The sequence below is a fragment of the Pseudomonas sp. MYb118 genome, assembly GCF_040947875.1.
GTDB lineage: Bacteria > Pseudomonadota > Gammaproteobacteria > Pseudomonadales > Pseudomonadaceae > Aquipseudomonas.
The window spans coordinates 1,137,755-1,194,614 of sequence record NZ_JBFRXN010000002.1 but is presented as its reverse complement, the minus strand read 5'-3'; the positions used below and the strand labels follow the sequence as shown (position 1 = coordinate 1,194,614).

At 60.5% G+C, this 56,860-nt stretch carries 49 protein-coding genes and 1 tRNA gene (2 of these 50 cut by a window edge); 20 read left to right on the top strand and 30 right to left on the bottom strand.

What is annotated here, in order from left to right; all coding sequences use genetic code 11:
• Together ABVN20_RS11355 and ABVN20_RS11350 are read left to right on the top strand one after the other, a co-directional pair.
• On the top strand, positions 1-602 hold the 3' end of the coding sequence (locus tag ABVN20_RS11355) for an acyl-CoA dehydrogenase C-terminal domain-containing protein (RefSeq protein ID WP_368555693.1). 1,195 nt of this gene lie to the left of the window's left edge; only the last 602 of its 1,797 coding nucleotides appear in the window; its start codon lies off the left edge, out of view; its stop codon occupies positions 600-602.
• A 205-nt stretch (positions 603-807) separates the two neighbouring features.
• Positions 808-2,586: an acyl-CoA dehydrogenase C-terminal domain-containing protein gene (locus ABVN20_RS11350; RefSeq protein ID WP_368555692.1), complete on the top strand. Its 1,779-nt coding sequence runs from the start codon at positions 808-810 to the stop codon at positions 2,584-2,586.
• Between the two features lie 228 nt (positions 2,587-2,814).
• On the opposite strand, the gene ABVN20_RS11345 is transcribed toward ABVN20_RS11350, so the two are convergent.
• A complete protein-coding gene (locus ABVN20_RS11345) occupies positions 2,815-3,735 on the bottom strand; it encodes a LysR family transcriptional regulator (protein ID WP_368555691.1) in 921 nt (306 codons plus the stop codon).
• Positions 3,736-3,904: 169 nt separating this feature from the next.
• Between ABVN20_RS11345 and ABVN20_RS11340 the strand changes: the two genes are divergently transcribed.
• The 4 genes from ABVN20_RS11340 to ABVN20_RS11325 all read left to right on the top strand — a co-directional run bounded on the left by ABVN20_RS11340 (position 3,905) and on the right by ABVN20_RS11325 (position 6,352).
• On the top strand, positions 3,905-5,188 hold the full coding sequence (locus ABVN20_RS11340; protein WP_368555690.1) for an aspartate aminotransferase family protein: 1,284 nt from the start codon (positions 3,905-3,907) through the stop codon (positions 5,186-5,188).
• 253 nt (positions 5,189-5,441) lie between these two features.
• Positions 5,442-5,813 (top strand): type II toxin-antitoxin system RelE/ParE family toxin, encoded by a 372-nt coding sequence (locus tag ABVN20_RS11335; RefSeq protein WP_368555689.1) that lies wholly within the window; start codon positions 5,442-5,444, stop codon positions 5,811-5,813.
• Positions 5,791-6,111: a helix-turn-helix domain-containing protein gene (locus tag ABVN20_RS11330; protein ID WP_368555687.1), complete on the top strand. Its 321-nt coding sequence runs from the start codon at positions 5,791-5,793 to the stop codon at positions 6,109-6,111. The genes ABVN20_RS11335 and ABVN20_RS11330 overlap by 23 nt, the downstream gene beginning before the upstream one ends.
• Before the next feature lie 82 nt (positions 6,112-6,193).
• Complete coding sequence (locus ABVN20_RS11325; protein WP_065259115.1) at positions 6,194-6,352, top strand: YqaE/Pmp3 family membrane protein; 159 nt, start codon at positions 6,194-6,196, stop codon at positions 6,350-6,352.
• A 103-nt stretch (positions 6,353-6,455) separates the two neighbouring features.
• Here the strand turns inward: ABVN20_RS11325 and ABVN20_RS11320 are convergent, their stop codons facing one another.
• From ABVN20_RS11320 to ABVN20_RS11275, 10 genes are all read right to left on the bottom strand, one after another.
• On the bottom strand, positions 6,456-8,282 hold the full coding sequence (locus ABVN20_RS11320; protein WP_368555686.1) for a prolyl oligopeptidase family serine peptidase: 1,827 nt from the start codon (positions 8,280-8,282) through the stop codon (positions 6,456-6,458).
• On the bottom strand, positions 8,248-9,402 hold the full coding sequence (pqqE, locus tag ABVN20_RS11315) for a pyrroloquinoline quinone biosynthesis protein PqqE (RefSeq protein WP_368557695.1): 1,155 nt from the start codon (positions 9,400-9,402) through the stop codon (positions 8,248-8,250). Before pqqE ends, ABVN20_RS11320 begins: the two co-directional genes overlap by 35 nt.
• On the bottom strand, positions 9,395-9,670 hold the full coding sequence (gene pqqD / locus ABVN20_RS11310; protein WP_368555684.1) for a pyrroloquinoline quinone biosynthesis peptide chaperone PqqD: 276 nt from the start codon (positions 9,668-9,670) through the stop codon (positions 9,395-9,397). The genes pqqE and pqqD overlap by 8 nt, the downstream gene beginning before the upstream one ends.
• Positions 9,667-10,419, bottom strand: coding sequence for a pyrroloquinoline-quinone synthase PqqC (gene pqqC / locus ABVN20_RS11305; RefSeq protein WP_368555682.1), 753 nt, complete (start codon positions 10,417-10,419; stop codon positions 9,667-9,669). The genes pqqD and pqqC overlap by 4 nt, the downstream gene beginning before the upstream one ends.
• Before the next feature lie 126 nt (positions 10,420-10,545).
• A complete protein-coding gene (gene pqqB, locus ABVN20_RS11300; protein ID WP_368555681.1) occupies positions 10,546-11,457 on the bottom strand; it encodes a pyrroloquinoline quinone biosynthesis protein PqqB in 912 nt (303 codons plus the stop codon).
• Positions 11,458-11,544: 87 nt separating this feature from the next.
• Entirely contained in the window at positions 11,545-11,619 is a 75-nt protein-coding gene (gene pqqA, locus ABVN20_RS11295) for a pyrroloquinoline quinone precursor peptide PqqA (protein WP_009045898.1), read from the bottom strand.
• 154 nt (positions 11,620-11,773) lie between these two features.
• Positions 11,774-14,200, bottom strand: a complete 2,427-nt coding sequence (gene pqqF / locus ABVN20_RS11290) for a pyrroloquinoline quinone biosynthesis protein PqqF (protein WP_368555680.1) — start codon at positions 14,198-14,200, stop codon at positions 11,774-11,776.
• 48 nt (positions 14,201-14,248) lie between these two features.
• Complete coding sequence (locus ABVN20_RS11285) at positions 14,249-15,043, bottom strand: carbon-nitrogen hydrolase family protein (protein WP_368555679.1); 795 nt, start codon at positions 15,041-15,043, stop codon at positions 14,249-14,251.
• 12 nt (positions 15,044-15,055) lie between these two features.
• Positions 15,056-16,738 (bottom strand): flavin monoamine oxidase family protein, encoded by a 1,683-nt coding sequence (locus tag ABVN20_RS11280; RefSeq protein WP_368555677.1) that lies wholly within the window; start codon positions 16,736-16,738, stop codon positions 15,056-15,058.
• A gap of 216 nt (positions 16,739-16,954) precedes the next feature.
• The gene (locus ABVN20_RS11275) at positions 16,955-17,416 is read right to left on the bottom strand and encodes an Lrp/AsnC family transcriptional regulator (protein ID WP_368555676.1); all 462 of its coding nucleotides are present in this window, start codon (positions 17,414-17,416) and stop codon (positions 16,955-16,957) included.
• A gap of 147 nt (positions 17,417-17,563) precedes the next feature.
• Here ABVN20_RS11275 and ABVN20_RS11270 point away from each other — a divergent pair, with 147 nt between their 5' ends.
• On the top strand, positions 17,564-18,190 hold the full coding sequence (locus ABVN20_RS11270; protein WP_368555675.1) for a peptidase M41: 627 nt from the start codon (positions 17,564-17,566) through the stop codon (positions 18,188-18,190).
• A 9-nt stretch (positions 18,191-18,199) separates the two neighbouring features.
• Here ABVN20_RS11270 and ABVN20_RS11265 read toward each other — a convergent pair whose 3' ends face one another.
• Complete coding sequence (locus ABVN20_RS11265; protein ID WP_368555673.1) at positions 18,200-19,306, bottom strand: glycosyltransferase family 4 protein; 1,107 nt, start codon at positions 19,304-19,306, stop codon at positions 18,200-18,202.
• 473 nt (positions 19,307-19,779) lie between these two features.
• Between ABVN20_RS11265 and ABVN20_RS11260 the strand changes: the two genes are divergently transcribed.
• Both ABVN20_RS11260 and ABVN20_RS11255 read left to right on the top strand, forming a co-directional pair.
• Positions 19,780-20,031 (top strand): helix-turn-helix transcriptional regulator, encoded by a 252-nt coding sequence (locus ABVN20_RS11260; RefSeq protein WP_368555672.1) that lies wholly within the window; start codon positions 19,780-19,782, stop codon positions 20,029-20,031.
• Entirely contained in the window at positions 20,031-21,227 is a 1,197-nt protein-coding gene (locus ABVN20_RS11255) for a type II toxin-antitoxin system HipA family toxin (RefSeq protein WP_368555670.1), read from the top strand. The genes ABVN20_RS11260 and ABVN20_RS11255 overlap by 1 nt, the downstream gene beginning before the upstream one ends.
• A 68-nt stretch (positions 21,228-21,295) precedes the next feature.
• On the opposite strand, the gene ABVN20_RS11250 is transcribed toward ABVN20_RS11255, so the two are convergent.
• The 5 genes from ABVN20_RS11250 to rpsU all read right to left on the bottom strand — a co-directional run bounded on the left by ABVN20_RS11250 (position 21,296) and on the right by rpsU (position 29,839).
• A tRNA-Ile gene (locus ABVN20_RS11250) sits at positions 21,296-21,372 on the bottom strand.
• A 15-nt stretch (positions 21,373-21,387) separates the two neighbouring features.
• The gene (locus tag ABVN20_RS11245) at positions 21,388-25,134 is read right to left on the bottom strand and encodes an EAL domain-containing protein (RefSeq protein WP_368555669.1); all 3,747 of its coding nucleotides are present in this window, start codon (positions 25,132-25,134) and stop codon (positions 21,388-21,390) included.
• A 123-nt stretch (positions 25,135-25,257) separates the two neighbouring features.
• Entirely contained in the window at positions 25,258-27,105 is a 1,848-nt protein-coding gene (rpoD, locus tag ABVN20_RS11240; RefSeq protein WP_368555668.1) for an RNA polymerase sigma factor RpoD, read from the bottom strand.
• Positions 27,106-27,172: 67 nt separating this feature from the next.
• Positions 27,173-29,143 carry a DNA primase gene (dnaG, locus tag ABVN20_RS11235; protein ID WP_368555666.1) on the bottom strand — a complete coding sequence of 657 codons (1,971 nt, stop codon included), beginning with the start codon at positions 29,141-29,143 and terminating at the stop codon, positions 27,173-27,175.
• Between the two features lie 480 nt (positions 29,144-29,623).
• A complete protein-coding gene (gene rpsU / locus ABVN20_RS11230) occupies positions 29,624-29,839 on the bottom strand; it encodes a 30S ribosomal protein S21 (RefSeq protein WP_002551877.1) in 216 nt (71 codons plus the stop codon).
• A 199-nt stretch (positions 29,840-30,038) separates the two neighbouring features.
• Here rpsU and tsaD point away from each other — a divergent pair, with 199 nt between their 5' ends.
• A complete protein-coding gene (gene tsaD / locus ABVN20_RS11225; RefSeq protein ID WP_368555665.1) occupies positions 30,039-31,064 on the top strand; it encodes a tRNA (adenosine(37)-N6)-threonylcarbamoyltransferase complex transferase subunit TsaD in 1,026 nt (341 codons plus the stop codon).
• A 23-nt stretch (positions 31,065-31,087) separates the two neighbouring features.
• Here tsaD and plsY read toward each other — a convergent pair whose 3' ends face one another.
• Entirely contained in the window at positions 31,088-31,657 is a 570-nt protein-coding gene (gene plsY, locus ABVN20_RS11220) for a glycerol-3-phosphate 1-O-acyltransferase PlsY (protein WP_368555663.1), read from the bottom strand.
• Between the two features lie 75 nt (positions 31,658-31,732).
• Here plsY and folB point away from each other — a divergent pair, with 75 nt between their 5' ends.
• Entirely contained in the window at positions 31,733-32,089 is a 357-nt protein-coding gene (gene folB / locus ABVN20_RS11215; RefSeq protein ID WP_368555662.1) for a dihydroneopterin aldolase, read from the top strand.
• The gene (gene folK, locus ABVN20_RS11210) at positions 32,080-32,604 is read left to right on the top strand and encodes a 2-amino-4-hydroxy-6-hydroxymethyldihydropteridine diphosphokinase (protein ID WP_368555661.1); all 525 of its coding nucleotides are present in this window, start codon (positions 32,080-32,082) and stop codon (positions 32,602-32,604) included. The genes folB and folK overlap by 10 nt, the downstream gene beginning before the upstream one ends.
• A gap of 75 nt (positions 32,605-32,679) precedes the next feature.
• On the opposite strand, the gene ABVN20_RS11205 is transcribed toward folK, so the two are convergent.
• From ABVN20_RS11205 to ABVN20_RS11155, 11 genes are all read right to left on the bottom strand, one after another.
• Positions 32,680-33,906: a multifunctional CCA addition/repair protein gene (locus ABVN20_RS11205; RefSeq protein ID WP_368555660.1), complete on the bottom strand. Its 1,227-nt coding sequence runs from the start codon at positions 33,904-33,906 to the stop codon at positions 32,680-32,682.
• A gap of 62 nt (positions 33,907-33,968) precedes the next feature.
• Positions 33,969-35,531: a SpoVR family protein gene (locus tag ABVN20_RS11200; RefSeq protein ID WP_368555659.1), complete on the bottom strand. Its 1,563-nt coding sequence runs from the start codon at positions 35,529-35,531 to the stop codon at positions 33,969-33,971.
• Positions 35,528-36,799, bottom strand: coding sequence for a YeaH/YhbH family protein (locus ABVN20_RS11195; protein ID WP_368555658.1), 1,272 nt, complete (start codon positions 36,797-36,799; stop codon positions 35,528-35,530). Before ABVN20_RS11195 ends, ABVN20_RS11200 begins: the two co-directional genes overlap by 4 nt.
• Positions 36,800-36,999: 200 nt before the next feature.
• Positions 37,000-38,922 carry a PrkA family serine protein kinase gene (locus tag ABVN20_RS11190; RefSeq protein WP_368555657.1) on the bottom strand — a complete coding sequence of 641 codons (1,923 nt, stop codon included), beginning with the start codon at positions 38,920-38,922 and terminating at the stop codon, positions 37,000-37,002.
• 297 nt (positions 38,923-39,219) lie between these two features.
• Positions 39,220-39,549 (bottom strand): thiosulfate sulfurtransferase GlpE, encoded by a 330-nt coding sequence (glpE, locus tag ABVN20_RS11185; protein WP_368555656.1) that lies wholly within the window; start codon positions 39,547-39,549, stop codon positions 39,220-39,222.
• 33 nt (positions 39,550-39,582) lie between these two features.
• The gene (locus ABVN20_RS11180) at positions 39,583-40,461 is read right to left on the bottom strand and encodes a symmetrical bis(5'-nucleosyl)-tetraphosphatase (protein ID WP_368555655.1); all 879 of its coding nucleotides are present in this window, start codon (positions 40,459-40,461) and stop codon (positions 39,583-39,585) included.
• Entirely contained in the window at positions 40,461-40,841 is a 381-nt protein-coding gene (apaG, locus tag ABVN20_RS11175; RefSeq protein ID WP_368555654.1) for a Co2+/Mg2+ efflux protein ApaG, read from the bottom strand. Before apaG ends, ABVN20_RS11180 begins: the two co-directional genes overlap by 1 nt.
• 124 nt (positions 40,842-40,965) lie before the next feature.
• Positions 40,966-41,784, bottom strand: coding sequence for a 16S rRNA (adenine(1518)-N(6)/adenine(1519)-N(6))-dimethyltransferase RsmA (rsmA, locus tag ABVN20_RS11170; protein ID WP_368555653.1), 819 nt, complete (start codon positions 41,782-41,784; stop codon positions 40,966-40,968).
• Positions 41,781-42,770: a 4-hydroxythreonine-4-phosphate dehydrogenase PdxA gene (gene pdxA, locus ABVN20_RS11165; RefSeq protein WP_368555652.1), complete on the bottom strand. Its 990-nt coding sequence runs from the start codon at positions 42,768-42,770 to the stop codon at positions 41,781-41,783. The genes rsmA and pdxA overlap by 4 nt, the downstream gene beginning before the upstream one ends.
• Positions 42,767-44,083: a peptidylprolyl isomerase SurA gene (gene surA, locus ABVN20_RS11160; protein WP_368555651.1), complete on the bottom strand. Its 1,317-nt coding sequence runs from the start codon at positions 44,081-44,083 to the stop codon at positions 42,767-42,769. Before surA ends, pdxA begins: the two co-directional genes overlap by 4 nt.
• Complete coding sequence (locus ABVN20_RS11155) at positions 44,064-46,862, bottom strand: LPS-assembly protein LptD (protein ID WP_368555649.1); 2,799 nt, start codon at positions 46,860-46,862, stop codon at positions 44,064-44,066. Before ABVN20_RS11155 ends, surA begins: the two co-directional genes overlap by 20 nt.
• Positions 46,863-46,992: 130 nt before the next feature.
• On the opposite strand from ABVN20_RS11155, the gene ABVN20_RS11150 reads away from it, so the two are divergent.
• The 3 genes from ABVN20_RS11150 to ABVN20_RS11140 are packed head-to-tail and all read left to right on the top strand — an operon-like array spanning position 46,993 to position 49,446.
• Positions 46,993-48,012, top strand: coding sequence for an aminoglycoside phosphotransferase family protein (locus ABVN20_RS11150; RefSeq protein ID WP_368555647.1), 1,020 nt, complete (start codon positions 46,993-46,995; stop codon positions 48,010-48,012).
• Entirely contained in the window at positions 48,009-48,680 is a 672-nt protein-coding gene (gene murU, locus ABVN20_RS11145; protein ID WP_368555646.1) for an N-acetylmuramate alpha-1-phosphate uridylyltransferase MurU, read from the top strand. Before ABVN20_RS11150 ends, murU begins: the two co-directional genes overlap by 4 nt.
• Before the next feature lies 1 nt (position 48,681).
• Positions 48,682-49,446, top strand: a complete 765-nt coding sequence (locus tag ABVN20_RS11140) for a DnaJ domain-containing protein (RefSeq protein ID WP_368555644.1) — start codon at positions 48,682-48,684, stop codon at positions 49,444-49,446.
• Positions 49,447-49,564: 118 nt separating this feature from the next.
• Here the strand turns inward: ABVN20_RS11140 and ABVN20_RS11135 are convergent, their stop codons facing one another.
• Complete coding sequence (locus tag ABVN20_RS11135; protein WP_368555642.1) at positions 49,565-50,554, bottom strand: alpha/beta hydrolase family protein; 990 nt, start codon at positions 50,552-50,554, stop codon at positions 49,565-49,567.
• A gap of 73 nt (positions 50,555-50,627) precedes the next feature.
• Here ABVN20_RS11135 and ABVN20_RS11130 point away from each other — a divergent pair, with 73 nt between their 5' ends.
• The 5 genes from ABVN20_RS11130 to ABVN20_RS11110 form a co-directional block, all read left to right on the top strand.
• Positions 50,628-53,024, top strand: coding sequence for a transporter substrate-binding domain-containing protein (locus ABVN20_RS11130; RefSeq protein ID WP_368555641.1), 2,397 nt, complete (start codon positions 50,628-50,630; stop codon positions 53,022-53,024).
• Positions 53,025-53,107: 83 nt separating this feature from the next.
• A complete protein-coding gene (locus ABVN20_RS11125) occupies positions 53,108-53,737 on the top strand; it encodes a response regulator (protein ID WP_368555640.1) in 630 nt (209 codons plus the stop codon).
• Positions 53,738-54,092: 355 nt separating this feature from the next.
• Complete coding sequence (locus ABVN20_RS11120; protein ID WP_368555639.1) at positions 54,093-55,217, top strand: ABC transporter ATP-binding protein; 1,125 nt, start codon at positions 54,093-54,095, stop codon at positions 55,215-55,217.
• Positions 55,218-55,259: 42 nt separating this feature from the next.
• Complete coding sequence (locus tag ABVN20_RS11115; RefSeq protein ID WP_368555638.1) at positions 55,260-56,303, top strand: ABC transporter substrate-binding protein; 1,044 nt, start codon at positions 55,260-55,262, stop codon at positions 56,301-56,303.
• Between the two features lie 181 nt (positions 56,304-56,484).
• On the top strand, positions 56,485-56,860 hold the 5' portion of the coding sequence (locus ABVN20_RS11110) for an ABC transporter permease (RefSeq protein ID WP_368555637.1). It continues 872 nt past the right edge of the window; the window shows 376 of its 1,248 coding nt (coding positions 1-376); its start codon is at positions 56,485-56,487; its stop codon lies off the right edge, out of view.

Below are 56,860 nucleotides of genomic sequence, written 5' to 3'. Positions count from 1 at the left end.
TCATGACCGACACCGGGCTGGAAGTGACCAACCATGGCATGCAGGTGTTTGGCGGTCACGGGTTCATCCGTGAGTGGGGCATGGAGCAGTTGGTGCGTGACTGCCGGATCGCGCCGATCTACGAGGGCACCAACGGCATCCAGGCGCTGGACCTGCTGGGGCGCAAAGTGCTCGGCAGCCAGGGCAAGCTGTTGCGTGGCTTCACCAAAATCGTCCACAAGTTCTGCGCGGCGAACGCCGGGCATGCGCAGCTGGGCAGCTACGTGACGCAACTCAACGAGCTGAACCAGCAGTGGGGCGAAGTGACCACGCGGATCGGCATGGCGGCGATGAAGAACCCGGATGAAGTCGGTGCCGCCTCCGTGGACTACCTGATGTACAGCGGTTACATCGTCCTGGCCTATCTGTGGTTGCGCATGGCGCTGGTGGCGCAAGCCCGACTGGAGTCGGGCGAGGCCGATGCCGAGTTCTGTCGCAGCAAGCTGGCCACCTGCGAGTTCTACTTCAAGCGCTTGCTGCCGCGCACGGCCGCTCATCGCGCCGCTATCGAAGCGGGCAGCGATTGCCTGATGTCGCTGTCGGCGGAGTCATTCGCACTCTGATCTTCAGGTCTTGAATGCGTCGCGAGCCAGCCGCTGATCCGGCTGGTTCGCGAGCGCGTTTTACCGGTCATGAAAATGCAATGACTAAAAATTACAAAAGGGTCACGAGTTGACCCTATGTGTCGCAAAAGTTGTTGGGTTACACTCGGGCCCAACGAGACACACTTCCTACGAATTACCTGTAAAAGATCTTGCGAGGTTTGCCATGGCTGACTACAAAGCGCCCCTGCGCGATATGCGCTTCGTCCTCAATGAAGTTTTCGAGGTCGCCAAACTCTGGGCCGAACTGCCTGCACTGGCTGACAGCGTCGATGCAGAAACCGTTGAAGCCATTCTTGAAGAAGCCGGCAAGGTCACCAGCAAAAGCATCGCGCCTCTGAGCCGTGCAGGGGACGAAGAAGGTTGTCATTGGGCGGAAGGTGCCGTCACCACGCCGGCAGGTTTCCCACAGGCTTACCAGACGTATGCCGAAGGCGGTTGGGTCGGTGTCGGCGGTGATCCGGCCTACGGCGGCATGGGTATGCCCAAGGCCGTTTCGGCGCAGGTCGAGGAAATGGTCAACTCGGCGAGCCTGGCATTCGGCCTGTACCCGATGCTGACGGCCGGCGCCTGCCTGTCGATCAACGCCCACGCCAGCGAAGAGCTGAAGGCCGCCTACCTGCCGAACATGTACGCCGGCATCTGGGCCGGTTCCATGTGCCTGACCGAGCCGCACGCCGGCACGGACCTGGGGATTATCCGCACCAAGGCCGAGCCACAGGCGGACGGTTCCTACAAAGTCAGCGGCACCAAGATCTTCATCACCGGCGGCGAACACGACCTGACCGAGAACATCATCCACCTGGTGCTGGCGAAACTGCCGGACGCACCGGCCGGGCCGAAAGGCATCTCGCTGTTCCTGGTGCCGAAGGTCCTGGTCAATGCCGATGGCAGCCTGGGCGCGCGCAACCCGGCGAACTGCGGTTCGATCGAACACAAGATGGGCATCCAGGCGTCCGCCACCTGCGTGATGAACTTCGACGAAGCGGTGGGTTACCTGGTCGGCGAGCCGAACAAGGGCCTGGCGGCAATGTTCACCATGATGAACTACGAGCGTCTGGGCGTAGGTATCCAGGGTCTGGCAACGGGTGAACGTTCCTACCAGAACGCCGTTGAGTACGCCCGCGACCGCCTGCAAAGCCGTTCGCCGACCGGTGCACAGAACAAGGACAAAGTGGCTGACCCGATCATCGTCCACCCGGATGTACGTCGCATGCTGCTGACCATGAAGGCTGCGAACGAGGGCGGTCGGGCGTTTTCCACCTACGTCGCCATGCAGCTCGATACCGCCAAGTTCAGCGAAGACGCCGCCACCCGCAAGCGTGCGGAAGATTTGGTGGCATTGTTGACCCCGGTCGCCAAGGCCTTCCTCACCGACCTGGGCCTGGAAACCACCGTCCACGGCCAGCAGGTGTTCGGCGGCCACGGTTACATCCGTGAATGGGGCCAGGAGCAACTGGTGCGCGATGTGCGAATCACCCAGATCTACGAAGGCACCAACGGTATCCAGGCGCTGGACCTGGTCGGGCGCAAGGTCGTGGGCAGTGGCGGCGTGTTCTACAAGCTGTTCGCCGACGAGATTCGTCATTTCACCGCGACGGCCAGCGCCGACCTGGGCGAGTTCACCAAGCCATTGAATGACGCGCTGACCACACTCGATGAATTGACTGCGTGGCTGCTGGATCGCGCGAAGAACAACCCGAACGAAATCGGCGCAGCTTCGGTCGAGTACCTGCAAGCCTTCGGTTATGTGGCCTACGCTTACATGTGGGCATTGATGGCCAAGGCGGCGTTGGGCAAGGAGGCGCAGGACGACTTCTACGCCAGCAAAGTGGGCACGGCGCGATTCTATTTCGCGCGCCTGCTGCCGCGGATTCATTCGCTCAGCGCGTCGGTGAAGGCGGGTAGCGAGTCGCTGTTCCTGCTGGACGCCGCACAGTTCTGACCCCAAGGCGTCGTGTAAGCATTCTCTTACACGACGTGCTGCACTTCTCCCATAGATGCCGATTGGATCCACGGCTAATCTACTTCACATGGACGTCGCGCAGGAAAGCGCAAAGTAACAACACGGACACGTAGGATTCTGCCAGGACGGCGGAGTGAAATGGATGTCAGGGAAACAGTCTGCAAAGCCCCGCTTCGGCGGGGTTTTCTTATTCCCGCAGAAAAATACTCAGCTCAGCCCGTCCAGGGTGCTCGAACGTTCATCGGTACTGCTCATCACTTCTTCCAGCAAGGTTCGCAGCAGCGTCATCGACGCCTGTTGACGTTGCACGTCACGACACACCAAACCTACCTTCAACGGTACTCGCGGCTCGGTCAGCGGTTTCCACAGCAGCTCATGGCTGCCCAGCGCTTTTTGCGAGCGGCCCGGAAGCACGGTGGCCAATCGGGTATGGGGCAGGCTGTCGAGGATCCCCGCCATGTTATTCAGCTCCGCCTGGACTTGCGGACGTCGGCCGAGGCTGGCCAGTTGCGTCTGCCAGATCTGCCGCACCTGAAACTCCTCGCCCAGCAGCAACATCGGCAACTCGGCGGCCTGGCCCATGGAAACCTTCTTGAATTCGCGCAACGGATGATCCGCCGGGATGACGAGGGTCAGCTCATCTTCGTACAGCATCACGCCATGCAATCCCGGTTGGCGCGGTGGCAGGTAGCTGATGCCAATGTCCAGCGAGCCGTTGAGCAGCCTTCGCTCGATCTCCAGCCCTGACAGCTCATAGATCTGCACCACCAGATGGGGCTGCGCCTTGCGTACCCGTTCGAGCATCTGCGGTACCAGGCTGGTGTGCACCGTTTGCAACACGCCGATGGCCAGGGTTCGCAGCGCCTGGCCCTTGAAGTTGCCCAGTGCTTCCCGGGCTCGCTGCAAGCCGTCGAGCAGCGGCAGGGCATGGTTGTACAGCGTGTGCGCAGCCAGGGTGGGCAGCAGGCGCTTGCTGCTGCGTTCGAACAGGCTGACATCGAGGTTTTGTTCAAGCTGGCGGATCTGCTGCGACAGGGCCGGCTGGGAGATCGACAGGCGTTCGGCCGCCCGCCCGACATGCCCCTCTTCGTAGACCGCGACGAAATAACGCAGTTGCTTGAAATCCATAAGTTCTGCTTATCGAAAATACTGGGAAATCGAAATGGCCCACGGCCCTTCATCAGCCTAGTCTAACCGCATTCACTAGGCTTACAGGGCCAGAAAGCGCGATGAGTACCATTCACCGAAAGGGTGTTTGCATAGGCAAGACAAAAAACCTCAAACGAGGTTTTTTCGCATGAATCTGTTCAGCCTACGGCGCAGCACGCCCAGCCTCGACGACCTGCACGCGCAGGACTTCATGTCGGCCCCGGGTGACGCTTCGTCCAGTGAATGCCTGATGCCCAGCGTCGAGCGGCCCCGGCAGATCTTCGTGCGTGGCCAGGGCTCCTGGCTATGGGATAGCGAGGACCGCGCCTACCTGGACTTTTCCCAGGGCGGCGGCGCCAACAGCCTCGGGCACAGCCCTACGGCGCTGGTCAACGCCATCACCGCCCAGGCGCAATCGCTGATCAATCCAGGGTTCGGCCTGCATAACCGCGGCATGCTCAACCTCGCCGAACGCCTGTGCACCAGCACCGGCAGCGACCAGGCGTACCTGCTCAACACCGGCAGCGAGGCCTGTGAAGCGGCGATCAAACTGGCGCGCAAGTGGGGCCAGCTGCATCGCGGTGGCGCTTCGCGGATCATCGTGGCCAACAACGGCTGCCATGGTCGTAGCCTGGGGACGATTCCGGCGTCGGACAGTTCCAATCTGGCCAACCGCTTCGAACCGCAACTGCCGGGCTTCAGTCACGTACCGTTCAATGACCTGGCGGCGCTGCATGCCGCCGTCGATGCCCGGACCGTGGCGATCATGCTCGAACCGATCCAGAACGAAGCCGGGGTGATTGCGGCCACCGAGCACTACCTCAAGGGCGTCGAGCGCCTGTGCCGTGAACTGGGCATCCTGTTGATCCTGGACGAAGTGCAAACCGGTGTGGGCCGCCTCGGTACCTTGCTCGCCGAACAAACCTATGGGGTGCGGGCAGACATCGTCGTGCTCGGCAAAGGGCTGGGCGGCGGCGTGCCATTGGCGGCATTGCTGGCACGGGGCAAGGCCTGCTGTTTTGACGTGGGTGAACTGACCGGCACCCATCATGGCAACGCGCTGATGACAGCGGCCGGCCTGACTGTGCTGAGCAGCGTGCAGGAACGGGGGTTTCTCAAGCATGTGGAGCAAACCGGCCAGCACCTGCGTGAGGGGCTGATGCGCCTGGCCCATCGTTACGGTCATGGCGAACTGCGCGGCCAAGGCCTGCTGTGGGGCCTGAGCCTGTCCGACGACTCGGCAGGCGCCGTGGTCAAGGCAGCCCTCTCCGAAGGCCTGCTGCTCGACGCCCCGCAACCCGACTGCCTGCGCTTCACCCCGGCGCTGACCGTGAGCAACGCCAACATCGACGAAATGCTCCTGCGCCTGGCCCGCGCCTTTTCCCGCGTGCGCACGGCACAACTGCAATGCCGCAATGGAATTGCCGTCTGACAGCAACGTCCTGCACGAATTACCGAACCGTCTCGCGGTATAACGCGTCGCCCCACGTTTGATTCTTTTGGCGTGGGGCGTTTTTTTGTCTCGATGTTTTTCCAGACACCGATCAGCGCTTGAGCGATAGCGTGATCGGTGGTTTTTTAGTGCGCGTCGGCAAGGAGTGCCGATGCCCGCGCAGCGACAGTGTCGTTGAGCAGGTTTTGATTTCCATACCACTGGGTGGTATGTTTTTCAGGAAGGGATGCCGATGAGACCCAGGTTGTTCAAGACCAAGCGTTTTGCCGTTCAAGCCGGCAAGGCATGGATTGGTGATGACGAGCTTCGTGATGCTTTTGCCGAAATGCTCAAGGGCCAGGCTGAAAGCCTCGGCGGCGGAGTCTGGAAGAAGCGCCTGAATGCCAATCGGCATCGCTCGATCGTTGTGGCCAAAGGTGGGAGTTACTGGATCTATCAAGTGCTGTTTGCCAAGAAGGATCGGAGCAACATCAGCGCTGAAGAGTTAAGTGATTTGCGTGTCCTGGCCAAGGCTTACAGCGCAATGACCGAGAATGATGTCCAGCATTTACTGGATGCAAAGGAGTTTGTGGAGATAGCCCATGAGCAAAAAATTCAAAAGTGAAGTATTTGAGTCAATACACGAATCCGCCAGCGCCCTGTACGCCATCGGCGCAATCAGCAAGGCGACCATGCGCGGGTTCGATGAGTCCTGCCTTGCTACCGTTCCAGACGCGATCCCCGCGGAGCAGATCAAGGCGCTGCGCGAGCGCAACAATGTCAGCCAACCGGTGTTCGCACGTTACCTGAACACCAGTGCATCGACCGTGAAGCAATGGGAAGCCGGCGCCAAACACCCCAGCGGCATGGCGCTCAAATTGCTGAGCATCGTGCAGAAGCACGGGCTGGAAATACTGGCCTGAAGGCGCGAAGTGAACCCTGACGAACGGCACAGGTCGATTAGCTGTAGGGCTTTTGAGCCCCCTTCAAATCAGGAGCTGCCCCATGGATTTCATTCGTATCATCATCGCGATCATTCTGCCGCCCCTGGGTGTGTTTCTGCAGGTCGGCTTTGGCGGGGCGTTCTGGTTGAATATTCTGCTGACGCTGTGCGGTTACATCCCGGGGATCGTGCATGCGGTGTACATCATCGCCAAGCGCTGAGATTTGCGGCGACCGATAGGCCGTTATCGCTGGCAAGCCAGCTCCTACAGGGGATTGCGTAGCCTGTAGGAGCTGGCTTGCCAGCGATGGGAACGACGCTATCTCAAGTGGATGATTTCATCACCCGCCTGTAAAACAACCACTCCTGCTCCAACGCATGCGCCTGGTTTCCGGCCTTGCGAAAACCATGGCGTTCATCGGCATAGTAATGCGCCTCCACCAGAATGCCGTTGGCCTGCAGTGCCTCGACCATGTCGCGGGTCTGTTGCGGCACCACAACGGCGTCGAGTTCACCCTGGAAGAAGATCATCGGCACGCGGATGTTGCCGGCGTGCAGCAGGGGCGTGCGGGCGGCGTAGCGCTCGGCGTCGTTCACGGGATCGCCGATCAGCCAGTCCAGATAATCGCCCTCGAACTTGTGGGTCACCCGGCCCAGGGCAATCGGATCGCTGACGCCATAGAGGCTGGCGCCAGCGCGGAATACCTTGTGGAACGCCAGCGCGCACAACGTGGTGTAGCCACCGGCGCTGCCGCCGCGGATGAACGCCTTGTCGCCATCTATCAGGTCACGTTCGGCCAGATGAGTGACCACCGCGCAGGCATCTTCCACATCCACTTCACCCCAACTCAGATTCAACGCCTGGCGATAAGCCCGGCCGTAGCCGCTGCTGCCACGGTAGTTGAGGTCGGCCACGGCGAAGCCGCGTTGAGTCCAGTACTGGATGCGCGGGTCGAGCATCGGGTAGCACGCCGATGTCGGGCCGCCGTGGATGAACACCACCAAGGGCGGTTTTGCTTCGCCGGACATCGAAGGATAAAAGAACCCATGAGCCTCGCCTGAACCGCTGGGGTAACGCAGGGTTTGCGGCAGGCTGATCCGTTCGGCGGGCAGCGGCGCCACACCGCCGGCCAGCACGCGGGTGTGCCCGGTGCTGCGCTCGATGGCGATGACGGCGGATGGATTGACGGGAGAGGCTGCAATGCAGTAGATGAATCGCTCATCCATGGCCAGATGGCGGAAACGGCTGTAGTGGCTGGCGAGCGCTTCAACGGTCCTCGCACAAAGGGCCAAGTGGCCAAAACCGTCTTCGGTCCAACTGGCCAGGTAGCTGTCTTCTTCGACCGGCAGCCAAGTGCAGCCGCCCAGTTGCCAGGGGGCAGGGCCGTGGTCCGCGGCCGCGCTGGGCAATGGGCTCAAACCTTCGGCAGATTCGACCCAGGGCTGCCAGTAGCCCGCGCGATCCGTCAGGCAGCACAGCCGGCCGTGCGCATCGAATCGTGGTTGTTGCAGCGACTCCTCAATGTCATCGCCAGCCACACAGCGCACCTTCCCGAAACGGCCATCCGCGGCCCGCTCGGCCACCATCAGGCGCGTGGCGGTCCAGGGCTGGTCCGGGCGGCTCCATTCGATCCAGGCCAACCTTTGCGAGTCTGGACTTGGCGTCGGCGCCGCATAGAAGTCGGCACCTTCGACCAACAGCTGACGTGTGCCGTCGGCCACGTCGATGGCCACCAGGCGATGACGATCACGCTGCTCCTCCACCGCCAGCACCCGGCCATCGGCAAACTTCAAATCGCCATAGCGGCATTCGCCGGACGTCAGCACCACCGGCGTTTCGCCCTTGAGCGATTGGCGATACAACTGCTGGTCCGCTTCATTGACGAAAACGACTCCGTCGTCCGTCAGACAAAACGCTCCGCCGCCATATTCGTACACTCGACTACGTACGCTGAAACCGGCAGGCGTCAGGCAATGGGCCTGGCCGTCACGCCAATGCCAAAGGCGGCAGGCGGCGTCCTGGGGGCGGTATTCGTTCCAGAACAAGCCATGCTCGCCGACCTGCAGCTCGGCGAAGTCGACCCCGGCCGCCACCGCGTTGGCGGCGCTCAGGGGTTCAGCTTTTGGCGATGAGTCGTGAGTTTCGTTCATTGCGAAAGGCCAGTTGTTCGATGGTCTGGGTGGCGTGCTCGGCTTCTTCGCGGGCCTCGAGGATCATGCCGTGATGGTGCGACTTGCTGCACACCGGGTCGGCGTTGCTGGCGTCACCGGTGAGCATGAACGCCTGGCAGCGGCAGCCGCCGAAGTCCTTCTCTTTTTCGTCGCAGGAGCGGCATGGCTCGGGCATCCAGTCGTAGCCGCGAAAGCGATTGAAGCCGAACGAGTCGTACCAGATGTGCTGCATGCTGTGATCGCGCACGTTGGGAAACTGCACCGGCATCTGGCGGGCGCCGTGACAGGGCAGGGCGGTGCCGTCCGGCGTCACGGTCAGGAAAATACTGCCCCAGCCATTCATGCAGGCTTTCGGGCGTTCTTCGTAGTAATCCGGGGTGACGAAGATCAGCTTGCAGGGATGCCCTTCGGCCTCCAGCCTGGCGCGGTACTCATTGGTGATGCGCTCGGCGCGCACCAGTTGTTCCTTGGTCGGCAGCAGGCCGACCCGATTGAGCTGGGCCCAGCCGTAGAACTGGCAGGTGGCAAGCTCGACGAAGTCCGCTTCGAGGGCAATGCACAGCTCGATGATGCGGTCGATCTTGTCGATGTTGTGCCGGTGGGTGACGAAGTTCAGCACCATCGGGTAGCCGTGGGCCTTCACCGCCCGGGCCATTTCCAGTTTCTGCGCGAAGGCCTTTTTCGAGCCCGCCAGCAGGTTGTTCACCTGCTCGTCGCTGGCCTGGAAGCTGATCTGGATGTGGTCCAGGCCCGCTTGCTTGAAGTCGCTGATTTTCTGCTCGGTCAGGCCGATGCCGGAGGTGATCAGGTTGGTGTAGAAACCCAGTTGGCGTGCCTCGCCGATCAACTGCGCGAGGTCCTGGCGCACCAGCGGCTCACCGCCGGAAAACCCCAGTTGTGCCGCGCCCATCTCCCGCGCTTCGCGGAACACCTTGATCCACTGCTCGGTGCTCAGCTCCTTGCCCTGCTCGGCGAAATCCAGCGGGTTGGAGCAATAGGGGCATTGCAGCGGGCAGCGATAGGTCAGCTCGGCCAGCAGCCACAGCGGCAGGCCGACTTCCGGCTTGGGCGGTAACTTGTATGACGTGGCGTCAGGCAAGTTCGATCCAGTGTTGAGCACGGGCAACCTCCATGAATTGCTCGATGTCGTCACCGAGCTCCGGTACGTCGGGGAACTGCTTGCCCAGTTCGGCAATGATCGCCGCGACGTCACGCTGGCCGTCGATCAGGCCGCCGATCAGCGCGGCGCTGTCATTGAGCTTGATCATACCTTCGGGGTACAGCAGCACGTGGCCTTTCTGCGCCGGTTCGTACTGGAAGCGGTAGCCAGGGCGCCAGGTCGGGGTTTTGCTGCGGTCGAAACTCATAGGTTGATTCCTTTATGCCAGACCCGTTGTTCGGTCACGCTGTGATACGGCGGGCGTTTCAGTTCGTAGGCCATGCTCATGGCATCGAGCATGCTCCAAAGAATGTCCAGTTTGAACTGGAGAATTTCCAGCATGCGCTCCTGACCTTCCCGTGTCGTGTAGTGCTGCAGGGTGATCGCCAGGCCATGTTCGACATCACGCCGCGCCTGGCCCAGGCGAGTGCGGAAGTATTCGTAACCGGCCGGGTCGATCCACGGGTAGTGCTGCGGCCAGCTGTCCAGGCGCGACTGGTGGATCTGCGGCGCGAACAGTTCGGTCAGCGAGCTGCTGGCGGCTTCCTGCCAACTGGCGCGGCGGGCGAAGTTGACGTACGCATCCACGGCAAAACGCACACCCGGCAAAACCAGTTCCTGGGAGCGCAGTTGCTCCGGGTCGAGGCCGACGGCCTGGCCCAGGCGCAGCCAGGCTTCGATCCCGCCGTCTTCGCCGGGGGCGCCGTCGTGGTCGAGCAGGCGCTGAATCCACTCGCGGCGGATTTCGCGGTCCGGGCAATTGGCGAGGATCGCCGCGTCCTTCAGGGGGATGTTCACCTGATAGTAAAAGCGGTTGGCCACCCAGCCCTGGATCTGTTCGCGAGTCGCCCGGCCTTCATACATCGCCACGTGGTAAGGGTGATGGATGTGGTAGTAGGCGCCTTTGGCCCGCAGGGCGGCTTCGAATTCGGTGGGGGTCAGCGGGGTGTCGGTCATTCTGGAGCTCCAACGGTCTCTGTTAGGGCCTCATCGCGAGCAGGCTCGCTCCCACAGTGTTTGCAACACCGAAAAACCTGTGGGAGCGAGCCTGCTCGCGATTGGCCGCGAAGCGGTCTTGGCTTCTTACAAAACAATACTCATCCCGTCATACGCCACTTCGACATTACGCCGAACCAGCTCTGCGCGCTCCGGCGAGTCTTCATCGAGAATCGGGTTGGTGTTGTTGATGTGGATAAGTACCTTGCGCTGCCGGGGCAACTGCTCCAGCACCTCGAGCATGCCGCCGGGGCCGTTCTGGGCCAGGTGGCCCATCTCCCGGCCAGTTCGGGTACCGACGCCGCGGCGCTGCATTTCGTCATCGTCCCACAGCGTACCGTCCACCAGCAGGCAATCGCTGGCGGCCATGATCTCCAGCAACGGCGCGTCGACCTTGCCCAGGCCCGGAGCGTAGAACAGCTTGCCGCCGGTGTTCAGGTCCTCGACGATCAGGCCGATGTTGTCGCCCGGGTGCGGATCGAAGCGATGCGGTGAGTACGGCGGCGCGGCGCTGCGCAATGGCAGCGGGGTGAAGCGCAGGTTCGGGCAGGCCGGGATGCTGAAGCTGCGGTCGAGTTCGATGCGGTTCCAGTTCAGACCGCCGTTCCAGTGGGTCAGCATGGTGAACAGCGGGAAGCCGCTGCTCAGGTCCTCATGGACCATGTCGGTGCACCAGACCTGATGCGGGCAACCCTCGCGCAGGCTGAGCAGGCCGGTGGTGTGGTCGATCTGGCTGTCCATCAGCACGATGGCGCTGATGCCGGTGTCGCGCAGGGCACGGCCCGGTTGCATCGGGGCAAAGCTCTGGAGCTGGGCACGGATGTCCGGCGAGGCGTTGCACAGCACCCAGTTGATACCGTCATCGGAAATCGCGATGGATGACTGGGTACGCGCCTTGGCATTGAGGCTGCCGTCGCGAAAACCTGCGCAGTTCACGCAGTTGCAGTTCCACTGGGGAAATCCACCGCCGGCAGCGGAACCTAGGATCTGGACAAACATGGGTGCTCCGTCATTTCAACGCTGAAAATAAAAACGCCCCGGTAAACCGAGGCGTTGCACATCGCTTTGACTCTACAACGGCAGACCTTAGCGGCTGGCGAAGTACATGGTGACTTCAAAGCCGATACGCAGGTCGGTGTAAGCAGGTTTGGACCAGGACATGGGCACGCTCCTTCTGGTGATGGGACGGTTGATATCTATACATATAGTCCACCTCCGGCCGGAGATGTTCAGATAGTTAGGTGGCTATGTTACTCAAATTTACAAATGAGTGGCCGGCATTCTTGGAAAAAGCTAATTGCGCCAGCGGTAATGATCATTTCGTCTCTGGCCATGGTGCTTGCGCGTCGCGGCCGGTGACCAGGCAGCGCCAACCGCCTTCGGCGTCCCTCAGGCGATGGGCGGCGGCGATCAGGTCTGCCTTCTCGGTGGCCATGATCGACACGGCTAACTGCGTCAGATAATCCGACGAGTGGCCTGCCTGTTTACCTTGCCAGAGCAGCTCGGCAGCCTGTTCCAGCGGTAGGGCGGCCAAGTCGAATTGATCGGCCAGCGCCTGGCGTTGCGTGATGAATGCGGCCTCGTCGATTGCCTCGACCAGCGCGGGTAGTTCGCTGAGGAAGTGCTCGATATGCTCCAGCAGCTTCAAGGCCGGCGTCCCCGGAGACTGGACGCCGAACAGGATGCCGGTGTGCCCATGGATCTGGCGCAGGGCGCTGAACACCGCATATCCCAATTGCAGCTCCACGCGCAGGCGCTGGTAGAACGGTGTCTGACACACCGATGCCAACAGGCGCCAGGCTGCCTCGTCGCAGATCTCCCGCGTGGCCGTTGGGCAGAACAGTAATAACGCGTGTTCGCTGGACGCGGTGTCGAACGTTGTCCACAGCCGCTGCGAGTTGATCGAGCAGAGCGACGATGTCTGGTTGTCGGCAATGCCGGGCACGCGGCTCAAGGCCAGCCCCAGTGCCGGCTGCGTTTGCGTAGACAGTCCCATCGCGAGGCCATCCCAGCGTGCTGTTGTCCACAGGGATGACGCGTCGGTCGAGACGGCTGATGGCATGAGGCACTGGTCGGGCAGTGCCTTGAGCAGTTGCTTGATCGGGATGAGCACGGGGCGTTCGGACTCCATCTGCAAGGAGTCATCATCCGCCGCGGTCAGCGCTTTCAGCACCTGTTCGAGGACGATCGGCATCGGCTCCTGTAGGCCGGTCAGCTTCAGCAGCCATTCGTTGCCCGAGGCGTTGAACGACACTGCAACGCCGGCCTCGCGCGCTTCTTCACACAGCGGTTGCAGACGCATGTCCATCTGCTGTTGCAGGCTTGCGTGGGGGCAGGCCTCCAAACGCCAGCGCAGGTAGATCGCACCCTGTGCCGTGTTGTCCGGCAGGACCTGGCTGAACTGCATTGGGGAATTTTCCCGGCGACTGCGCGAACGGTCCTGGGCAAAGGTTCGCAAGCCTCGGTGTTTGCTGGTCTGTCCGCGGATCAGGCCGGCATTCTGGGGAGGCGCTGCAACGCGCAAAAAGGGATTGGGCGCGGGCAACTGCCAGTCACCGCTGAAGTTATCCACAGCGCCGATTTTTTCCAGGACAAAGTCGAGCGCGGTGACCCCGTGCTCGGACAACCCGGCTGCAAGTTGCTCGCTGTCGAGCCGGGCCAATTGCAGCGCGCCGCTGATCTGTTGCTGGCGTTGAAGCAGGGCGGCGTATTGCTCGCGCAAAGGCTGCCAATCCCCCTGCGCGGCAAAGAACCCCAGCCAGTCGAGCACGTTGTGGCGAATCTCGTCGGCCGCGGCTGTCGTGGTGAATTCGATGTGTAACACCGCCTGATCGGCATAGTGGTACAGAATCCGCGCTTTCATATGCTCGGCCAGATCACGGGCACGCAACTGCGCCAGCAGCCCCCCGGGTTTGGCCACATTCAGCCAATGGCACAGAAATGCCAGGGCCTCACTCGACGCAGCCGGCAACGATTCAAAGGTGAACAGCAGGTCGAGCCGTTGCTCATTCGCCTGGTGATAAGTGCGGTCAGACGATGGCATCAGCGCTCGCGGTGTCGCCTGTACGACTTTTTCTCCTGGGGCAATCACCGCACCGAAATCCAGCGCCAGTTGCCTCAGCTCTTCGAGGCTTTGTGGCCCGACCAGACTCAAAGTCATCTGTCCGGTCTGGTAAAAACGCTGGTGGAAATCCTTCAATGCCTGCTGAAAATCCGCTTGCTCCAACGGCAGGCTGTCACGGTTGCCGGCATGGAATCCGCGCAATGGATGAGAGGGCGACAGGCCGTCGAACAGCGCTTGTTGCTGCTGCGCCGTCACATCCTGCGACCAGGCGACGAATTCGGCATGCAGCACTTCCCGCTCACGTTGCTGGTCCTGTGGACTCATGCGCGGGTGAGCGAGCATGTCTGACAGACGCTCGAGCCCGGCGCTGAAGTCCTTGGGTGGCAGTTCGAAAAAGAAGTCGGTCGTGCGTTCGCAGGTCTTCGCATTGACCTGGCCACCGTGGCCTTGCACGTAGGCCATCAACCCCTGATCTGCCGCAAACCGCTCGGTGCCAAGGAACAGCAGGTGCTCGAGGAAGTGCGCCAGGCCCGGCCACGCCAGCGGTACATCGTGACTGCCTGCAGCGACCCTTAATGCTGCCGCGCAGCGCTTCAAATCCGGGGCATGGCGCAACGTCACCCGCAGGCCGTTGGCCAGGGTTTCGGTGTGTGGGCGAGGGGGATTGAGCGCAGACATGAGCACTTCCAGAACAGAGAAGCGCCCATGCTAGCGGATAACGAGGGATCAGCGCTTGTTCAGCTCGCCGTAAAGCTCGGGCCGGCGGTCGATCAGGTAGCGATTGGCCGTGCTCGAATCGTTCAATAACTGGCGGTCCAGTTCACCGACGATCAACGCTTCATCCAGACCCGCCTGGGCGGCGCGGCTGCCATCCGGCGCGGCAATGCTGCTCTGGCCGCAATACTGGATATCGCCTTCGCTGCCGCAGTAATTGGCGTAGGCCACGTAACACTGATTCTCGAAGGCCCGGGCGCGTACGGTGACGTCGGCGACGAAGTCGTAGGGAATCATATTGGCCGTCGGCACCAGAATCAGCTCGGCGCCGGCCAGGGCCAGGCGCCGCGCATTCTCCGGAAACTCCAGGTCGTAGCAGATCAGTAAGCCGAGCTTCCAGCCGTTGAGTTCCACCAGCGGGAAGTCGTCGCTACCGGCGCTGAACATCGAGCGGTCGAGGTCGCCGTACAGGTGCGTCTTGCGGTAGTTGCACAAGCGCTCGCCATTGGCGTCGATCAATTGCACGGCGTTGTAGATCTGCCCGTCCTCGGTGCGCTCGGGATAGCCATACAAAATGGCCATCCCGGCCGCTTTGGCGATACGCCCGATTTGCTGGGCCGATTCACCGTTATGCACCTCGGCCAGCACGCTGACGGCGTCGATGCCGATGTTGTAACCGGTCAGGAACATCTCCGGCAGCACCAGCAGGTCGGCGCCCTTGGCCTCCAGTGCCAGCTGATGCAGGCGTTGCAGGTTGCCTGCGACGTCCAGGGGTAGCGGTGGACATTGGTAAAGGGCTACGCGCATTTGGGAATCCTCTTACTCGGGCAGGGCGATCGGACCGATCTCGTTGAACACATCTCCTGGACCCGGGTTCTCGGCGTGAGTTTCACCGCCGAAGTGTTTCATGATGCCCCACACGGCATTCAGCGAAGTCTGCACCGCGCCTTCGACCCAGGCGGGCGTCCACGAAACGTCGTCACCGGCGATGAAGATACCGCGCTGCTCGGCCGGCATCTCGTCCTGCATGAAGTGCGCGTACATGCGCTGGTTGTAGCGATAGTGACCCGGCAGGGCGCCCTTGAAGGCTCCGAGGAAATGCGGGTCGGCTTCCCAGGAAACGGTGATCGGGTCGCCGATGATCCGCGCGGCGATGTCGACCTTCGGATAGATTTTCTTCAGCGCGTCGAGTGCCAGTTTCACGCGTTTTTCCACCGGATGCGGGAGCATTTTCAGCGCGTCGCTCATCCACGAGTACGACAGGCAGATCACTCCGGGTTTGTCGTCGCCGTTATCGAACAGGTAGGTGCCACGGGTCAGGCGGTCGGTGAGGGTCATGCTCATCAGGTCGCGACCGGTCTCTGGGTCCTTGTCCTTCCAGAACGGCCGGTCGACCATCACGAAGGTCTTCGACGATTGCATGTAGCGGGTGCGGTCCAGGGCCATCCACATCTTTTGCGAGAACAGGGTTTCGTCGCATTCGATCTGGGTGGTCAGCAGCCAGCTCTGGCAGGTGGTCAGCACCGCCGCGTACTCGCGGGTGTCGCCGTTGTTGTCGGTCACGGCAAAGCGGCCATTTGCGGCGTGGGCGATCTTCTTCACCCCCGAGCGCGGTGCGCCGCGATGCAGCGACTTGAGGCTGGTGCCTTGCGGCCAGTGCACGCAACGCTCCGGCACATGACGCCAGATGCCTTGTGGCACCTGTTCCACGCCGCCAACCACCAGGTGTTGATGATCGTCACAGTTGGTCATGACGACGCGGAAGATCTCCAGCATCGAGTTGGGGAAGTCCGAGTCCCAGCCACCGGTGCCGAAACCTACCTGGCCAAACACTTCGCGGTGATGGAACGACAGCTTGGCAAAGGCTTTCGACGTGGCGACGAAGTCGTAGAAGGTGCGGTCGTCCCACAGTGGCACCAGGGTGTTCCACAGTTCCTTGAGGCGTGGCACATCACGGTCGCGGATCGCTTGCTGGATATCGGCGAACTGCGCACCGGCTTCCAGCGCGTCCGCCCAGGCGTCAGCCACTTCCTGGAACAGCGCAGGAAGGTCCGCCAGTTTCTGTGCGTAGTGGGTTTTGCCTTCCAGGTCGATCACGGTACTGCCGGAGGCGGGCGTCAGCGGGTTGGGGAAGGGCTTGGTCTCAAGGCCCAGCTTGTCCACGTAGTGATAGAACGCGGTGGACGACACAGGAAAACGCATGCCGCCGAGTTCGGCAACGATGCCATCGGTGCCGTTGAACGCTTGGGAACGCAGGCGCCCGCCCATTTTCGAGGCTTCGTAGACAACCGGTTTGAGGCCCAGCTTCATCAGCTCATAAGCCGCCACCAGGCCGGCGATGCCCGCGCCGACGATCGCCACTTCGGCACCGTGGTTGTGCGCAGGAATACTGCCCAGACCCGCCGGGTGTTCGACCCAGTCGTCGAAGGCGAACGGAAAGTCCGGGCCGAAAATGGTGACTGGTTTCTTACCGTCTGCGGGGTGGCGATTGTTCTTGTTCATGGCTGACCTTACTGGCGACCGGACACGGGAGGCGCGTCTGAGTATAGGAAAAGATGGCAGCCATTCTAGAGAGCGTAGAACACGTTAATAAGACGCAAAGTGTCGTCATTTTGCCTATTGATTTGTCAAAGTGACGATCAAAAACTACACATTGAGCCCCTGTAGGAGCGGGCTTGCCCGCGATAGCACTGGACCAGACGCCATGTCAGGTCACTCTCAAACCGGCTGCCCCCGATCAATCTTGCTGCTCAGAATGATCGACGTCGTGGTCTTCTCCACCCCGTCCACGCCACCGATCTGATCCAGCAACTGATCCAGCTGCTCCGGCGAATCCGTACGCAGCCACGCCACATAATCGAACTCACCACTGACCGCGCACAACTGCTGCACCTGAGCCATGGCGCTGAGGCGGCGCAGCACCTCCTTGCCGGAGCGTGGCTGCACGGTAATGCCGACATACGCCTGCAAGCCGCCATCCACCACCCGCTGACCCAGGCGCACGCCGTACCCGGTGATCACCTTGGCTTTTTCCAGGCGCGCCAGGCGCGAAGTGACGGTGGTGCGGGCGATGCCCAGTTGCCGGGCAAGCATGGCCACGCTCTCGCGGGCATTGATCTGCAGGGCCGCGATCAATTGGCGGTCGATTTCGTCGAGAACGGGCGGACGGATGTCGTGCAAAGGGTAGGCTCCAGCGCTACAGATCGAGGTTTGAACATGTTACAGGCACATCCGGCCATGCGGATGTTGGCGGCGCAAAATGCTGGCGCTGGACAGTTACACATTGCCCGTTGTCGAATGCACAATCGAGGGAAACGAGGCGCCGAAATGTCCCGGAACATGCCCAGCGCGGTACGCCAGCATGCTTTGCAGATCGCACACCACGAAATGGGTCATTACGTCGTGGCTCGCTCCCTGGGGTTTGCCACCGGGGGCGTGAGCCTGACGGTGACCATGGACCTGCGGCATCACGGCGGCGCCGCCATCACCCTGGCCCGACCGCTTGCCTCGATGGCGGTCATGAAGGCACACCTGGAAGCGCGAATGATGGTGCTCTTTGCCGGTGTCATGGCGCAGACGCTCTCTTCGGCTGGGGTCGACAAATCGAAAGCAATCGCCATCCTCAAAGGTGCGCTGGGGGCAGAACACGATTACGCAAAGATCAAAGAGCTACAGCACCTGCTGCGCAACATCAGTTATCCCGAAACGGATCCAGCTTCAGCCGAACGCATCGCGAACGAACTGAAGACCGTGACGGATCGCGTCTGGGATCGAACTCAAGCGATAGTCGAGGCCCAGGCCGACACCATCATTGAACTGGGGCGCATGCTGGTCGACGGCATGGCTATCGTCGAAGAGTGGGGCAGGGCGGCAGATACCTACGAAGTGGTGTTCAGCCGTGACAGGCTGGAAAGACTGCCGGCGATACAGGCGATCTCATTGTTGGGCACATAAATGAACTGCTCAGGTTTGCAGGCTGGCGTACGGTTCCAGGCTGTTCTTGAGGAATTTTTCCCGGTCCTGATGCATCTGCAAATGGGTCTTTCCCGTCGCATACTCGAGGCCGGCCAACCCCATTTTCAGCGCCAGTTCCGGGTGCCGGGCGACATGTCGGATGGTCTCTGCCAATCTGGATGGATTGCCCGTCTCAAAGGTCAGGGCATTGTCGTGGTTGGTAATGTCCAGAATCCCCGAGGTGTCGGAGCCTATGACCGGCACGCCCTGGCTGAAGGCGTCAAAAATGATCCTGGGTTGCTCCTGTTTCAGGGTCGGGACGAGCAACCAGTCATGCTGGGAAATGACGTTGAAAAAGTCCTCCCCATAATTGACGGTGTCCTGAAACCTGACTTTCACGCCCCCGTGATCCTCTTCGGCAAAGCGCAGGCAATGCTCTTTAAGATCACCTGAACCCATGATTGTTACATTGATGTTCAAGTTGTCATGTTTCAACTTTTCTATGGCGTCGAGTACAACGAGTACACCTTTATCCGCGACCAGGCGTGATGGATAAAATATGTTGAGTGTGCTGCCGAGGCGGTCTCTGAATTTATTTTTAACCGTCTCTTGATTGGCTACGTGCTGCTTATCGACCCAAGTAGCATGGTTTATCAAGGCTCGACTGTCATCATCGCCAAGGAAATATTCACGATAAAATGACTGAGTGAATATCCTTGCATTTGCCAACTTCAAGCAACGCTTCAATAAAATCTTGTGAACGTAGTGTTCGACGGTCTTTCTGAAGGTCCTGGCCTCACCCTGGCCGAGCATCCAGAATGAAGACTCGATGACAATGATCCATTGAAAACGCATGAGCGGCTTGAGCGGAAGAAGATAAAAAGACAACGGAAATGCCCAGCCCGCACCATCGGAATGAACAATCCTGGCCTTTTTACCGGCCTTTATGACCGTCATGAAATTCGGAACAAGATTTTTGATAATGGACTTCAGCCCATAATCGTTTCTGAGTTCGTACAGCCATTTTATGTTCAGGTTGGTAATGTCGTGCAGCCCGTCCACGCTGTTACGATTTTCAACGGGACAGCAAATTCCGAAGTTTTCAATATAGTTCAAGTGCAGTTCTATGTCTTTCGCCCATAGAGCATCTGTGAACAGGCGGCCATGCTGATCTTTAATAATCGGAATTCTTGTGAACAGGATGTATGGCTCGTTTATCATATTCCCCTCACAGGAATCATTGACCGCTAAAGTTGATACTTCCTGCCGGGCGCTTCCGATTACTTGGTTTTGCTGGCGCCATTTTTTTGCTGCCCGTTGAAAATATCACTACAGGCGTTCGGGGGAATTGTAGCAGTCCGAAACATTTTTTTACGCCTGTGGGGGGAGATTTTTATATGTCCTTATCGTGGAAGGTAAAAGGGGGTTCTAACACAGATTTTCGGCAGCGTGCGCGCGTGAAGGGTAATCCGCCAAGCCCTGAGGGTTTAGCGGCCATCGGATTTTCGGACTGGAATGTAATCCAGCTTTGATTTTTTCTGGAGTCAGGTATACGTTACATTGATAAAGAATTGTAGCGTATACAGAACATGGATTACTCCCTGATCACCACTCGTCTTGGCGAGCAGATCCGCCAGCGTCGACTCAATCGCGGTTTGACGCAAGTCAGGCTCGCGGAAATGGCTGCGGTCACCCGGCAAAAGGTCATTGCAATCGAAAAAGGAGACCTGACAGTCGGCATGACGGCTTACGCGCGGGTGCTTGGAGCGCTGGATTGCGAGTTCGCTGTAGTACCCGCTGTCATGCCAACTTTGGACGAGATTCAGGGGGTGTTTGATTGATGGCGACGGCATTGCAGGTCGCAACGCCCGAGGGGCGCAGTGGGAAAATCCTCAATAGCGCAGGGGACTATCTGTTCCGCTATCACGATGACGCCAAGGCACAGGCTTCGATCAGCTTGCTCATGCCTCTGCGCCTGGATGAATACCGCCATAGTGGGCTGCATCCGATTTTCCAGATGAATTTGCCCGAAGGCTACGTTCTGGAGCAATTACGCAATCGCCTGGCAAAGGTCGCAAATGTTGATCCAGCAATGCTGCTGGCGCTGTCCGGCAGCAGCTCGCCGATCGGGCGAGTGGCGGTCAATTCGCCAGAGGTCGATGCACTTTTGCAGCGGCAGGAGTTCCCAGGAGAAAGGCTGGACGAGATTCTCGCCTGGGATGGTGCAGAGGACATTTTTGCCGGACTGGTAGATCGCTACATTCTGCGCGCGGGGATTTCAGGGGTGCAGCCTAAAGTGCTGGTGCCCGAACAGCAGAGTTCTGGTGTACAGCGATTTACTTCAAAAACTTCCGACCTGATCATTAAAAGTGGCAGAGATGAATTTCCAGGGTTGGCCATCAACGAATTCCTCTGCATGTCTGTGGCAAGGGAAGCGGGGATCGTCGTTCCGGAATTTTACCTGTCCGACAACGCCAAATTGTTCGTCATGCGTCGTTTCGACCGGGACGAGCGACTTGATCCCATAGGCTTTGAAGACATGGCCGCACTGATGGGGCTCGCTGCAGAGCAGAAGTACTCCAAGAGCTACTCGGCAATTGCCAAAGCGATTCGCCTGTTCTGTGCGCCTGACCAAGTGCAGGAATCACTGGCACAGTTGTTCTCCATCGTGAGCTTGAGTTGCATTGTCGGTAATGGCGACGCTCACCTGAAGAACTTTGGCTTGTTATATTCCAACCCGACCCAGCGTGATGCGCGAATCGCCCCCGCATACGATATCGTCAATACCACAGCCTATATCCCAGAGGATGTATTGGCGCTGGATCTGGTTGGCAACAAGTCATTGTTTGCCTCTCGGCAAGGGCTCCTGGACTTCGCTCAAGTTTGTGATGTGGCGCATCCAGGGGAAGTGATTCGCGGACAGTTGGCGGCCCTGGAACGAGTGCTGAATCGCTCACCCGAGCTGAAGGAGCAGGCGCCGAATGTGGTCGCAGCAATCAGTCGGTGTGCCGGATCATTCATACACAGTTTCGGCTAGCGCATTTCTCGTTGTGGATCGCCTGTCCACAAAAACGCAAAAGCCGCGCAATGCGCGGCTTTCATGTTTGGTGGGCCCACACGGACTTGAACCGTGGACCAAAGGATTATGAGTCCTCTGCTCTAACCAACTGAGCTATAGGCCCTCAGTAGGTCGCGGATTATAACGACGGTTTCTCGGCTGTGCTATCCGAAAAATCCGATATGGCGATACGAAGAAACGTCGCGGCGAACTCGTCTGCGGGCATGGGTGGGCTGACGATGTAGCCCTGGATCTGTTCGCAGCTTTCCTGGGCGAGGAATTGCTGTTGTGCCAGGGTTTCGACCCCTTCGGCGATCACGGTGAATTGCATGCTGCGCCCCAGTGCGATGATGGCGCGCACGATTGCCACGTCGTGGGGGTCGTCCGGCAGGCCGCGGACGAAGGACTGGTCGATCTTGAGGATGTCCAGCGGCAGGCGCTTGAGGTAGCTCAGGGATGAGTAGCCAGTCCCGAAGTCGTCGATGGCCAGTTGCACGCCCAGGTGCTTGAGCTGGTGCAGCACCGCCAGTGCTTCCTCGGCCTGGCTCATGATGAAGTTCTCGGTAATCTCCAGTTGCAGCAATTCTGGCTGCAGGCCGTTGTCCTTGAGCAGTTGTTCGATCCGCCCCAGCAGGTTGGGCTGGCGCAGCTGGGCGCCGGCGAGGTTGACCGACAGGGGGCCGAGGCATTCGTAGGTCAGGCTCCATTCGTACATCTGGCGGCAGGCGGTTTCGAGCACCCAGTCGCCGATTTGCAGGATCATGCCGTTTTCTTCGGCCAACGAAATGAAGTGTTCCGGTGGTACGTCACCAAAGGTCGGGTGATGCCAGCGGATGAGGGCTTCGGCGCCCACCAGGCGATTGTCTTCCAGGCTGATTTTCGGCTGGTAATGCAAAAACAGCTCGTTGCGTTCGATGGCGCGACGCAGCTCGTATTCCAGGGCCACGCGCTCGCTGGCCTGGGCGGTGAGGTCGCGGGTGTAGCTTTCGACCCGATTGCGCCCCTTGGCCTTGGAACGGTACATCGCTGCATCGGCGTTCTTGACCAGGGTGGCGACGTCGCAACCGTCCTTGGGATACAGGCTGGTGCCGATGCTGGCACTGATGAAGAACTCATGTTCGCCGGCCTGGAACGGGGCGCTGAAGCAGTTCAACAGTTTGATCGCGATGTTGTCTGCATCGCTGCACTGTTGCAGGCCGGGCAGCAGGATGATGAATTCGTCACCACCCAGGCGCGCCACGGTGTCGATGTCGCGCAGTTGCTCCTTGAGACGCACGGCGATGCCCTTGAGCAGCAGGTCGCCGACCGGATGGCCGAGGCTGTCGTTGATGTGCTTGAAGCGGTCGAGGTCAAGGAACAGCACCGCGCCCTGGCCGCCGTTCTCGCGCTGGTTGTTCAGCGCCGTCTGCAAGCGGCTTTCGAACAGCGTGCGGTTGGGCAGGCCGGTCAACGGATCGTGGTGCGCCTGATAATCGAGTTTTGCCTGAGCGTGCTTGAGGCTGGAAATATCCGCGAACACCGCGACAAAGTGGGTGATGAACTTGTCACGGTTGCGTACCGCGCTGATGGTCAGCCAACTGGGGTACAACTCACCATTTTTACGGCGGTTGGAAATCTCGCCCTGCCAATGGCCTTCGGCGGTCAATTGATGCCACATGGCCGCATAGAACGCGCTGTCATGCAGGCCGGAGGCGAGCAGGCGCGGGGTGTGGCCCAGCGCTTCGCTCTCGCTGTAACCGGTGATTTCGGTAAAGGCCCGATTGACCGCGCTGATGTGCTGCTGGGTATCGGTGATCAGAACGCCTTCGGCGGTGCTCTCGAAAACGGTGGCGGCCTGTTGCAGCTTTTCCTGCATCAGGTGTCGCTCGGTGATATCCCGGGCGATGGTCAGCATGCAGTCTTCATCACCGATCGGCAGCGGCCGGCTCGACACCTCGCACAGGCGGATCTGCCCGTCGCTGCGGCGGATGTGGCAACTGAAGTCGCGGACGAAGCCATCGCGGTGCAGCAGGTCGAGCATCTGCTTGCGCTCGTTGAGGTTGACCCAGATACCGAGCTCCAGCGATGAGCGGTCCACCGACATGGCGCTGTTGAATCCGGTGATACGGCTGAAGCCCTCGTTGACTTCCAGCAGCAAGCCGTCGCTCTGCCGCGACAGCAGCAGGCCGTCCGGTGAGGCGTGGAAAGCCTTGGCGAATTTTTCTTCGGAGGTTTGCAGCTGTTGCTGGGTTTCCTTGAGCTGGCTGATGTCGCGCACGACCACCACCAGCGCCGGCGTGGTGTCGAGATCGAAGGGCTCGGCGGAGATCAGGCCGGTGAACACCTGGCCATTGCTGCGGCGAAAGAGCATTTCCAGGTTGCGGATACTGCCCGCCTGCAAGCGCTGCAGCAGGCCTGGGCCGACCCCTGGAATCCCCCAGATATTCAAATCAGTGGCGGTCTGGCCAATCACTTCTTCGGCCTTGAGGCCGATCTGTTCTTCGAAGGCTTCGTTGACCTCCAGCAGGCAACCGTCGGAGAGTCGCGCGATCACCAGGATGTCCGGGCATTGCTGGAATACCGAAGCAAACTTCTGTTCCGACAGGCGCAGGGCCTCTTCGGTGCGTTTGGCCTCGCTGATGTCGATCATCAGCCCGCGCATCACCGGCTCATGCCCGTGTTCGATCAGGCTGACAATGTCGCGGACCCAGATGCAGCGACCGTCGGCGGTGATAACCCGGTAATCGAGGCTGTGATCGCGCCCGGCCAGCACTTCGTGATCGCAGAAGGTCTGGGCGCGGGTCAAATCGGCGGGGTGGATGATGTTGCGCCAGAAGCCCGGAATCAGCCAGTGGGCCAGGGGATAGCCAAGCAATTCTTCGGCGTGGGGCGACACGTAGCTGTAGGTGAAGTCAGTGATCCGTGCCTCCCAGGCAATGGCCGAGAGGCTCTCCACCAGCCCGCGATAATGGTACTCGCTGCTGCGCAGTTCCTGTTCCAGGTCCACTCGCCGGGCGATTTCCGAGCTGAGGCGGCGGTTTATGCGGATCACCACCGCCAGCACGGTGACCAGCAACAGCAGGCCGGGCAGGCCATACACCAGCAGGTCGGACCAGAATGTGCGGTGGTCGAGCACGTTGCCGATCCAGTGTTCCTGGATCGCGCTGATTTCTTCCGGGGCCATGTCGGCCAGGACTTTGTCCAGAATGCCGATCAGAATTCTGTTTTCCTTGGGAACGCCCATGGCCAGTTGATAGCGATAGGGTGTTTCGCCACTGACGTACAAGCCATCGAGCTTGAGCTGGCGCAGGCTCCAGACGCTGGAGGCCAGATCGCCAACCACGGCGTCCACTTCATCGGTCGCCAGTGCCTGCAAGGCCGAGGCGACGTTGGGCATGCCCACCAGGTTGAGGTCGGGGTGGTGGGTGCGCAGCAGTTCATGGGGGGCGTAGTTTTCCACCACGGCGATTTTCAGGCCGTACAGGTCTTCGAGCTTGCGCGGTTGAGCGCCACCCACGTGGGCAAGAATGACGATTGGAAAGTCGAGGTAGGGGCGGGTGAATGACAGGTAGTTCTGGCGTTCCGGCGTCGACATGATGCCCGGCAGCAGGTCGAGTTTTGCTTGTCGGGCCTGTTCGAGCACCTCCGTCCAGCTCACGGGCTCGATGGGCGTGAGCTGAATGGCCAATCGTTGGCGGATCAGGTCAATGTAGTCTGCTGCAAGGCCCTGATAGCGGCCTTGATCGTCGCGAAACTCAAATGGCGGCCAGGACGCATCCACACCCAGGCGCAAGTCCGGGTGGGCGTTCAGCCAGCTACGTTCTTCGTCGGTCAGAGTCAGCGCGCCAGCCGTTGCAGTCCAGGTCATCAGCGACAGCAAAAAGAGCACGGTCGGCAGTCTGGTCATAACGGTCTCGTTATGGCTCGGGGATTGTTTCGAGTGTAGACGGGGTATGCGGCAGGGGAGGGAAGTGCGAGGGATTTTATCGGCATAAAGCAAAACCCCCGGCTTGGGCCGGGGGTTTTGTGATTACTCGTCGAGGAAAGAGCGCAGATGCTCGCTTCTCGTCGGGTGGCGCAGCTTGCGCAGTGCCTTGGCTTCGATCTGACGAATCCGCTCACGGGTTACATCGAACTGCTTACCAACCTCCTCGAGGGTGTGGTCGGTATTCATGTCGATGCCGAAGCGCATGCGCAGGACCTTGGCTTCACGGGCAGTGAGGCCGGACAGCACTTCGCGAGTCGCTTCCTTGAGGCTCTCAACGGTGGCGACATCGATTGGCGACTGCATGGTCGAGTCTTCGATGAAGTCGCCCAGATGGGAGTCTTCGTCATCACCGATCGGGGTCTCCATGGAGATCGGCTCCTTGGCGATCTTCAATACCTTGCGGATCTTGTCCTCAGGCATTTCCATGCGTTCGCCCAGCTCTTCCGGGGTCGGTTCGCGACCCATTTCCTGCAACATCTGCCGGGAAATACGGTTGAGCTTGTTGATCGTCTCGATCATGTGCACCGGGATACGGATGGTGCGGGCCTGGTCGGCGATCGAGCGAGTGATCGCCTGACGGATCCACCAGGTGGCATAAGTCGAGAATTTGTAGCCGCGACGGTATTCGAACTTGTCTACCGCTTTCATCAAGCCGATGTTGCCTTCCTGGATCAGGTCGAGGAATTGCAGGCCACGGTTGGTGTACTTCTTGGCGATGGAGATCACCAGACGCAAGTTCGCTTCGACCATCTCTTTCTTCGCGCGGCGGGCCTTGGCCTCACCGATCGACATGCGACGGTTGATGTCCTTGATCTCGGCGATCGACAGGCCGGTCTCGGCCTCCAGCGCGGTCAGCTTCTGCTGGCAACGAATGATGTCCGGTTGCAGGCGGGCAATGGCTTCGGCGTATTTGCTCTTGCCTTTGGCCAGCGCGTCGGTCCAGCTTTCGTCGATTTCATTGCCCGGGAACTGGCGCAGGAAATCGGCACGCGGCATGCGCGCATCACGTACGCACAATTGCATGATTGCGCGTTCCTGCTGACGCAGGCGATCCAGGGCACTGCGAACACGCTCGACCAGGCCTTCGAATTGCTTCGGCACCAGCTTGATCGGCATGAACAGCTCAGCCAGGGCCAACAGCTCGGCGATTGCCAGCTTGTTGTCACGGCCGTGCTTTTTCAGGGCCTTGCGGGTGATTTCCATCTGCTCGGCCACGGCGCCAAAGCGCTGGGCGGCAACGACGGGATCCGGGCCGCTTTCGGCTTCTTCTTCGTCTTCCGAGGATTCGCCGTCTTCATCGTCGTCGTTGTCGTCGGCTTTTTCGGCTTTTGAGTCGACCGGCGGCGGTACTTCGGCAGCAGGCGGCGTAATGCCGTCATCCGGGTCGATGTAACCGCTCAGAACGTCGGACAGGCGCCCACCTTCGGTGGTGACGCGGTTGTACTCGGCGAGGATGTGGTCAACCGTGCCTGGGAAGTGCGCGATTGCGCCCATCACTTCACGGATGCCCTCTTCGATACGCTTGGCGATTTCGATTTCGCCTTCACGCGTGAGGAGCTCGACCGTACCCATTTCACGCATGTACATGCGCACAGGGTCGGTGGTGCGACCGATGTCGGTCTCGACCGCTGCCAACGCTGCTGCTGCCTCTTCGGCGGCGGCTTCGTCGGTATCGGCGTCGGCCAGCATAAGGGCGTCCGCATCCGGAGCACTCTCGTGTACGGGGATCCCCATGTCATTAATCATGCGGATGATGTCTTCCACCTGCTCTGGATCTGAAATATCCTCGGGCAGGTGGTCGTTGACCTCGGCGTAAGTCAGATACTTCTGCTCACGACCCAGTTTGATCAACTCAATAATACGAGACTGCTGTTGCGCTTTTCCGGACATAACACCCTATCCACTGAAGGTCTTGGCGGGCAAAAAACAAGCCGAGGATTATACCTGAGCTATGACCTCACGCGCCAGTTGAGGTCGGGTTTGATACGCAAACGTTCTGTTTTAAGAGGTCGCGCATCTGTTTTGCTATCTGGGTTTGTTCTTCAGCCGAGATTCCCGGCTGCCTTGCTCTCTTGATGAGTTCGTCGAGGGTCTGCGTATGTTGACCCGCTGATAACCTTGTAATGGTGTCTAAAAACTGCTGTTCAAGGTTGTCGCCAGCAATCAACCATTCCTTTTCCGCCAGTGCTCTCAAAAGGCGGCCTTGTTCCGTTCCATGCCAGCGCGCCATCAACTGAATAGAGTTTAGCTGAGGATTTTTCTGCACCGCTTCGATCAGGGCGATCAGCACCTGCGCGTAGACGTTGCTTTCGTTGGCAAAGTGATCGGCGCTCTCGACCTTGGCGGCCAGTTGCGGGTGATGGATGAGCGTGCGCAGGGCGATCAGCGTCGGCGCTTCAACCGCCACGGGCGTGCGCGGGGCGTACTCTTCGCGATCACCGCGCTTGCCGTCCTTGTTCCAGGGCTTCTTGTCCCATTTCTTGCCACCGGCGCCGGGCTTTTTAGGCTTCCATTCCTGCTGGGGCGCGTACGCCTCCTGGGGCTGGTGGAAGTCGGCGTAATCGGGCATGGCGTCGTAATCCATGCCGGGGTCATAGGCCGGTGGCGGCGCATCCTGAGGTGCGTTGTGGACCAGTTGGCTGACCGCCTCGCCACTCAAGCCGGTGATTTCCAGCAGACGCTGGCGCATCAGGGCGCGCAGGTTGGCGCCCGGCACCTTGTCGATCAGCGGCGCGGCCAGGGTGGCCATGTGGGCCTTGCCCTCGAGCGAGCGCGGGTCGGCTTCTTCGGTCAGTTGCTGGAAGAAATAGTCCGCCAGCGGCTGCGCGTGCTGATTGATTCGGGCGCGGAAGGCGTCGGTGCCTTCCGAGCGGATCAGGGTATCCGGGTCTTCGCCTTCGGGCAGGAACAGGAAGCGCGCACGCCGACCGTCCTGCAGGCTCGACAGCGTGGCCTCCAGGGCTCGCCATGCGGCGTTGCGGCCAGCCTGGTCGCCGTCGAAGCAGAACAGCACGTTGGGTACGACGCGGAACAGTCGCTTCAAGTGCTCTTCGCTGGTGGCGGTGCCCAGGGTGGCCACGGCGTTGCGCAGGCCTTGCTGGGCCAGGGCGATCACGTCCATGTAGCCCTCGACGACGATGATTTCGTCGAGGTTGCGATTGTTCTTGCGTGCTTCATAAAGGCCGTAGAGTTCCTGGCCCTTGTGAAACACCGGGGTTTCCGGGGAGTTCAGGTATTTGGGCTTGTCGTCGCCCAGTACCCGGCCGCCGAAAGCGATGATGCGGCCACGGCTGTCGCGGATCGGGAACATCACGCGATCGCGGAAGCGGTCATAGCGTTTGCCGGTTTCGGCGTTCTCGATCAGCAGGCCCGCGTCGATCATCGCTTTTTGTTGCAGGGTGTCGCTGCTCAAGTGCTTGAACAGGTTGTCCCAGCCGGGCGGAGCGAAGCCAAGGCCGAAATCCCGGGCAATTTCGCCCGTGAGCCCGCGGCCCTTGAGGTAATCCACGGCGGCTTTGCGCGCCGGGTGGCTTTTCAGCGCCTGGCGGTAGAAGTCGGCGGCGGCGGTGAGCAGCGGGTACAGCGGTGAATCGGTTGGCTGACGCGGCTTGCGCGCCCTGCCACTTTCCTCGCGGGGGATTTCCATGCCCGCGGCTTTGGCCAGTTCCTCGACGGCCTGGGGGAAGTCCAGGTTGTCGTGGTCCATGATGAAGCCGAGGGCGTTGCCGCCAGCGCCGCAACCGAAGCAGTAATAGAACTGTTTGTCGGGGCTGACGCTGAAGGACGGCGTCTTTTCCTTATGAAACGGGCAGCAGGCGGTGTGGTTCTTGCCGGCTTTCTTCAGTTGCAGGCGCGAGCTGACCACATCGACGATGTCGGTGCGGTTCAGAAGGTCGTCAATGAAGCTCTGGGGGATCAGCCCGGCCATGGCGTTCTCGTCGTCTGCGCTGAAAGGAATCCGTGGCGAAGGGCGGCCGAGCGCGGGTCGTTGTTTGAAGCGCACAAAAAATGCGGTTCGACCAGTGTCGTCTGCGTAATCGCTGTCGGGAAGTGTATCTGCCGAAAATCCACTGACGTTAATCCAATCAGTATTCGACTATTTGAAAGTGTTTCGCTGAATCCGGCTGCGACCGGTCATCGGTCTCGGATAGCTCATCATGTGGCACGCCACAGGTGCCTTGGGCTGATCGTCGTGAGAGGAATCAGTGGGTGTGCTCGTCAATAGCCTTGAAAGGCTCGTCAGAAAAGACGTGCACCGCTGGCAAAAGAGCCAGGTCTGACGCGGTGAAGCAGGTTCGTCTCGGTCGCGTGTGCGGCTTTGACGGTGAAGCATCAAGCGTTTTCCGCAAATGCCATAAGCCCGGCACAGAGCCGGGCTTGGCAGAAGCTTGCTACGAACGTCTGTGTATTAGTACAGACGAACGGCGCGGCGCTGTTCGCGCTGAACTTTCTTGGCGTGACGCTTAACAGCAGCAGCTGCTTTGCGCTTACGCTCAGAAGTTGGCTTCTCGTAAAATTCGCGGCTACGAACTTCAGCCAGTACACCGGCTTTTTCGCAGGAGCGCTTGAAACGACGCAGAGCTACGTCGAAGGGTTCGTTCTCTTTTACTTTGACGGCTGGCATCCAGAGCTACCTTCATTCATTACCGGGGTCAACATCCTCGCGGCAAAAGAGCACTTGAAGACGTCGGTTTTTAAGGGTTGCGGATGTTAACCCCTCAACGCTCGGAATGCAAAGCCTCTGATCGAAAACCGCTGGTCGGGGCATCACGCGGCGACTATTATGCGCGCCTTCGAATTCAGCCTAAACAAGGCGCAAACCCATGCTAGTACTGGGATTAGAAACGTCCTGCGACGAAACCGGCGTCGCATTATACGACAGTGAACGCGGCTTGCTGGCCGACGCGCTGTTCAGCCAGATCGACCTGCACCGCGCCTACGGCGGCGTAGTGCCGGAGCTGGCCTCGCGTGATCACGTCAAGCGCATGCTGCCCTTGATCCGTCAGGTGCTGGCCGAGGCGGGCTGCGCGCCGACGGAAATCGACGCGATCGCCTACACCGCAGGCCCCGGGCTGGTCGGCGCGCTGCTCGTCGGGGCTTCCTGTGCCCAGGCGCTGGCCTTCGCCTGGGGGATTCCGGCCCTCGGTGTGCATCATATGGAAGGTCACTTGCTGGCCCCGATGCTGGAGGCGAAACCGCCCGAATTCCCGTTCGTCGCTTTGTTGGTTTCGGGTGGCCACACCCAGCTGGTACAGGTCGACGGGATTGGCCAATACACGCTCATGGGCGAGAGCCTCGACGATGCGGCCGGCGAAGCGTTCGATAAAACGGCAAAAATGATGGGCCTCAATTACCCGGGCGGTCCGGAAATTGCGCGTCTCGCCGCCCGTGGGGTTGCAGGGCGTTTTACCTTTCCGCGTCCGATGTGCGACCGCCCAGGCCTGGCTTTCAGCTTCAGTGGCCTGAAAACCTTCGCCCTCAACACCTGGCAGCAGAGCGTCAGCGCCGGGGACGACAGCGAACAAGTCCGTTGCGACATCGCGCTGGCGTTCCAGGATGCCGTGGTGGAGACTTTGACCATTAAGTGCAAGCGCGCCCTCAAGCAGGCAGGTATGAAGCGCCTGGTGATCGCCGGCGGTGTCAGTGCCAACAAGGCATTGCGTGCCTCGCTCGAGAAAATGCTCGGCGACCTCAAGGGCGATGTGTTTTACGCGCGTCCCGAGTTCTGCACCGACAATGGCGCGATGATCGCCTTTGCCGGCTGCCAGCGTTTGCAGGCCGGCCAGCATGAAAGCCTGGCGATCAGCGTGCAGGCGCGCTGGCCGATGGAGCAATTGTCGGGGCTATGATGAGCGGTGCTCACGTGCGGCATTTAAAAATGCCGTTCGCGCCCGGCAAACAGGTCGCGTAGATTGCCGCGGTGCCGCCAGACGATCAGCCCGGTCAGGGCGCTCATCGGAAGCAGGGCCGCCGGTTCCTGCCAGGCCAGCAGTGGCAGGGTCAGGGGTGTGGCGATCAGGGCGGCGAGGGAGCTGGTGCGGGTCAGGTAGAACGTCAGCAGCCACGCGCACACCGCCAGCAGGGCCGCCGGCGGATACAGCCCCAGGAGCATGCCGGCAGCAGTGGCGACGCCCTTGCCGCCGCGAAAGCGGAAGTACAGCGGGAACAGGTGACCGATGACGGCCCAGACGCCGATCCAGGCCTGTTGTTGCAATGAAAGGCCCGCGAGCCCCGCGATCAGTACGGGCAGCAGGCCTTTGCAGAGGTCGCCGAGCAAGGTGAGGATGGCCAGCTTTTTACCGGCCAGGCGCAACATGTTGGTGGCGCCGGCATTACCCGAGCCACTCATTCGCGGATCGGGGTTACCGGTCAGGCGGCTGAGCAAAATGGCGAAGGACAGCGAGCCGAGCAGGTAGGCGAGAATCGCCAGTAACCAAAACATGCTAACTATTCCGGGCGAGGACGCCCCTGATTCTAACGGCGCATTGCGCCCTTGTCGTGCAGCGGAGAAGAGTGCTTGGACAGAGTGTTTATCGAGGGCCTTGAAGTTGACACCGTGATCGGTGCCTACGACTGGGAGCGAAGCATCCGACAGTGCCTGCGTCTTGATCTGAGCTTCGCCTGGGACAACCGCCCGGCCGCTGCCGGTGATGACCTGACCCTGGCGCTCGATTACGCGAGCGTTTCGGCGCGTATCCAGGCCTTTGCCGAACAGGCGCAGTTCCAGTTGGTCGAGACCTTTGCCGAGCGTCTGGTGGCGGTGCTGATGAGCGAGTTCAACATCACCTGGGTGCGTCTCAAGCTGACCAAGCCAGGTGCCGTGCCGGCAGCGACAGGTGGCGTGGGCGTGGAGATCGAGCGCGGATGCCGCTGACTCAGGTTTACCTTGGCCTCGGTAGCAATATCGAGCGTGAAACCCATTTGCGGGCCGGCCTGGAAGCCTTGGCGGGTTTCCTGGTGGATATCCGCTGTTCGGCGGTATTCGAAAGCCAGCCGGTGGGGATCAAGAGCGGGCCGTTCTTCAATTTCGTGGTCTCTGCCTACACCGATCTGCCGCTGATGGAGCTCGACCGCCGGCTCAAGTTCATCGAAGCGGACAACGGCCGCTACGCGCCGGACCGCAAGGGGCTGCCGCTGGACATTGATGTGTTGTTGTTCGGCGAGCTGGTGGGCAACTTCGACGGTTTGATCCTGCCGCGGGCAGAGATCCTGAAAAATGCCTTCGTGCTGTGGCCGTTGTCGCTGATTGCGCCGGATCGCGTGCATCCGGGCGTGGGTAAAAACTTTGCGCAGTTGTGGGATGACGCGCAGATTGACCAGGTGTTGGCGCCGGTGGCGTTCGAGTGGCGTGGGATTCAGTTGACGCCTTCAGATTTGCTGCGAGGCTGATATCCATCGCGAGCAAGCTCGCTCCTACAGTTTTGATCGCATTCCCCTGTAGGAGCGAGCTTGCTCGCGATGCTTTTAAATTAACCCCTCCTTGTAGGCCTTCAACACCTTGAGCCGCTCTCGCTTGATCGCCTCGCCCAACTCCGGCCCCTTGAATCCCTTCTCCAGCAACGGTTGAACCGCCACCCCGCGAGCCGCTTCAGCTGCCCCGCGCAGATAATCGGCCTGTGGATAACTCCGCTGCTCAAAGCCTTTGCGGCCCCGCGCATCCATCTCGCACGCCGCAATGAACTCCTCGAATCGCTGCGGCCGACGGTAAACGTCGAAACTCTGCAGCAGCTCCAACAGTGTGGAAGGCTTCAGTTCTAGCGCCCGGTGGCCATGGGTATGGTACTGGCCCACCAGCAGCGCCAGTTCCTGGCAATCCTTCGGTGCCTTGAAGCGCTCGTTGACGGCCTTGATCAGCTTCAAACCCTTGTGTTCGTGGGCGATGTGGCGCGGCCACTCTTGTTCAGGTGTCAGGCCTTTGCCCAGGTCGTGGAGCAGGCAGGCCCAGCGCACGGTCAGCGGCTGCCGATGGCGGGCGGCCTGCTCGAGCACGCTCAAGGTGTGCACGCCGGTGTCGATTTCCGGGTGATGAGCCTCCGGTTGCGGGACACCGAACAATGCGTCGACCTCGGGCATCAGCACCTTCAAGGCGTCGCAATCGCGCAATACCTCGATAAACACCTGTGGCTGATCTTCCATCAGGGCCCGGGAAATCTCCTTCCAGCTGCGCTCTGCCGTCAACGCCTGCAGTTCGCCCGATTCGCTCAGTGCGCGCATCAGCTCCAGCGTTTCCGGTGCGACGGTAAAACCCAGGCCGGCGTAACGTGCGGCAAAGCGGGCAACGCGCAGAACACGCAGGGGATCTTCGGCGAATGCCGGGGAAACGTGACGCAACAGGCGGGCTTCGAGGTCGCGCTGGCCATGATAGGGGTCTGTCAGGTTCTGCTGGTCATCCTCGGCCATGGCATTGATCGTCAGATCGCGCCGAATCAGGTCTTCCTCAAGGGTAACCTCAGGGCTGGCATGGAAGGTGAAACCGCCGTAGCCGCGGCCACTCTTGCGCTCGGTGCGGGCGAGGGCGTATTCCTCGCCGCTTTTGGGGTGCAGGAACACGGGAAAGTCCGCCCCGACCGGACGAAAGCCCTTGGCGAGCATTTCTTCAGTGGTGGCACCGACCACGACCCAGTCGATATCGGTGACCGGTTTGCCCAGCAGGCGATCACGAACGGCCCCACCGACTTTATAGATCTGCATAAAAAACCTCCGTTAGCCCGACAGGATAACCCTTGTGTCGAGCTCGCGGAGGCACAAACCGGTCAAAGATGAATGACGGCCAGGTCCAGCCGACCGTAGTCGCCCTCGTTCTGCTCGTTTCGCGGTGGAACATGGTGGGTTTTCATCACCTGATCCCCTTGCAGGGTCTCCAGGTGAATATCGAAGCCCCAGAGGCGGTGCAGGTGCTTGAGCACTTCCTCGGTGGACTCGCCCAGCGGCTTACGGTCGTGCTGTTGGTGGCGAAGGGTCAGGGAGCGGTCGCCACGGCGGTCGATGCTGTAGATCTGTACGTTGGGTTCACGATTGCCCAGGTTGTACTGCGCCGCGAGGATTTCACGGATGGTGCGGTAGCCTTCTTCGTCGTGGATGGCCGGCACCAGCAGGTCTTCTTTCTGATCGTCATCGAGAATGCTGAACAGTTTCAGGTCGCGGATCACCGTCGGTGACAGGTACTGCAGGATGAAGCTTTCGTCCTTGAAGCTGCTCATGGCGAACTTGATGGTCGACAGCCAGTCGGAGCCGGCGATGTCCGGGAACCAGCGGCGGTCTTCTTCGGTCGGGTTCTCACACATGCGCCGGATGTCCCGGTACATGGCAAAGCCCAGGGTGTAGGGGTTGATCCCGCTGTAGTAAGGGCTGTCGAAGCCGGGCTGGAAGACCACACTGGTGTGGGATGTGAGGAACTCCATCATGAAACCGTCGGTGACCAGGCCTTCGTCGTACAGGTCGTTCATCAGCGTGTAATGCCAGAACGTGGCCCAGCCTTCGTTCATCACCTGAGTCTGGCGTTGGGGGTAGAAGTACTGGGCGATCTTGCGCACGATGCGCACGATTTCCCGCTGCCAGGGTTCCAGCAGGGGCGCATGCTTCTCGATGAAATACAGGATGTTTTCCTGCGGCTCTGCGGGGAAGCGCGCGTTGTCCTTGTCGCTGAACTTGTCCGCACCCTTGGGAATAGTGCGCCACAGGTCGTTGATTTGTTTCTGCATATGCTCTTCCCGATCCTTTTGCCGGCGACGCTCTTCCTCGGCGGAGATCGGGTAGGGGCGCTTGTAGCGGTCTACCCCGTAGTTCATCAGTGCATGGCAGGAGTCGAGCAGGTCTTCGACCGCGTCGATGCCGTGGCGCTCTTCGCATTGCATGATGTACTGCTTGGCGAACACCAGGTAGTCGATGATCGAGCTGGCGTCGGTCCAGGTGCGAAACAGGTAGTTGCCCTTGAAGAAGCTGTTGTGCCCATAGCAGGCATGCGCCACGACCAGGGCCTGCATGCAGATGGTGTTTTCCTCCATCAGATAGGCGATGCAGGGGTCGGAGTTGATCACGATCTCGTAGGCGAGCCCCATCTGGCCTCGGGAGTAGGATTTTTCGGTGCTGAGGAAATGTTTACCGTAGGACCAGTGGTGGTAGCCCAGGGGCATGCCGACCGAGGCGTAGGCATCCATCATTTGCTCGGCGGTGATCACTTCGATCTGGTTGGGATAGGTATCGAGGGCGTAGCGAGCTGCGATACGACTGATTTCGCGGTCGTAGGCCTGGATCAGCTCGAAGGTCCACTCGGAGCCGGTGGAAATGGGTTGGCGCTTCTGCTCTTTGGCGGTCATGTCACTAACCTGCGCTGGAAGAGTTCACGGAAGACCGGATAGATATCGCCGGCCGAGACCAGTTGTTGCTGGGCAAAAGTGTCGGAAAAGGCTTCGGCGATGCGTTCGTACTCGAACCACAATGCCTGATGTTCGCGGGGGGTGATCTCAACGTAAGTGTAGTACTGCACAAACGGCATGATCTGATTGATCAGGATGTCGCGGCAGATCGGTGAGTCATCGTTCCAGTTGTCGCCATCGGAGGCCTGGGCGGCGTAGATGTTCCACTCGTTGGCAGGGTAGCGCTCGGCCATGATCTCCTGCATCAGCTTCAGGGCGCTGGAGACGATGGTGCCGCCGGTTTCGCGGGAATAGAAAAACTCTTCCTCGTCCACTTCCCGGGCGCTGGTGTGGTGGCGGATGAAGACCACGTCGATCTTGTCGTAATTGCGCTTGAGGAACAGGTACAACAGGATGAAGAAGCGCTTGGCGATGTCCTTGGTCGCCTGGGTCATGGAGCCGGACACGTCCATCAGGCAGAACATCACCGCCTTGGAGCTGGGGTTGGGTTGCTTGATCAGCAGGTTGTACTTGAGGTCGAAAGTGTCGAGGAATGGCACGCGGTGGATGCGCGCGCTGAGTTTTTCGATTTCCGCCTCGATTTCCTGGATATCGCCGAAGTTGTCCGGTTCATCGCGCTTGAGCCGCAGCAATTCTTCCTTGGCTTCGCGCAGTTTCGCCCGGCTGCTGCCGGACAGGGCGATGCGTCGGGCGTGAGCCGAGCGCAAGGTGCGAATGATGTTGATCCGTGACGGGTTGCCCTCGTTGCTGATCCCGGCGCGAACGGTCTTGAAGGTATCGGTGCCGGTCAGGTTGCGCTTGACCAGGTTGGGCAGTTCCAGGTCCTCGAACATGAATTCGAGGAATTCCTCCTGGGTAATCTGGAAGACGAACTCGTCCATGCCCTCGCCAGAGTTGCCGGCCTTGCCGGGCCCTCTGCCACCGCCGCCTCCAGGCGGCCGGGCGATATGCTCGCCAGTGGTGAATTCCTTGTTGCCGGGGTGCACGACGGTCTGTTTGCCGCCGCGGCCGTGGTGAAGCACCGGCTCGTCGATATCGCGACCGGGAATGCTGATCTGCTCGCCGTGCTCCATGTCGGTGATGGAACGCCGGCTGACCGCCTCTTCGACAGCCTTCTTGATGTGGTCACGGTAACGCCGCAGGAAGCGCTGGCGGTTCACCGTGCTCTTATTCTTGCCATTGAGACGTCGGTCGATCACATAGCTCATGACTGCTCCTTAGAAGCTGTCCTGAAAGGGGCGAGCCCAGCATCAAATCGTGAGAGCAAGGGGGCCTTTGGCGCTCCCCCAAGCGTCCGGGATGCTGCCTGAACTCGCTACCGACTTTCGAACACCTTCCAGAGGCCTGTGTACCAGAAAAAGCGCACACAGGTCTCTGGCTGACGACAACCGGTCTGACCGGTAGCGGGTTATTGAGATTTTCTGACCCGCAGGTACCACTCGGACAGCAGCCGTACCTGTTTGTCGGTGTAACCGCGCTCGACCATCCGTGTAACGAAGTCGTTGTGTTTTTGCTGGTCCTCTTTGCTCGCCTTGGCGTTGAAGCTGATGACTGGCAGGAGGTCTTCGGTGTTGGAAAACATTTTCTTCTCGATGACCACCCGCAGTTTTTCGTAGCTGAGCCAGGTCGGGTTCTTGCCGTTGTTGTTGGCTCGGGCACGCAGGACGAAGTTGACGATTTCGTTGCGGAAATCCTTCGGATTGCTGATGCCGGCCGGTTTCTCGATTTTTTCCAGCTCTTCGTTCAGTGCGACGCGATTGAGGATCTCGCCGGTTTCCGGGTCGCGGTATTCCTGATCCTGGATCCAGAAGTCGGCGTACAGCACGTAGCGATCGAAGATGTTCTGCCCGTACTCGCTGTAAGACTCGAGGTAGGCGGTCTGGATTTCCTTGCCGATGAATTCGATATAACGCGGTGCCAGGTACTCCTTGAGGTAGCGCAGATAGCGCTCGCGGGTTTCAGCCTGGAATTGTTCCTGTTCGATCTGTTGTTCCAGTACGTACAGCAGATGCACCGGGTTGGCGGCGATTTCGTGCGGGTCGAAGTTGAAGACCTTGGACAGGATCTTGAATGCGAAGCGGGTCGACAGGCCGTTCATGCCTTCATCCACACCGGCGCTGTCGCGGTACTCCTGGATCGACTTGGCCTTCGGATCGGTGTCCTTGAGGTTTTCGCCGTCATACACGCGCATTTTCGAATAGATGTTCGAGTTTTCCGGCTCCTTCAGGCGCGAGAGCACGGTGAACTGGGCGAGCATCTTCAGGGTGTCGGGTGCGCAATGAGCCTTGGCCAGGGAGCTGTTGAACAGCAGCTTGTCGTAGATCTTCACTTCGTCGCTGACCCGCAGGCAGTACGGCACTTTGACGATGTAGATCCGGTCGATGAACGCTTCGTTGTTCTTGTTGTTGCGGAAGGTGTGCCATTCCGATTCGTTGGAGTGGGCCAGCAGAATGCCGGTAAACGGAATCGCGCCCAGGCCTTCGGTACTGTTGTAGTTGCCTTCCTGGGTGGCTGTCAGCAGTGGGTGCAGCACCTTGATCGGTGCCTTGAACATTTCGACGAATTCCATCAGGCCCTGGTTGGCCCGGCACAGTGCGCCCGAGTAGCTGTAGGCGTCGGCGTCGTTTTGCGGGAATTCTTCCAGTTTGCGGATATCGACCTTGCCCACCAGTGCCGAGATGTCCTGGTTGTTCTCATCGCCCGGTTCGGTCTTGGCCACGGCGATCTGGTTGAGAATCGACGGGTAGAGTTTCACCACTCGGAACTGGCTGATGTCGCCACCGAACTCGGCCAGGCGCTTGGTCGCCCATGGCGACATGATGGTATTGAGGTAGCGGCGTGGAATGCCGAAGTCTTCTTCGAGGATCGCGCCATCTTCGGTGGCGTTGAACAGACCCAGGGGTGATTCGAAGACTGGTGAGCCCTTGATGGCATAGAAGGGCACTTTTTCGATCAGTTGCTTCAGTTTCTCGGCCAGGGACGATTTACCGCCACCCACCGGGCCGAGCAGATAGAGAATCTGTTTCTTCTCTTCCAGGCCCTGAGCGGCATGGCGGAAATACGACACGATCTGCTCGATGCATTCTTCCATCCCATGGAAGTCTTCAAAGGCCGGATAGCGACGGATCACCTTGTTGGAGAAGATTCGCGAAAGCCGCGAGTTGGTGGAAGTATCCAGCAGCTCCGGTTCTCCGATGGCCAGCAAGATTCGCTCGGCGGCGGAAACGTAGGCACTGCGGTCCTTTTTGCACAGCTCCAGGTACTCTTGCAGCGAGAGTTCTTCCTGGCGTGTGGACTCGAAGCGTTGTTGGAAGTGGCTAAAGATACTCATGACGTCACCTCGCTCGATACGTGGAGCCGACGCCGGATCACTCAGTCGATGCTGGCAGCAACCGAACAGGCGGTCGCTGTTTACCCCCCAGAAATCCCTCGCAGATGACGACTGCGAAAGCTACTCCCGATGATCCGCGCGCCGGTGTACCGGCTCTCCCCTGTTTTGGATGGCCTGCGCTTAAGGATAGTTGGGAATTCGGGAGGTAAAGGCGAGATACGTAATTAGTTGTGGCAGACCGTTCGTCCGGTGCCGTGCAAGCCCGCGGGAGCCGGGGGCTTGCGTGTTACAAAAAAATTATTCGCCACTGCCTTGCGACGTTTCTGACGGATAGGTCGTACGCCACAGCTCAAAACCGCCATCCATGCTGTAGACATCCGAGAAACCCTGGCCGACCAGATAGGCCGCCGCGCCCTGGCTGGAGTTGCCGTGATAGCAGACCACCACCGTAGGGGCGTCGAGGTCGGCGCCCTGGATGAAGGCATGCAGGGAATGGTTGTCCAGATGCTTCGAGCCACTGATGTGCAGTGCGGCAAACGTTGCCGGGTCTCGGACATCGACCACGACCGCGCCTTTTTCGCGCAGGGCCTGGGCCTGTTCTGGGGGGATGCGTTTGAATTCGCTCATGGCGGGCTCCTGGGGCTCGGCTGAATGCGCAGTCTAGCGCTGGACGCCGGCTGCCGTTATTGGGGAAACAGGGGCGACTGGCGGCATGGCATGGCCATGGTCGTCGCATTTGCATTGCAGGCGCTCGAGGGTGTCGACGTTCATCAGGGTCATCGACCCACCCCAGACGCAACCTGTGTCGAGGGCGAAGACGCCGGGCTGATTGCAGTTGCCTTCCAGTGCCGCCCAATGCCCGAAGATGATCTTCACGTCTCGGGTCTTGCGCTCCTTGTAGGTAAACCAGGGCGCGTAACCGGGTGGGGCGGTATCGAGGCCTTCCTTGCTTTTGAGGTCGAGTTTGCCTTCGTCGGTGCAAAAACGCATGCGGGTGAAGTAGTTGGTGATCACGCGCAGGCGTGTCACGCCCTTGAGGTCATTGTCCCACTTCAGCGGCTCGTTGCCGTACATGCCGTCCAGGTAAGGGGTCAGACGGTTGTCGTCGCGCAGGACCTCTTCGACTTCCGCAGCGCACTTGAGGGCTTTGCGCAGCGACCACTGCGGAGGAATGCCCGCGTGGACCAGGGCCATGTTGCGCTGTTCGTCATAGTGCATGAGCTTTTGCTGGCGCAGCCATTCGAGCAGGTCGGCCCGGTCCGGCGCCTCGAGGATCTCGCGCAGGGTATCGGATTTCTTCAGGCGCTCGATGTCATGCCCGGCGGCCAGCAGGTGCAGGTCGTGATTGCCGAGCACGCACACCAGCGAATCACGGATGCCATACAGGAAGCGCAGGGTTTCCAGCGACTGCGGACCACGATTGACCAGATCACCCACCAGCCACAATTTATCCTGGGCAGGGTCGAACGCGACCTGCTCGAGCAGGCATTTGAGCGGCTCCAGACAACCTTGCAGATCACCGACGGCGTAGGTGGCCATCAGTGCAGGGCTCCGGGCACGGCCAGGCGGAAGGGGGCGATGATGGCGTCGAACTGTTTGCCGTCATCGGCAATCATCTGATAGGTACCTTGCATGGTGCCGACCTTGGTCGTCATCACCGTGCCACTGCTGTAGGTGTGGTTGTCGCCGGACTGGATCAGCGGCTGCAGGCCCACGACACCGGCGCCACGCACCTCCTCGACATGCCCGTCACCATCGGTGATGACCCAGTGCCGTGACAGCAGTTTGGCGGCCAGTTCGCCATTGTTTTGCACGGTGATGGTATAGGCGAAGGCAAAGCGGTTCTGCTCGGGTTGCGATTGGTCTGCCAGATAGCGGGTGACGACGCTGACGTCGACCTGATAACGAGGATCGGACATGCAAGAGGCCTTAAAAACGAAGCGGGACGCGGGGCGTAGCTGAATAGGAGTCAGTCTAGGCCAACTATCGGGTAGTAAACCAGACATGGAGGCTGGTGTCCTACCCGATAACGCACGTTGCCTGTCAGTCGGCGGCGGGCTTCTGTAGGACTTGTTCGCTGAGTTTGTCGGCCAGGCGCACAAAGGCAGCCAGGTCGAGTTGCTCAGGGCGCAGGCTGCCGTCCACACCGGCGGCGGCGATTTCGTCGCTGCTCAGCAGCAGCTTGAGGGTATTGCGCAGGGTTTTGCGGCGCTGGTTGAAGGCTTCGCGCACGATGCGCTCCAGCAGGCGGTGGTCCTTGGCCGGGTGCGGCAGCACGGCATGTGGTACCAGGCGCACGATGGCCGAATCGACTTTCGGAGGCGGGTTGAACGCCCCTGGGCCGACGTTGAACAGGTGCTCTACGCGGCAGTGATACTGAACCATGATCGACAGACGACCCCAGTCACCACCGCCAGGGCCTGCGGCCAGGCGCTCGACCACTTCCTTCTGCAGCATGAAGTGCATGTCGCGGATGATCCCGGCATTGTTCAGCAGGTGGAAAATCAGCGGCGTGGAGATGTTGTACGGCAGGTTGCCGACCACTCGAAGGCTGTTGGGGGCGGCGTTCAGGGTGTTGAAGTCGAACTTCAGCGCGTCGCCCTGATGCAGGTTGAAATTGCTCTTGCCGGCGAACTGCTGGTTGAGGATCGGGATCAGGTCCTTGTCCAGCTCCACCACATCCAGTTGCGCACCGCTGCCCAGCAGCCCCTGGGTCAGCGCGCCCTGGCCAGGGCCGATTTCCAGCATGCGGTCATCGGGTTTGGCGTTGATGGAGCGCAGGATGCGGTCGATGACGCCGGCATCGTGCAGGAAGTTCTGGCCAAAGCGCTTGCGCGCCTTGTGTTGGTAGTGCTCGGTCATAAACGGGTCTCGGCCATCTGGTAGGCGGTTTCCAGGGCGACCTGCAGGCTGCCGGTGTCGATCTTGCCGCTGCCAGCCAGGTCCAGGGCGGTGCCATGGTCGACTGATGTGCGGATGATCGGCAAACCGAGGGTCACATTGACTGCCGCGCCGAAACCTTTGTATTTCAGTACGGGCAGGCCCTGGTCGTGGTACATCGCCAGCACTGCGTCGCAGTGCTCCAGATATTTGGGGGTAAACAGCGTGTCGGCGGGCAGGGGACCACGAAGGTCCATGCCTTCACCGCGCAGGCGCTCAAGGGTAGGTTCGATGATGTCGATTTCTTCATGGCCCAGATGACCGCCTTCACCGGCGTGCGGGTTGAGGCCGCACACCAGGATGCGTGGCTGGGCGATGCCGAATTTCTGTTGCAGGTCGCTGTGCAGGACGCGCGTCACCCGCTCCAGACGCTGCGGTGTGATTGCGTCGGCAATGTCGCGCAGCGGCAGGTGAGTGGTCACCAGGGCCACACGCAAGCCGCGGGTTGCCAGCATCATCACCACCTGGGCGGTGTGCGTCAGGTCGGCGAGAAACTCCGTGTGACCGGAAAAGGCGATACCCGATTCGTTGATCACGCCCTTGTGCACGGGAGCGGTGATCATCCCGGCGAAATCCCCGTCCAGGCAGCCCTGGCCCGCGCGGGTCAGGGTTTGCAGGACGAACGCGGCATTGGCCGGGTCGAGCTGGCCTGCCGTTACCGGCGCGCCGAGGGGCGTATCCCAGACATACAGGCTATTGGCGGGTGCGGGCAAGTCCGGCCAGTTGCCCGGCGCCACTGGCAGCAAGTCGACAGCCACGCCCAACTGCGCGGCCCGCTCGAGGAGCAGGTCGCGGCTGGTAATGGCGATCAGGGGGTGTGGCTGGGGTTGCGAGGCCAGCAGCAGGCACAGGTCTGGACCTATGCCCGCCGGTTCGCCGGGTGTCAGCGCGAAACGTTGGGGTTTCACTGCGCTGCCTGGTCTGCGCCAGGAAGTTTGATTTCAACGTAGGCTTCGTCACGGATCTGACGCAGCCAGGTTTGCAGCTCTTCGTCGTATTTGCGGTTACGCAGTACGGTCATGGCCTGCTGTTCGCGAGCCTGGTTGGTGCTGTCGGTGGCGCGACGGCCAAGGACTTCCAGGACGTGCCAGCCGTATTGGGTCTGGAACGGCTTGGACAGCTGACCTTGCGGGGTCTTGGCCATCACTTCGCGGAACTCAGGCACCAGCGCATTCGGGTCGATCCAGTTCAGGTCGCCACCGTTGAGGGCGGAACCCGGATCTTCGGAGTAGCTCTTGGCCAGTTCGGCGAAGTCTTCGCCCGCTTCGATGCGGCTGTAGAGCGAGTCGGCCAGCGCCTTGGTTTTGGCTTCGTCGCGGATCGGGCTTGGTTTGACCAGGATATGACGAACATGCACTTCGTCACGGACCTGGGCTTCACCGCCACGCTTGTCGAGGATCTTCAGGATGATGAAGCCGCCCGGGGTGCGCATGGGCGCGGTGATATCACCCGTGTTCATGGTGCTCAGCATGCGGTCGAACGGAGGTGGCAGTTGCGCGGCTTTACGCCAGCCCATGTCGCCGCCTTCCAGTGCGGTTTCGCTGGCGGATTTGGCAATCGCCAGTTGAGCGAAGTCGGCACCTTGCTGGAGTTGCTGGTAAACCGCGTCGGCCTGCTTGGCTGCATTCTGAATCGCGTCGGAGTTGGCGCTTTCCGGCGTAGGAATCAGGATGTTGGCCAGGCGGAATTCCTCGGACAGCTGCATCTTGCCCAGGTCGGAGGCCAGGAAGTTCTTCACTTCCTGCTCGGACACCTGGATGCGTTCTGCCACGCGGCGTTGACGCACACGGCTGATGACCATTTCGCGACGGATCTGCTCGCGAGCATCCTCGTAGGACAGGCCGTCACGCGACAGCGCGGCACGGAACTGTTCCAGCGACATGTTATTGCGCTGGGCAATGGTGCCAACGGCCTGGTTCAGCTCTTCGTCGGTGATGCGAATGCCCGAGCGTTCGCCGATCTGCAGTTGCAGGTTCTCGACGATCAGGCGCTCGAGCACCTGTTGATCCAGCACGTTGGCTGGTGGCACGGCAGCACCGCGCTTGGCGATGGTTTGCTGAACTTCGTGAACGCGCTGGTCCAGTTGGCTCTGCATGACCACATCGTTGTCGACAATGGCCACCACTCTATCAATGGACTGTACTGCGGCATTCGCCGCAGTACCCAGGAACAGCGCGCCCAGTACGAGCGGGCGCAGACAATCAGAAAGCTTGGTCTTCACGTTCACGATAACCTTGGATGCCTTTGTCGAGGAAGCTCTCTACTTTGGCGCCGGTGAGGCCGCCGAGACCTTTCAGAACGATTTGTAGGAAGATGCCGTGGTCGCCTTTTTCGTTTTGCGGAGCTTCCTGACTGAATTCGTCGTAGGAAACCCAGTAACGGTTGATCAGGCGCAGTTTCCAGCAGCAACTGTCGTACTCGAAACCACCGAAGGCTTCCAGGGTACGGTTACGGTTGTAGTCATACTGCCAGCGGCTGATGGCGTTCCATTGCGGCACGATCGGCCAGATCACCGAGAAGTCGTGCTGCTGGATCTTGTAGTAATCCTTCACGTAGCCAGGTTGGCCCGGCGTGCCGTAGTCACCACCACCCACCGACCATTGACCGGTGTTCTGGTCATAGCGGACCTGGTCATTACGATAGCGGTAGCCGGCGTTGATGACCTTGTTGGGGTTGTTTTCCGGCTGGTAGTGGAACATCGCGCTACCCGAGCGAGGGCTGCGGCTGTCCGGGTCCCAGTTATATTCGGCAGTCGTGCGCCAGTCGCGGTTCCAACGGTATTCGTACTGCAGCGCATAAGGCGAAACATCGGACTGAGAGTCTTCGCGGGTTCGGGCGTCGATACCCGGCAGCTGGACTTTACGGTCCCTGAAGTAGAAGGCTTGGCCGACGCTGATGGTCTGACGCTCGAAGCCGTTTTCTTCGATCCAGCGGTTGGTCACACCCAGCGACAGCTTGTTCTCGTCACCGACGCGGTCGTTGCCGGAGAAACGGTTGTCGCGGAACAGCGATGCGTAGTTGAAGGTGTATTCACCAGTGTCGAACACAGGAATGTCGGACTGGTCTTTCTCCGGAACATAGAGATAGAACAGGCGAGGTTCCAGGGTCTGACGATAGCCCTTGCCGAACCAGGTCGTGTCGCGATCGAAATAAAGACCGCTGTCGATGCTGGCGATCGGCACGCCACGGTTCTGGTTGCTGCTGAATGTGCCGTACAGTCGATCGGTTTCAGCGTCCTGGGCGGCAATTTGAGACTTGCCCCGTGCGTCGAGATCCAGCTGGTACTGGGTGTATTGATACTTGAGCGATGGCTTCACAAAGCCATAGGTCCAGTTCAACGGCAGGCTGACACCTGGCTTGAGATTGAGCCGGTCGCCGTTGGCACGGGCCAGGCCGGTCACGTTAGTGTCCAGGCGAGGCGTAACGTTGCCGTTTTCATCGGAGAACAGACCGGTCTTCAAGTCGCGGTCAAACCGCACGATTTCGGTCTCGTAATCGAAGTTCAGACCGTTAGGGTGCATTGGCAGCTGACCATTGAGGGTGATCTGCGGCAAACGGTCATACGGTGTGATGTTCGAAACGGTCGCCAGCTCATAAGCCTGGGCGTTCAAGCGAGCGGAGTAGCTGTCGCCACGGTAGGTAACGGAACCCTGCTGGTTGACGTAATCCGCGCTTTTAACACCGATCTGATCAGTTTCCAGATCCTGGAAGTAATACGGATCACTGATCTTGGTGTAGTCGACCTGGGTGAAGACGCGCGAGTCGAGGCCACCCTTGTGCTGCCAGTTGTACATATAGCGGGTTTTTTCGTAGTCGGTCTGCTGACTGCGCTCGGTATCGTCGTCGTTGAGGTACGCGGCACCGAACTGACCTTCGCTGGACTTGGTCAGGTAGCGGAATTCGCCTTCCATCAGCAGGCCACGCTTGCTCATGTAGCGCGGATACAACGTGGCGTCGTAGTTCGGCGCCAGGTTGAAGTAGTACGGGGTGACCAGCAGGAAGCCGGTATCGCTGCCGCTGCCGATGGTCGGTGGCAGGAAGCCGGACTGACGACGGTCGTCGATCGGGAAATAGATGTAAGGCGTGTAAAGGATCGGGAAGTCCTTGACGCGCAGGGTCACGTTGGTCGCGGTACCGAAGCCGGTGGCCGGGTTCAGGGTGATGTTATTACCCTTGAGCTGCCAGGCGTTGCTGTTCGGTTCGCACGTGGTGTACGTACCATCCTTGAGACGGATGATCGCGTTCTCGGCACGCTTGGCGTACAAAGCGTTACCGCGGATACGGGATTTGTGCATCACGTATTCGGCGTTGTCGACCTTGGCTTCACCGGTGTCGAGCTGCACTTCGGCATGGTCGCCGACGATCAGCGCGCCGTTGTCGCGAATACGCACGTTGCCGTCCAGTTCGCCACGGCTCTCGGCCTGGTACAGGCTCGCTTCATCGGCTTCAGCCTGCATGCTGCCTTGACGCAGTACCACGTCACCGGCCAGGGAAGCGATCTGCTCATCCTGCTTGTAGCGGGACGCCTTGGCTCCGACGAAGGTAGGCGCGTCACTTTTATTCGTCTTGTCATTCATGCCAGGACGAATTGGTTCGATATAGGAACCAGAGCAGTAAGGACCGGTTTCGGCCAGTTGCGCTGCGGTGAGCTTCTCGCGCGGAACCCAGTCAAGGTGACTGTAGTCTTCGCTACGGGACTTGAGGCCGCGCCCTTTGGACTCGGTGACCAACACAGGCTTGGCGCCGGTGTCTTCGCTGGAGCCGCTCTCGGTCGAGGCTTCGCCACTGGAGCTGACTGCGCTGCCGTCATGGACGGGACGTGGGGGCAATGCCGCCGCCGGCGTCTTTGGTGCACAGTCCCAGGCACCCGAAGCAGAGACTGAGCAGTCATACTGTTCCGCGGCGACCACGAACGAAGTGGCTAGGGGTTGCAGGGCCAGCAGACTGCCAGTGACCAACAACGGAAATTTTTTACGAAACGCGGGGGATTTCAATGCCATCTTATTAGTCCGGGCTTCCTGCGTGCCATCTGCCCGCGGTGTGGGCCGCACGCCTCTCGATGGTCTGAAAAAGATGCTGGATAATAAAGCATGACCCGCTTGACGGCTAGGGCCGTCGGAGACCCTTGTAATGCCTGACCAAGATGTACGTTTGCAACACCTTAAAGTTTGGCTCGATGAGCAGTTGGCGGTCCTCTTTGCAGAGCAGGGTTGGGGCACCGTACCCCCGGCCACGTTGACTGCGGCCAGCAGTGACGCGAGTTTTCGACGCTATTTCCGTTGGGAGGGCGCCGGCAAAAGTTTCATCGTCATGGACGCGCCGCCGCCCCAGGAAAACTGCAAACCCTTCGTGAATATCGCTTTTTTATTGGCGAAATCCGGAATAAATGTGCCGAAAATTTATGCCGAAGACCTCGAGCGCGGGTTTCTTTTGCTCAATGACCTGGGCAACAAGACGTACCTGGACGTCATCGACAGCGAAAATGCCGACGATTTATTCGCCGATGCCCTGCAAGCGCTGCTGGCCTTTCAGCAACTGCCGATGGTGGCGCCGCTGCCGAGTTATGACGTGGCGCTTCTGCGTCGCGAGCTGGAACTGTTCCCCGAGTGGTACGTGAAGCGTGAGCTGGGCATCGAGTTCGACCCGGCGCAGCAGGCCCTCTGGGACAACCTGACGCAGGTCCTGATCGACAGTGCGCTGGCTCAGCCCAAGGTGCTGGTGCACCGCGACTACATGCCACGCAACCTGATGCTCAGCGAGCCGAATCCCGGCGTGCTGGATTTCCAGGATGCCGTGTACGGCCCGGTCACCTACGACGTCACCTGTCTGTTCAAGGATGCTTTCCTCAGTTGGCCCGAGGAGCGCGTGCGCGGCTGGCTGGACAGTTACTGGCAGCAGGCCAGTGCCCTGGGCATCCCGGTCCAACCCGATTTCGACGATTTCCTGCGGGCCAGCGACCTGATGGGCGTTCAGCGGCACCTCAAGGTCATCGGCATCTTCGCCCGCATCTGTCACCGCGATGGCAAGCCACGCTATCTGGCTGATGTGCCGCGATTCTTTGCCTATATAGATGCGGTAATCGCCCGCCGGCCTGAACTGGCCGAGCTGGATGTGCTGCTCCTCAGTCTGCGTGCCGGAGCCAATGCATGAAGGCAATGATTCTGGCTGCCGGCAAAGGGGAGCGTATGCGTCCCCTGACCCTGACGACTCCCAAACCATTGGTTCGCGCCAATGGCGTACCGCTGATCGAGTACCACCTGCGCGCGCTCGCCGCCGCAGGGTTTACCGACATCGTGATCAACCATGCGTGGCTGGGCCAGCAGATCGAAGATTACCTGGGAGATGGCTCGCGCTACGGCATGCGCATTCAGTACTCGCCCGAGGGTGAGCCGCTGGAAACCGGAGGCGGTATTTTCCGTGCACTGCCTTTGCTGGGTGATGAGGCATTTGTGGTGGTCAACGGCGACATCTGGACCGACTACGACTTCAGCGTGCTGCATCAGCCGATCACCGGCCTGGCTCACCTGGTGCTGGCGGATAACCCGCCGCACCACCCGGCGGGCGACTTCATGCTGGCCGATGGCCTGGTACGTGATGGCCACGCCGGTGCGGCGACCCTGACCTACAGCGGCATCGCCGTGCTGCATCCGCAGTTGTTCGACGGTTGTTCGGCGGGCGCTTTCAAGTTGGCGCCGCTGCTGCGCAAGGCCATGGCCGATGGCCAGGTCAGCGGCGAGCGATTGCGCGGTCGCTGGGTGGATGTCGGCACCCTCGAGCGTCTGGCGGAAGTTGAAACCCTGATCGAAGCGAGTCGCTGACATGTTGTGGCCAGGGACTCTGATTGGAGCCGGAGCGGGCTTTTTCGTTGCCAGTATTCCGGGGGCCATGCTCGGCGCATTATTGGGCCAGGCGTTGGATCGGCGTCTGCAATTGCAGACCTGGGGAGAACTGCGCGCCGTGCTCGGCGGTCGTTCGGCGCTGCGTAACGATGAACTGCTGTTCGTACTGCTGGGGCGGTTGGCCAAGAGTAACGGACGAGTCATGGACGGGCATATCCTGCAGGCGCGGCGGGAGATGCAGGCGCTGGAAATGAGCGAGTCGGCGAAACAGCGGGCGATCGCCGCCTTCAATCGCGGGAAATCGGGACATGACCCTTTGCGCCGATATTTGCGTCGCCTGAGTATCCAGCCTCACGCGGCGGAAGGCGTACTGCGTGCCTGCTGGCGCATGGTCTGGGCTGACGGTCGCGCCGGCATGGCCGAACGCAAGTTGATCGCACAGTGGGGCAAGTGGCTCGGCTGGAAGTCCTATCAGGTGCAGGCGTTGGCGGCGGACTACGAGCCGGTCAAGCGCCCGCTGCCCAACAGCACCCAGGCTTACCAGGATGCCTTGAAGCTACTGGGAGTGTCCGCCGACGCCGAGCCGGCGCAGATCAAGCGCGCGTATCGGCGCTTGCTCAGCCGTCATCACCCGGACAAGGTCGCCGGCAGTGGTGCAACGGCGTCACAGGTGCGTGAGGCGACGGATATGACTCGCGAGTTGCACAGCGCGTATACGTTGGTTCGCAAGAAGCGGGATTTTTAGTTCAGAGACTGGCACTGTCAGTGCTTCCATCGCGAGCAGGCTTGCTCCCACATTGGTCCGCGTCTCGGTCAAATGTGGCAGCGAGCCTGCTCGCGATGGGCGCGACTCGGTCTGACCGTCAGTCCTCGGACTGAGGATTCAACCACCCGCGCACCCGACGCACCAATTGCTCCTGCTGGTCTTTGCTGTTGCCCGGCAGCGCCTTGAGCGACACCTGGCTGAAAGCCGATTCCTTCAGACGTTTGCTCGCCTGCAAGCGTTCCAGCGCGGCCTTGCGGTCCAGCGGCTTGTCCGTATAGAAAATGTCGGCGGTCGGCAATTTAAGCGTTGGCGTCAGCTCCGCCAGCTCCGGTTTCACCGCCGTGGGCGCTTGTGCCGCGACCATCACGAATTTTTCCACCTGCGCTGGCTGCTTTTCGCTCAGATAGCGCGCCGCCCAATAGGCGCCGGTGCCATGGCCGAGCAACACAATACGGCGCGCACTCTGTTGTTCGGCGTAGGCCAGCGCTGCGTCGATGCGTGCGAAGATGCGTTCGGCATCGGCTTTGCCCTGCTCGTCGCTGGTTTCGGCAACTGCCTTGTCAACGACATCGGTCTCACCGCCCGCAGCCTGTTCGATCGGGGCGGAGGTGGTCGAGTCCTTGCTGCCGACTTCAGGGGCCTTCAGCGTGGGCGGAACTTCGACGACACGCGGGGCGATGGCATCGCTTTGCGGGTCGGGCAGGGTGATACTCAGGCTGCTCCATTCGGCGTCCGGCAGGTTGCGCCGCAAAGGGCCGATCGCTTGCGGCCAGTCAACGGTTTCACCGGCGCCCGGGATGATAATAACCGCGCCCTTTGGCTCGGCGGTGTTCGCCGGTTTCCACAGGGCCAGGAAGGTATCGCTGCCTGCCTGGAGCTGTTGCTGTTCCTGAGCAGGGATTTTTCGCTCAAGTGCTGTCGCATCTTCCTGACTACGCTCAAGCAGCGGCTGACGTTCGGCTGGTTTTTCGTCCACGGATTTTTCTGCGGCAGCCGGTGCCGGGTCAGCGGCCTCGACAGAAAAGGCACAAGGCAGGATCAGCGACAGGCACAATGCTGGCAATGCCAGGCGGTTGACAGGGGGCATCGGATATTCCAGGCCAGAAGTTATTCCGGCAGCCTAATGGGTTGGTCAGTATTTGTCAGTGTGTGAGACGTCAATGAAGCGTATTCGCTGCCTGTGGGTTATCGGCTGTTTGTTGTTTCCCTTGATGGGGTGGACGGCGGCTGCGCCCCCGGCACACGTCGCGCAATTGTCCGCCGAGCAGCAACAATGGCTGGCGCAACACAACGAGTTGCGCGTTGGCGTGGTGTTGCAGGTGCCTTATGCGCAATACGATCGCCGCTTGCAGCGCTTGTCCGGGGTCAACATCGAACTGATGAAATGGCTGGCGAAGGCGCTCAAGGTCGAACTGAGCTGGCGCAACTTTGCGGACCTGGCGCAACTGGAGGCCGCGGCCCGCGAAGGTGAAGTCGATATCGCCCCAGGGCTTGCGCAAACCCCCGGCGGCCTACGCCTCTGGCAGTTTTCCGATCCGTACATGCGGGTGCCGCAACTGGTGGTCAGCGACCAGAAGGCCACGGGAGCCGTCGAGCTGGAAAAGCTCGATAGCCAGATCCGCGTTGCCGTGCGCATGCCAGGTGCCAACGCCGACTATCTGCGCGGCAACTATCCGCACCTCAATCTGCAGGGCGTGCCCAACGAACGCCAGGCTTTGCAGTTGTTGGTAAGCCAGCAGGCCGGGTATGCAGTGGTTGATGAAGCGCAGTTGGGACGGTTGTCGGTCGAGCCAGAGTTTGCCGACTTGGTGGTGGTCGGCGACATCGGCTTGCCACAGTTGCTGCGAGTGGCCACGCGGCGCGACTGGCCGGAACTCGCCGGCATTGTCGAAAGTGCACTGCGGGTGATCCCCGCCAAGGATCTGGAGCAGTTGCACAACCAGTGGCTGCAACCCAAGTATCCGCGCCTGACCGAGTCGCGGGGGTTCTGGCAGAACCTCAGCCTGCTGCTGGCGGTGTTGATGTTGAGCAGCATGGCGATCGTGTTCTGGCAGCGTCGCCAGCAACACAGCCTGGAGCATCGTCTGCTCGCCGCACGGGAGGACATCGCCCTGCGTGCCGCCAGTGAAGAGTCCTTGCGCCTGACCCAGTTTTCCATCGACCAGAGCACCGTGGGCATTCTCTGGGTCAACTGGGACAGCCATGTGCGCTACGCCAACCGCGCCGCTGAAACCATGCTCGGCTATCCGGCAGGCGGGATCATTGATCGGCCCCTGATCGACTTCGACCCCGGTCTGCACATGGACCGCTGGCTGAACCTGTGGAAGCGTGCCCGTGCCAGCGAGGAAGGGCCGTTGAGCTTCGAAACCCATTGCCTACGTGCCGATGGCAGCATGTTACCGACGGATGTCTCGCTGAGCTTCCTGCGTTTTCGCGGGGGCGAATACCTGGTGGTTTACCTCAACGACGTCACCGAGCGCCGCCGCGCACTGGCCGCGTTGCAGGAAAGCGAGGCCCGCCTGCAAGGGATTGCCGCCAACGTACCCGGATTGGTCTTTCGCCTGGAGCGGGCGCCGGTGACCGGGCAGATCGACTTTGCCTACATCAGCGAGGGCAGCGAGAGCCTGGTCGGTTACTCGCCGGCGACCCTGGCCCACCGTGACAAGGGTTTGCGCAGCCTGGTGTATCCAGACGACAAGAGCAGTTACCACCAGACCCAGGATCATGCGCTGGACACCGACAGCGACTGGTCGTGGCAGGGACGGATCCTGACGCGTCAGGGCGATTTGCGCTGGGCCGAGATCAAGGCCATTACCCGGCGACTCGAGGATGGCAGTTCGGTCTGGGATGGCATTGTCTGGGATATCAGCGAGAGCAAGCGCATCGAGTTGGAGTTGGCCAGTTCCCGCGAGCAGTTGCGCGAGCTGTCCGCACACCTGGAGAGCGTACGGGAAGAGGAAAAGGCCCGGATCGCCCGGGAAGTTCATGACGAACTGGGACAAATGTTGACGGTGTTGAAGCTGGAAACGTCCATGTGCGAACTGGCCTACGCCCAGCTCGATCCTGGGCTGAACGAGCGTTTGCTCAGCATGAAACGCTTGATCGCCCAACTGTTCCAGCTGGTCCGCGATGTTGCAACGGCGTTGCGCCCGCCAATTCTCGATGCCGGGATTGCCTCGGCCATGGAATGGCAGGCTCGGCGCTTCGAGGCACGCACGCAGATCCCGTGTCTGGTGCAGGTGCCGGAGAGCCTGCCAGTGCTCAGCGATGCCAAGGCCATCGGTTTGTTCCGAATACTCCAGGAAGCGTTGACCAATGTCATGCGCCACGCCCAGGCGCATACTGTCGAATTGACATTGGCCCTGGAAGGCGACGAATTGTGTCTGACGATCAGCGATGATGGCGTAGGATTTATCGCCGACACTGGCCGGCCAACATCCTTCGGTCTGGTAGGCATGCGCGAGCGGGTGTTAATCATGGGTGGGCAGTTGTCGCTGGAGAGTGAACCGGGGGAGGGCACCACCTTGAGTGTTCGCGTGCCGGTGGATAACACCTGACATTCTGCGTTGCCTGGTGGGGTGCTATCGCGAGCCTGCTCCGGGCGGCGTTCCGACGATAGGTCTTGAATCTGGAGAAAAACGTGATCCGTGTACTGGTAGCCGAAGACCACACCATCGTTCGCGAAGGTATCAAGCAGCTGATTGGCCTGGCCAAGGACCTGCAAGTGGCGGGGGAGGCGAGCAATGGCGAGCAACTGCTCGAAACCCTGCGTCACGTTCCCTGCGAAGTGGTCTTGCTGGACATCTCCATGCCCGGCGTGAACGGCCTGGAAGCGATCCCCCGGATCCGCGCGCTGAATAATCCTCCGGCCATTCTGGTGCTGTCGATGCACGACGAAGCCCAGATGGCTGCCCGGGCATTGAAGGTCGGCGCGGCCGGCTACGCGACCAAGGACAGCGATCCGGCGCTACTGCTGACGGCGATTCGCAAGGTCGCCTCGGGCGGGCGCTACATCGACCCGGAACTGGCCGACCGCATGGTCTTCGAAGTCGGCCTGACCGATTCGCGACCCCTGCACTCACTGCTCTCGGAGCGTGAATTCTCGGTATTCGAACGCCTGGCCCAAGGCGCAAACGTCAACGACATCGCCCAGCAACTGGCCCTGAGCAACAAGACCATCAGCACCCACAAAGCGCGGCTGATGCAGAAACTCAACATCACTTCCCTGGCGGAACTGGTGAAGTACGCGATGGAGCACAAGCTCCTCTAAGGCCTACGCCTACCTCCTGTAGGAGCGAGCTTGCTCGCGATGCGGTGTGTCAGCCGACACATACCAACCTGACACACCGCATCGCGAGCGATCGAGCGTCGACCGGCTGCTCCTACAGGGGTATGTGATGTTCATATCCATTTACGACACGCTCGCGCACCGCTTTTGCGGTGACTTGCGGCTTGCCGCTTGCCGCTCATGGCTGCACTTATCCAAACACGCCAACCTTGTAGGGCAATCCCTACCCCCAGCCTTCCATCCTGCTGAGGCGATTCTCTCCTGCGCCCCGATTTGCGCGCTTTCATGCGTCCACTAGGCTTAGTCCACAGCAGTCATCAATAACAAAGGTGTGGGTATGAGCCAGGTGGATTCAAGCGCAGGGGCCAGTGACATTCTGGTCAGCTTTCGTGGAGTGCAGAAGAGCTACGACGGCGAGAACCTGATCGTCAAAGACCTCAACCTGGACATCCGCAAAGGTGAATTCCTCACCTTGCTCGGGCCGTCGGGCTCGGGCAAGACCACCAGCCTGATGATGCTCGCCGGTTTCGAGACGCCGACCGCCGGTGAGATTCTCCTGGCCGGGCGGTCCATCAACAACGTGCCACCGCACAAGCGCGACATCGGCATGGTGTTCCAGAACTACGCGCTGTTCCCGCACATGACCGTGTCGGAGAACCTCGCGTTCCCGCTGACCGTGCGCGGCTTGAACAAGAGCGACGTCAGCGACCGGGTCAAGCGTGTCCTGAGCATGGTGCAACTGGATTCCTTCGCCCAACGCTACCCGGCACAGTTGTCCGGCGGTCAGCAGCAGCGTGTGGCACTGGCCCGCGCCCTGGTGTTCGAACCACAACTGGTGCTGATGGACGAACCGCTCGGCGCCCTGGACAAGCAACTGCGCGAACACATGCAGATGGAGATCAAGCACCTGCACGAGCGCCTCGGCGTGACGGTGGTCTACGTGACCCACGACCAGGGCGAAGCCCTGACCATGTCCGATCGTGTGGCGGTGTTCCACCAGGGCGAAATCCAGCAGATCGCCCCGCCGCGCACCCTCTACGAAGAGCCGAAAAACACCTTCGTCGCCAACTTCATCGGCGAGAACAACCGTCTCAATGGCCGTTTGCACAGCCAGACCGGCGATCGCTGCGTGGTCGAGCTCGGTCGTGGCGAGAAGGTTGAAGCCCTGGCGGTCAACGTCGGCAGGACCGGCGAACCTGTCACGCTGTCGATTCGCCCGGAACGCGTGAGCCTCAATGGTTCGAGCGAGTCCTGCGTCAACCGCTTCTCAGGGAGGGTGGCGGAATTCATCTATCTGGGCGACCACGTCCGGGTTCGCCTGGAAGTCTGCGGCAAGACCGACTTCTTCGTGAAACAACCGATTGCCGAGCTCGATCCCGAGCTTGCCGTCGGCGATGTGGTACCGCTTGGCTGGCAGGTCGAACACGTACGTGCGCTCGACCCACTTCTAGAGGCGAACTGATCGCCCCGGCAACACCAACCCTGCACATGGAGAAAACAATAAATGTTGAGATCCCTGAAATTCACCGCCCTGGTCATGGGCATGATCGGTGCGGCACACGCGATGGCGGCGGGCCCGGACCTGACCGTGGTGTCCTTTGGCGGGGCGAACAAGGCGGCGCAAGTCAAAGCCTTCTACGCACCGTGGGAAGCGGCGGGCAACGGCAAGATCGTAGCGGGCGAGTACAACGGTGAAATGGCCAAGGTCAAGGCCATGGTCGACACCAAGAGCGTGTCCTGGGACCTGGTGGAAGTCGAATCGCCGGAGCTGTCCCGTGGTTGCGACGAAGACATGTTCGAGCAACTGGACCCGGCGCTGTTCGGCAAGGGCGAAGACTACGTCAAAGGCGCCATCCAGCCTTGCGGCGTAGGTTTCTTCGTGTGGTCCACCGTGCTGGCCTACAACGCCGACAAACTGAAAACCGCGCCAACCAGCTGGGCGGATTTCTGGGACACCAAGCAGTTCCCGGGCAAGCGTGGCCTGCGTAAGGGCGCCAAGTACACCCTGGAATTCGCCCTGATGGCCGACGGCGTTGCGCCCAAGGACGTCTACAAAGTGCTGGCCGGCAAAGATGGCCAGGACCGCGCGTTCAAGAAGCTCGATGAACTCAAGCCAAACATCCAGTGGTGGGAAGCCGGCGCACAACCGCCGCAATACCTGGCCTCCGGTGACGTGGTCATGAGCTCGGCCTACAACGGCCGGATCGCTGCCGTGCAGAAAGAAAGCAACCTGAAGGTGGTGTGGAACGGCGGCATCTACGACTTCGACGCATGGGCCATTCCAAAAGGTCTGGACAAGGCGCGCGCGGAAGCGGCGAAGAAATTCATCGCCTTCTCGGTGCAGCCGCAACAGCAGAAGACCTACTCGGAAAACATCGCCTACGGCCCGGCCAACACCCAGGCTGTGCCGTTGCTGGCCAAGGATGTCCTGAAAGACATGCCGACCACCCCGGAAAACATCGCCAACCAGGTGCAGATCGACGTCAGCTTCTGGGCTGACAACGGCGAGCAACTGGAACAGCGCTTCAACGCCTGGGCTGCCAAATAAGCAACACCCACAGGATGGATGCGATTCCATCCTGTGGGAGCGAGCCTGCTCGCGATGGCGTCTTCAAATTCAATATTGATGCTGACTGACACTCCGCTATCGCGAGCAGGCTCGCTCCCACATTAATTAGATCGGGGTGTTTCAGCACCTCTGCAACGATCAAAGATTTCCGGAGTACGCCATGGCTATCGCCGTCCCCGCGAACGCGGGCACTGACCCCACCTTGAAGCAGCGACTCAAGCACGCCGAGCGGGTCAACCGCTGGAAGGCCCAGGCGCTGATCGCGCCGCTGGTGCTGTTTCTGTTGCTGGTGTTTCTGGTGCCGATCGTGGCGCTGCTCTACAAAAGCGTTGGCAACCCGGAAGTGGTCGGCGGCATGCCGCGCACGGTCGAGGCCATCGCCAGTTGGGACGGTCGTGGCCTGCCGGCCGAGCCTGTCTACAAGGCCGCCGCCGAAGACCTCGCCGAAGCCCGCAAGAACCAGACCCTGGGCGACTTGTCCAAACGCCTGAACATGGAACTGGCCGGCTATCGCAGCCTGCTGACCAAAACCGCCC

What these genes read in the sequence shown, in the direction of transcription:
- ABVN20_RS11350 (WP_368555692.1), top strand. Translation starts at nt 808, where the DNA reads ATGGCTGACTACAAAGCGCCCCTGCGCGATATGCGCTTCGTCCTCAAT.
- ABVN20_RS11345 (WP_368555691.1), bottom strand. Translation starts at nt 3,735, where the DNA reads ATGGATTTCAAGCAACTGCGTTATTTCGTCGCGGTCTACGAAGAGGGG.
- ABVN20_RS11340 (WP_368555690.1), top strand. Translation starts at nt 3,905, where the DNA reads ATGAATCTGTTCAGCCTACGGCGCAGCACGCCCAGCCTCGACGACCTG.
- ABVN20_RS11335 (WP_368555689.1), top strand. Translation starts at nt 5,442, where the DNA reads ATGAGACCCAGGTTGTTCAAGACCAAGCGTTTTGCCGTTCAAGCCGGC.
- ABVN20_RS11330 (WP_368555687.1), top strand. Translation starts at nt 5,791, where the DNA reads ATGAGCAAAAAATTCAAAAGTGAAGTATTTGAGTCAATACACGAATCC.
- ABVN20_RS11325 (WP_065259115.1), top strand. Translation starts at nt 6,194, where the DNA reads ATGGATTTCATTCGTATCATCATCGCGATCATTCTGCCGCCCCTGGGT.
- ABVN20_RS11320 (WP_368555686.1), bottom strand. Translation starts at nt 8,282, where the DNA reads ATGAACGAAACTCACGACTCATCGCCAAAAGCTGAACCCCTGAGCGCC.
- pqqD (WP_368555684.1), bottom strand. Translation starts at nt 9,670, where the DNA reads ATGAGTTTCGACCGCAGCAAAACCCCGACCTGGCGCCCTGGCTACCGC.
- pqqC (WP_368555682.1), bottom strand. Translation starts at nt 10,419, where the DNA reads ATGACCGACACCCCGCTGACCCCCACCGAATTCGAAGCCGCCCTGCGG.
- pqqB (WP_368555681.1), bottom strand. Translation starts at nt 11,457, where the DNA reads ATGTTTGTCCAGATCCTAGGTTCCGCTGCCGGCGGTGGATTTCCCCAG.
- pqqF (WP_368555680.1), bottom strand. Translation starts at nt 14,200, where the DNA reads ATGTCTGCGCTCAATCCCCCTCGCCCACACACCGAAACCCTGGCCAAC.
- ABVN20_RS11285 (WP_368555679.1), bottom strand. Translation starts at nt 15,043, where the DNA reads ATGCGCGTAGCCCTTTACCAATGTCCACCGCTACCCCTGGACGTCGCA.
- ABVN20_RS11280 (WP_368555677.1), bottom strand. Translation starts at nt 16,738, where the DNA reads ATGAACAAGAACAATCGCCACCCCGCAGACGGTAAGAAACCAGTCACC.
- ABVN20_RS11270 (WP_368555675.1), top strand. Translation starts at nt 17,564, where the DNA reads ATGTCCCGGAACATGCCCAGCGCGGTACGCCAGCATGCTTTGCAGATC.
- ABVN20_RS11260 (WP_368555672.1), top strand. Translation starts at nt 19,780, where the DNA reads ATGGATTACTCCCTGATCACCACTCGTCTTGGCGAGCAGATCCGCCAG.
- ABVN20_RS11255 (WP_368555670.1), top strand. Translation starts at nt 20,031, where the DNA reads ATGGCGACGGCATTGCAGGTCGCAACGCCCGAGGGGCGCAGTGGGAAA.
- ABVN20_RS11245 (WP_368555669.1), bottom strand. Translation starts at nt 25,134, where the DNA reads ATGACCAGACTGCCGACCGTGCTCTTTTTGCTGTCGCTGATGACCTGG.
- rpoD (WP_368555668.1), bottom strand. Translation starts at nt 27,105, where the DNA reads ATGTCCGGAAAAGCGCAACAGCAGTCTCGTATTATTGAGTTGATCAAA.
- dnaG (WP_368555666.1), bottom strand. Translation starts at nt 29,143, where the DNA reads ATGGCCGGGCTGATCCCCCAGAGCTTCATTGACGACCTTCTGAACCGC.
- rpsU (WP_002551877.1), bottom strand. Translation starts at nt 29,839, where the DNA reads ATGCCAGCCGTCAAAGTAAAAGAGAACGAACCCTTCGACGTAGCTCTG.
- tsaD (WP_368555665.1), top strand. Translation starts at nt 30,039, where the DNA reads ATGCTAGTACTGGGATTAGAAACGTCCTGCGACGAAACCGGCGTCGCA.
- plsY (WP_368555663.1), bottom strand. Translation starts at nt 31,657, where the DNA reads ATGTTTTGGTTACTGGCGATTCTCGCCTACCTGCTCGGCTCGCTGTCC.
- folK (WP_368555661.1), top strand. Translation starts at nt 32,080, where the DNA reads ATGCCGCTGACTCAGGTTTACCTTGGCCTCGGTAGCAATATCGAGCGT.
- ABVN20_RS11205 (WP_368555660.1), bottom strand. Translation starts at nt 33,906, where the DNA reads ATGCAGATCTATAAAGTCGGTGGGGCCGTTCGTGATCGCCTGCTGGGC.
- ABVN20_RS11200 (WP_368555659.1), bottom strand. Translation starts at nt 35,531, where the DNA reads ATGACCGCCAAAGAGCAGAAGCGCCAACCCATTTCCACCGGCTCCGAG.
- ABVN20_RS11195 (WP_368555658.1), bottom strand. Translation starts at nt 36,799, where the DNA reads ATGAGCTATGTGATCGACCGACGTCTCAATGGCAAGAATAAGAGCACG.
- ABVN20_RS11190 (WP_368555657.1), bottom strand. Translation starts at nt 38,922, where the DNA reads ATGAGTATCTTTAGCCACTTCCAACAACGCTTCGAGTCCACACGCCAG.
- glpE (WP_368555656.1), bottom strand. Translation starts at nt 39,549, where the DNA reads ATGAGCGAATTCAAACGCATCCCCCCAGAACAGGCCCAGGCCCTGCGC.
- ABVN20_RS11180 (WP_368555655.1), bottom strand. Translation starts at nt 40,461, where the DNA reads ATGGCCACCTACGCCGTCGGTGATCTGCAAGGTTGTCTGGAGCCGCTC.
- apaG (WP_368555654.1), bottom strand. Translation starts at nt 40,841, where the DNA reads ATGTCCGATCCTCGTTATCAGGTCGACGTCAGCGTCGTCACCCGCTAT.
- rsmA (WP_368555653.1), bottom strand. Translation starts at nt 41,784, where the DNA reads ATGACCGAGCACTACCAACACAAGGCGCGCAAGCGCTTTGGCCAGAAC.
- ABVN20_RS11155 (WP_368555649.1), bottom strand. Translation starts at nt 46,862, where the DNA reads ATGGCATTGAAATCCCCCGCGTTTCGTAAAAAATTTCCGTTGTTGGTC.
- ABVN20_RS11150 (WP_368555647.1), top strand. Translation starts at nt 46,993, where the DNA reads ATGCCTGACCAAGATGTACGTTTGCAACACCTTAAAGTTTGGCTCGAT.
- murU (WP_368555646.1), top strand. Translation starts at nt 48,009, where the DNA reads ATGAAGGCAATGATTCTGGCTGCCGGCAAAGGGGAGCGTATGCGTCCC.
- ABVN20_RS11140 (WP_368555644.1), top strand. Translation starts at nt 48,682, where the DNA reads ATGTTGTGGCCAGGGACTCTGATTGGAGCCGGAGCGGGCTTTTTCGTT.
- ABVN20_RS11135 (WP_368555642.1), bottom strand. Translation starts at nt 50,554, where the DNA reads ATGCCCCCTGTCAACCGCCTGGCATTGCCAGCATTGTGCCTGTCGCTG.
- ABVN20_RS11130 (WP_368555641.1), top strand. Translation starts at nt 50,628, where the DNA reads ATGAAGCGTATTCGCTGCCTGTGGGTTATCGGCTGTTTGTTGTTTCCC.
- ABVN20_RS11120 (WP_368555639.1), top strand. Translation starts at nt 54,093, where the DNA reads ATGAGCCAGGTGGATTCAAGCGCAGGGGCCAGTGACATTCTGGTCAGC.
- ABVN20_RS11115 (WP_368555638.1), top strand. Translation starts at nt 55,260, where the DNA reads ATGTTGAGATCCCTGAAATTCACCGCCCTGGTCATGGGCATGATCGGT.